The 44244-nt window shown below is 34.3% G+C and carries 43 protein-coding genes and 1 tRNA gene; 27 read left to right on the top strand and 17 right to left on the bottom strand.

The annotated features are described in order from the left end of the window. Positions 1 to 53 precede the first annotated feature (53 nt). The 4 genes from AOG54_RS03270 (at position 54) to AOG54_RS03255 (ending at position 4348) form a co-directional block, all read left to right on the top strand. Positions 54 to 2156: a hypothetical protein gene (locus AOG54_RS03270; RefSeq protein WP_048101141.1), complete on the top strand. Its 2103-nt coding sequence runs from the start codon at positions 54 to 56 to the stop codon at positions 2154 to 2156. A gap of 52 nt (positions 2157 to 2208) precedes the next feature. Beyond that, positions 2209 to 3348: a M20 metallopeptidase family protein gene (locus AOG54_RS03265; RefSeq protein WP_055032410.1), complete on the top strand. Its 1140-nt coding sequence runs from the start codon at positions 2209 to 2211 to the stop codon at positions 3346 to 3348. Positions 3349 to 3394: 46 nt separating this feature from the next. Then, positions 3395 to 3604, top strand: coding sequence for a hypothetical protein (locus AOG54_RS03260; protein WP_048101143.1), 210 nt, complete (start codon positions 3395 to 3397; stop codon positions 3602 to 3604). A gap of 237 nt (positions 3605 to 3841) precedes the next feature. After that, a complete protein-coding gene (locus tag AOG54_RS03255) occupies positions 3842 to 4348 on the top strand; it encodes a PadR family transcriptional regulator (RefSeq protein ID WP_082180420.1) in 507 nt (168 codons plus the stop codon). Between the two features lie 21 nt (positions 4349 to 4369). Here the strand turns inward: AOG54_RS03255 and AOG54_RS03250 are convergent, their stop codons facing one another. Continuing rightward, entirely contained in the window at positions 4370 to 4702 is a 333-nt protein-coding gene (locus AOG54_RS03250) for a PadR family transcriptional regulator (RefSeq protein ID WP_048101144.1), read from the bottom strand. Positions 4703 to 4770: 68 nt separating this feature from the next. Here AOG54_RS03250 and AOG54_RS03245 point away from each other — a divergent pair, with 68 nt between their 5' ends. The 4 genes from AOG54_RS03245 to AOG54_RS03230 all read left to right on the top strand — a co-directional run bounded on the left by AOG54_RS03245 (position 4771) and on the right by AOG54_RS03230 (position 7962). Then, on the top strand, positions 4771 to 5949 hold the full coding sequence (locus AOG54_RS03245; RefSeq protein WP_048101145.1) for an MFS transporter: 1179 nt from the start codon (positions 4771 to 4773) through the stop codon (positions 5947 to 5949). A 44-nt stretch (positions 5950 to 5993) separates the two neighbouring features. Next, the gene (locus AOG54_RS03240; RefSeq protein ID WP_048101146.1) at positions 5994 to 7379 is read left to right on the top strand and encodes an MFS transporter; all 1386 of its coding nucleotides are present in this window, start codon (positions 5994 to 5996) and stop codon (positions 7377 to 7379) included. 85 nt (positions 7380 to 7464) lie between these two features. After that, positions 7465 to 7541 (top strand) — tRNA-Arg (locus AOG54_RS03235). A 58-nt stretch (positions 7542 to 7599) separates the two neighbouring features. Then, positions 7600 to 7962: a hypothetical protein gene (locus AOG54_RS03230; protein ID WP_048101147.1), complete on the top strand. Its 363-nt coding sequence runs from the start codon at positions 7600 to 7602 to the stop codon at positions 7960 to 7962. A gap of 46 nt (positions 7963 to 8008) precedes the next feature. Here AOG54_RS03230 and AOG54_RS03225 read toward each other — a convergent pair whose 3' ends face one another. Beyond that, a complete protein-coding gene (locus tag AOG54_RS03225) occupies positions 8009 to 13105 on the bottom strand; it encodes an ATP-dependent helicase (protein ID WP_055032409.1) in 5097 nt (1698 codons plus the stop codon). Between the two features lie 174 nt (positions 13106 to 13279). Here AOG54_RS03225 and AOG54_RS03220 point away from each other — a divergent pair, with 174 nt between their 5' ends. From AOG54_RS03220 to AOG54_RS03190, 7 genes are all read left to right on the top strand, one after another. Further along, positions 13280 to 15049, top strand: coding sequence for a chloride channel protein (locus AOG54_RS03220; RefSeq protein WP_055032408.1), 1770 nt, complete (start codon positions 13280 to 13282; stop codon positions 15047 to 15049). A gap of 32 nt (positions 15050 to 15081) precedes the next feature. Further along, the gene (locus AOG54_RS03215) at positions 15082 to 15738 is read left to right on the top strand and encodes a stage II sporulation protein M (RefSeq protein WP_084779376.1); all 657 of its coding nucleotides are present in this window, start codon (positions 15082 to 15084) and stop codon (positions 15736 to 15738) included. 8 nt (positions 15739 to 15746) lie between these two features. Further along, entirely contained in the window at positions 15747 to 16814 is a 1068-nt protein-coding gene (locus AOG54_RS03210; protein ID WP_055032406.1) for a radical SAM protein, read from the top strand. Between the two features lie 438 nt (positions 16815 to 17252). Beyond that, positions 17253 to 18947, top strand: a complete 1695-nt coding sequence (locus AOG54_RS03205; protein ID WP_048101151.1) for a succinate dehydrogenase flavoprotein subunit — start codon at positions 17253 to 17255, stop codon at positions 18945 to 18947. After that, on the top strand, positions 18943 to 19893 hold the full coding sequence (locus tag AOG54_RS03200; RefSeq protein WP_156150280.1) for a succinate dehydrogenase/fumarate reductase iron-sulfur subunit: 951 nt from the start codon (positions 18943 to 18945) through the stop codon (positions 19891 to 19893). Before AOG54_RS03205 ends, AOG54_RS03200 begins: the two co-directional genes overlap by 5 nt. After that, complete coding sequence (locus tag AOG54_RS03195; RefSeq protein WP_048101153.1) at positions 19890 to 20759, top strand: CoB--CoM heterodisulfide reductase iron-sulfur subunit B family protein; 870 nt, start codon at positions 19890 to 19892, stop codon at positions 20757 to 20759. The genes AOG54_RS03200 and AOG54_RS03195 overlap by 4 nt, the downstream gene beginning before the upstream one ends. After that, the gene (locus tag AOG54_RS03190; protein ID WP_048101154.1) at positions 20760 to 21110 is read left to right on the top strand and encodes a hypothetical protein; all 351 of its coding nucleotides are present in this window, start codon (positions 20760 to 20762) and stop codon (positions 21108 to 21110) included. It begins immediately after the preceding gene. Here the strand turns inward: AOG54_RS03190 and AOG54_RS03185 are convergent. The 3 genes from AOG54_RS03185 to AOG54_RS03175 form a co-directional block, all read right to left on the bottom strand. Further along, positions 21100 to 22044 (bottom strand): 2-oxoacid:ferredoxin oxidoreductase subunit beta, encoded by a 945-nt coding sequence (locus tag AOG54_RS03185; protein WP_055032405.1) that lies wholly within the window; start codon positions 22042 to 22044, stop codon positions 21100 to 21102. The genes AOG54_RS03190 and AOG54_RS03185 overlap by 11 nt on opposite strands. 11 nt (positions 22045 to 22055) lie before the next feature. Next, positions 22056 to 23954, bottom strand: a complete 1899-nt coding sequence (locus AOG54_RS03180) for a 2-oxoacid:ferredoxin oxidoreductase subunit alpha (protein WP_175266598.1) — start codon at positions 23952 to 23954, stop codon at positions 22056 to 22058. Positions 23955 to 24075: 121 nt separating this feature from the next. After that, entirely contained in the window at positions 24076 to 24360 is a 285-nt protein-coding gene (locus tag AOG54_RS03175) for a hypothetical protein (RefSeq protein WP_048101155.1), read from the bottom strand. Positions 24361 to 24580: 220 nt separating this feature from the next. On the opposite strand from AOG54_RS03175, the gene AOG54_RS03170 reads away from it, so the two are divergent. Then, complete coding sequence (locus AOG54_RS03170; protein WP_048101156.1) at positions 24581 to 25552, top strand: Gfo/Idh/MocA family protein; 972 nt, start codon at positions 24581 to 24583, stop codon at positions 25550 to 25552. An 11-nt stretch (positions 25553 to 25563) separates the two neighbouring features. Here AOG54_RS03170 and AOG54_RS03165 read toward each other — a convergent pair whose 3' ends face one another. From AOG54_RS03165 to AOG54_RS03150, 4 genes are all read right to left on the bottom strand, one after another. Then, positions 25564 to 26373: an aldose 1-epimerase gene (locus tag AOG54_RS03165; protein ID WP_048101157.1), complete on the bottom strand. Its 810-nt coding sequence runs from the start codon at positions 26371 to 26373 to the stop codon at positions 25564 to 25566. Between the two features lie 51 nt (positions 26374 to 26424). Then, a complete protein-coding gene (locus AOG54_RS03160; protein ID WP_162200849.1) occupies positions 26425 to 27231 on the bottom strand; it encodes a hypothetical protein in 807 nt (268 codons plus the stop codon). A gap of 65 nt (positions 27232 to 27296) precedes the next feature. Further along, positions 27297 to 29297: a 4Fe-4S binding protein gene (locus tag AOG54_RS03155; protein WP_055032404.1), complete on the bottom strand. Its 2001-nt coding sequence runs from the start codon at positions 29295 to 29297 to the stop codon at positions 27297 to 27299. A 235-nt stretch (positions 29298 to 29532) separates the two neighbouring features. Beyond that, the gene (locus tag AOG54_RS03150; protein WP_156324179.1) at positions 29533 to 30381 is read right to left on the bottom strand and encodes a hypothetical protein; all 849 of its coding nucleotides are present in this window, start codon (positions 30379 to 30381) and stop codon (positions 29533 to 29535) included. Positions 30382 to 30475: 94 nt separating this feature from the next. Here AOG54_RS03150 and sfsA point away from each other — a divergent pair, with 94 nt between their 5' ends. From sfsA to ftsY, 4 genes are read left to right on the top strand one after another with little or no spacing between them, the layout of a single operon-like run. Next, positions 30476 to 31186, top strand: a complete 711-nt coding sequence (sfsA, locus tag AOG54_RS03145) for a DNA/RNA nuclease SfsA (protein WP_055032402.1) — start codon at positions 30476 to 30478, stop codon at positions 31184 to 31186. Positions 31187 to 31219: 33 nt separating this feature from the next. Further along, positions 31220 to 32458 carry a phosphoglycerate kinase gene (locus tag AOG54_RS03140; protein WP_048101161.1) on the top strand — a complete coding sequence of 413 codons (1239 nt, stop codon included), beginning with the start codon at positions 31220 to 31222 and terminating at the stop codon, positions 32456 to 32458. Positions 32459 to 32460: 2 nt separating this feature from the next. Beyond that, entirely contained in the window at positions 32461 to 32859 is a 399-nt protein-coding gene (pfdA, locus tag AOG54_RS03135) for a prefoldin subunit alpha (RefSeq protein WP_048101162.1), read from the top strand. Continuing rightward, positions 32859 to 33812, top strand: coding sequence for a signal recognition particle-docking protein FtsY (gene ftsY, locus AOG54_RS03130; RefSeq protein WP_054964435.1), 954 nt, complete (start codon positions 32859 to 32861; stop codon positions 33810 to 33812). The genes pfdA and ftsY overlap by 1 nt, the downstream gene beginning before the upstream one ends. On the opposite strand, the gene AOG54_RS03125 is transcribed toward ftsY, so the two are convergent. Both AOG54_RS03125 and AOG54_RS03120 read right to left on the bottom strand, forming a co-directional pair. Further along, on the bottom strand, positions 33804 to 34478 hold the full coding sequence (locus tag AOG54_RS03125; RefSeq protein ID WP_048101164.1) for a helix-turn-helix domain-containing protein: 675 nt from the start codon (positions 34476 to 34478) through the stop codon (positions 33804 to 33806). The two genes, ftsY and AOG54_RS03125, sit on opposite strands and share 9 nt — an antisense overlap. Before the next feature lie 64 nt (positions 34479 to 34542). Beyond that, positions 34543 to 35016, bottom strand: coding sequence for a hypothetical protein (locus AOG54_RS03120; RefSeq protein WP_236692449.1), 474 nt, complete (start codon positions 35014 to 35016; stop codon positions 34543 to 34545). 96 nt (positions 35017 to 35112) lie between these two features. Here AOG54_RS03120 and AOG54_RS03115 point away from each other — a divergent pair, with 96 nt between their 5' ends. After that, positions 35113 to 36060, top strand: coding sequence for a hypothetical protein (locus tag AOG54_RS03115; RefSeq protein WP_048101166.1), 948 nt, complete (start codon positions 35113 to 35115; stop codon positions 36058 to 36060). Here AOG54_RS03115 and AOG54_RS03110 read toward each other — a convergent pair. From AOG54_RS03110 to AOG54_RS03100, 4 genes are read right to left on the bottom strand one after another with little or no spacing between them, the layout of a single operon-like run. Then, entirely contained in the window at positions 36055 to 36504 is a 450-nt protein-coding gene (locus tag AOG54_RS03110; protein ID WP_055032400.1) for a YbhB/YbcL family Raf kinase inhibitor-like protein, read from the bottom strand. The genes AOG54_RS03115 and AOG54_RS03110 overlap by 6 nt on opposite strands. A gap of 22 nt (positions 36505 to 36526) precedes the next feature. Then, positions 36527 to 38548: a heavy metal translocating P-type ATPase gene (locus tag AOG54_RS03105; RefSeq protein ID WP_048101168.1), complete on the bottom strand. Its 2022-nt coding sequence runs from the start codon at positions 38546 to 38548 to the stop codon at positions 36527 to 36529. A gap of 5 nt (positions 38549 to 38553) precedes the next feature. Beyond that, the gene (locus tag AOG54_RS09500) at positions 38554 to 38691 is read right to left on the bottom strand and encodes a YHS domain-containing protein (RefSeq protein WP_084779411.1); all 138 of its coding nucleotides are present in this window, start codon (positions 38689 to 38691) and stop codon (positions 38554 to 38556) included. A 54-nt stretch (positions 38692 to 38745) separates the two neighbouring features. Continuing rightward, on the bottom strand, positions 38746 to 39264 hold the full coding sequence (locus tag AOG54_RS03100; RefSeq protein ID WP_054964434.1) for a TRASH domain-containing protein: 519 nt from the start codon (positions 39262 to 39264) through the stop codon (positions 38746 to 38748). Between the two features lie 122 nt (positions 39265 to 39386). Here AOG54_RS03100 and AOG54_RS03095 point away from each other — a divergent pair, with 122 nt between their 5' ends. Beyond that, complete coding sequence (locus AOG54_RS03095) at positions 39387 to 39713, top strand: hypothetical protein (RefSeq protein ID WP_048101170.1); 327 nt, start codon at positions 39387 to 39389, stop codon at positions 39711 to 39713. On the opposite strand, the gene tatC is transcribed toward AOG54_RS03095, so the two are convergent. Together tatC and AOG54_RS03085 are read right to left on the bottom strand one after the other, a co-directional pair. Further along, positions 39693 to 40517: a twin-arginine translocase subunit TatC gene (gene tatC, locus AOG54_RS03090; RefSeq protein WP_048101171.1), complete on the bottom strand. Its 825-nt coding sequence runs from the start codon at positions 40515 to 40517 to the stop codon at positions 39693 to 39695. The genes AOG54_RS03095 and tatC overlap by 21 nt on opposite strands. Before the next feature lies 1 nt (position 40518). Continuing rightward, positions 40519 to 40830 (bottom strand): twin-arginine translocase TatA/TatE family subunit, encoded by a 312-nt coding sequence (locus AOG54_RS03085; RefSeq protein WP_048101172.1) that lies wholly within the window; start codon positions 40828 to 40830, stop codon positions 40519 to 40521. Positions 40831 to 41170: 340 nt separating this feature from the next. Here AOG54_RS03085 and AOG54_RS03080 point away from each other — a divergent pair, with 340 nt between their 5' ends. The 5 genes from AOG54_RS03080 to AOG54_RS03060 are packed head-to-tail and all read left to right on the top strand — an operon-like array spanning position 41171 to position 44188. Further along, positions 41171 to 42220, top strand: a complete 1050-nt coding sequence (locus AOG54_RS03080; protein WP_048101173.1) for a twin-arginine translocation signal domain-containing protein — start codon at positions 41171 to 41173, stop codon at positions 42218 to 42220. A 14-nt stretch (positions 42221 to 42234) separates the two neighbouring features. Beyond that, positions 42235 to 43434 (top strand): cytochrome b, encoded by a 1200-nt coding sequence (locus tag AOG54_RS03075; protein ID WP_048101174.1) that lies wholly within the window; start codon positions 42235 to 42237, stop codon positions 43432 to 43434. Then, entirely contained in the window at positions 43424 to 43618 is a 195-nt protein-coding gene (locus tag AOG54_RS03070) for a hypothetical protein (protein ID WP_054963799.1), read from the top strand. Before AOG54_RS03075 ends, AOG54_RS03070 begins: the two co-directional genes overlap by 11 nt. Before the next feature lies 1 nt (position 43619). Continuing rightward, positions 43620 to 43958, top strand: a complete 339-nt coding sequence (locus AOG54_RS03065; protein WP_048101175.1) for a hypothetical protein — start codon at positions 43620 to 43622, stop codon at positions 43956 to 43958. Next, positions 43955 to 44188: a hypothetical protein gene (locus tag AOG54_RS03060; protein WP_048101176.1), complete on the top strand. Its 234-nt coding sequence runs from the start codon at positions 43955 to 43957 to the stop codon at positions 44186 to 44188. The genes AOG54_RS03065 and AOG54_RS03060 overlap by 4 nt, the downstream gene beginning before the upstream one ends. The last annotated feature ends 56 nt before the right edge of the window (positions 44189 to 44244 follow it).

Genomic DNA, 44244 nt, shown 5'->3' with positions numbered 1-44244 from the left:
ATCTTTATAATTTTTAAAACAAATATTTATATAAAGATATAAGTTTTATATTTATGGGAAAACTTTTGGGCTTAATCGCCGGTGGTATCGGTGTGGTCATGCTTTCATATTATATGGTATCACCGCTTTACTCACCACTGATAAACCTTCTTGGTCCATATCTTGGATATGGTCTCCCACTATTATTGGGCATCATTGGTCTCCTCGCAGGAAATCCCATACATTATTATGCAATAATGATAAGCTGGATTATAATAGGCATTATTGTTGGAATCAGCACAAGAAAAGGGCTCAGGGCCATGGGCACATCCATTTTATTGTATTCTTTAACATTTTCCTTTATGATCCTTGTGCTTATATCAGTTCTTGACATAACATCATATACCTCTGCAATTCCTGATATAACAGGCAGGGTGGAGAGAATATTATCCATATTACCAAATATGATTCCATACAATGTTAATTTAATAGATATAAAGAATGAACCACTAATTTCAACAATTTACAGCATAATTATTGCAGCAATAGGAAAAAATAATGCTGTGGCTTTAAATCCAGAAACAAGCATTTATGGTTCCTCAGGCATTTTTAACTACTCACTTGTATATCCTATTATAATTAATATTATAGAGAACCTGGCAATTGTTATTCTGGTTTCAGGTGTTATCGCCTCACTGTTTAAAAAAAGGCATAAAGGGATGGCCAGGGCTGAGGCCATAATTGTTGTAATTATAACATTAATTGTTATCTCATCATTTTTTGTAATTCCTGCCGGTATAAACCATGCAAATACAGAGGCAAATTCGGCTAATAATCTAAATAATGTGGGTATTCAGGCATCTATTAACATTATTACAGAGAATGGATCATTAATAAACACGGTGATTCTTGCCCAGAACAGTACTAATATTAATTCAAATATTATTCTTGCAGCATCCATATTAAGCAATAATCTTACATACATCTCAAATTCTATAGTACATCTGCCAATATCAGGGAACCTTAAAAAATTATTATCAATGGTACCATCAGGGCTTTTTGTTGTTGTTTCCAAAAATAATTATACTTTAGGCTCTGATGGAACCTCAGGGATCCTAAAAAACTCTGGAATTATCAATCCGCAGTTACTGCTTGCATACAATTATTCAAAATATAAATTATATGTTTATGGTCAGGATATCAATGAATCAAAATATATTAAAAATGTTATTAATAACTACAATTCTAATTTATCAATGTATAATATAATAAAAAAATATGATTCAGAAAATTTCAGGTCATCAGCCTTGATATATGGTTATGGCAATTATTCCCTACTTTTGGGTGGGAATAAAACCAGTGATAATGAAAGGTTTTTGGCCGGACTATTTGAAAATCCCAGTGTATTCCATTCCTCCGGTAAATATCATAAAATAAATATGTCAGATATAATTGGTTATAATTCCACAATTAATTTTAATGGGACTGTATCTGCCATTGGTGTAATTTATCCAGATTCCAGTAATAGTAAAACATCAATAAACTCAATTTTTTATTCAAATAATAAAAATTTTGTTTCTATTCTCAATGAAAGTACAAATACAACATATTATAATACGCAAAATTTTAATCCTGACCAGAGTAATATTTCCTTCAATTATACCTTTCCTGCATACCTGTATTTTAACGTTAAAATCAGTGAGAATAATCATGTGGCCACAGTAATTAATGAGGTTCAAAACCGGGATAACTCGACATTATATTATCTTAATATATCCGAGGATTACTTTATTGAAAATTATGAAAAAACCGGATCATTATCATTAATTTCTGGAAATTCTGATATACATAATATTACACTAAAACCTGGTGAATACTATAATTTTACATATAAGATTAAATTAAATGGGCCTGGAGAATTTGTAATTCCCTATGCCAATATATCATATAATATGGATAACAAATCATTTAATCTTCATTCACAGGAATACCTTATTAAAAGCCCAAATGAAAAATTAATAACTGTTTATAACTCTGCGCTTGGATCATTTTTTAAAATTCTGGGCATTAACATTCTGGCAGAATCAATATTTGCAAATATTACAATCTTCGATTTAATAATCCTTTTGATATTAATTCTTGCCATATTTATTGAAATCAAAAAGAGAAACAGATAATAAAATAATTTTTCTTTAATTATATTTATATATGTTTTAAAATTAATCCCCTATGGAAGTTGAGGATTATATAATATCCATGAGAAGGTATTTTCATGAATATCCCGAGCTTAGCTTTAAGGAATACAAAACTGCAGACAAAATAGAAGAAGAATTAAAAAAAATGGGATTATCACCAAAAAGAATTACAGAAACCGGGATAATCTGTGATATTAGGGGCAATGGAAGTAAAACTGTGGCAATAAGGGCAGACATGGACGCACTGCCTGTACAGGAGGAAAATAACATTGATTACAAATCAAAAAATCCCGGTGTAATGCATGCATGCGGGCATGACACACATATGGCCATGCTTCTTGGCGTGGCAAAAATGTTCACAGAACAAAATAATATACCGGGGACCATAAGGCTTATATTTCAGCCAGCTGAGGAGAACCCCCCCGGCGGAGCTGTTGAAATGATAAAAAATGGTGCCCTTGATGGCGTTGATTACATAATAGGCCAGCACATATGGGGAAACAAGGACATGCGAAAGGCATATATATACTACCATGAAATGATGGCCAATGCAGACCGGTTTGTTATAAAATTAACAGGAAAGGGTGGCCATGGCTCAGCACCACAGGATGCAATAGATGTAATTTATATATCAGGGCATCTCATTGAAATGATCCATAATATTGTTTCCAGAGAAATAGACCCGCAGGAGGCTGCAGTAATTACCATTGGAACCATAAATGCAGGATTCAGGTTTAATGTTATAGCATCCCATGCAGAGCTTACAGGCACTGTCAGGACATTTAATAACGATACACAGGCAAAGATAGAAAGGAGAATAAAAGAAATACTGGAGGGGTTAAAGCTAACATACAGGATAGACTATGAGTATGACTATATAAAAGGTTATCCGGTGCTTATCAACAACGAGGAGGTTTCCAGAATAATAGAAAAAAATGCAGCAGAGGTTCTTGGTCAGGAAAATATTGTTCATCCAAAACCAGATATGGGAGGGGAGGATTTTGCATATTACCTTCAGAAGGTTCCGGGTGCATACTATTTCCTTGGTGGAGGAAATAGGGAAAAGGGCATATATTCCCCAAACCATAGTCCCACTTTTAATGTGGATGAAAGGTCTTTAAAATATGGAGCAATGATATTAAAGAAATCTGCTGAGGATTTATTAAAAAAATGATTAAAATTTAAATAAAAAATATTAATCATAATGAAATCACTGTATAATGTCAGTAAATAATGTAAAAAAAATAATCGGTTTAAATATTGGCATTGGTGTAATCACCGTTGTATACGTTACATATGTACTTTTAAATTTTAAATACTATTTAAAAAATGCCCTATTTTTTGATATAATAGCAATAATACTTGGATTCATGTTTGCATTTACCATGGCACTCTGGGTGGTTAAAATGCCAAAATCCGGGTCAAGTTAATGTATAAAATAAAACAATTAATTAATAATATTATAATAAAATAATAACCGCATAATTTTTCCAGTTATAATTATAAGCCACTGGCACTCATTTGATGTATGCTTAAAATCGTATTTAATTCAGATTTTTATAAATTTTTTAAGACCCCATTTGCCTTTATGTAATTAATGCATAACTTTATATATCTGTTATAGATATCTATATTAGATATCACTAAAAGATATCTGGAGGGTAAAAATGTATAATAGATACAGACACGGAATGGGAAATAATGAAAATATGCACGGGATGAATAATGGATGTGGCCACATGCACGGCATGGAGAGCAGAAGAGGATTTGGACTTAAATACTGGATATTAACAATAGCATCAGAAAGTAAGGTTACAGGATCAGAAATAACAGAAAAAATAGCAAAAATAACCGATGGAAGATGGGTGCCATCTCCCGGAATAATATACCCAATGCTTAAAAATCTTTATGACCTTAAATATCTTGAAATGGAAGAAAGAGACGGAAAGAAATATTATTATATTACAGATTCCGGAAGGGAATTTTTAAATAATTCCTGGTTTCCATGGAAAAAACAGGTTGAATTTAGCTTAAAGGGCAATGAAAACTCAGTGGTTTTGGACAAAATTGAAAATAATATACAGTACCTTGCTGATAACAGGGATAGGCTGACATCGGATGAAAAGCTCAGACTGGAAAAAATAAAAAATAATATTGAAAAAATATTATTCTAATTTTTATAAATTTTTTAATATTTATGTGATTTTGGGTATCTCACTTATCAGATATTTTATAATCATGGATACCGTATTTAATGGTTCAAGATGGAATTTTAAAAACTTTTTCCCATCGGGTGTTATCTCATAAATTTTTGATATACGTCCATTATTATTTTTTTTAACTGTAAATTTAATAAAATTTCTATTTTCTAAATTATGCAGAAGTGTATATATTGTTCCAGTTGGAAGTGGTGTGTTTATCATTGAATTTATCTCCTTTTCTATTGCATATCCATACATTGGTTTTTTTGATATCTGGGTTAAAATTAGGAGGTTTATGGTTCCCTTTAATATTAGCTCATTTCTCATATTTATGTATTCATTTAACAGATAAATTATTTATAGATAATTGACTTATTGTATATGATGATATTAAAATGGAAAATAAATTAAAATATTCATCTCAGGCCTATTTAATTTATTCAATATTTATAATTGTTTTGCTTACACTTGCCGTAAGGGCCTCAAATAATATGATGATGACCACCATATCATTATTTGCAAAATATGACCTGTATTTTAATCAGGTTGAGGTTGGCCTAACAGAATCGGTAATGGCACTGGCAACATTTATTACCACTGCAATAATTAACACACATTTAAGTGCTTTTCCCAGGAGGGTACTTTTCATTGCATCAAATATTACATTTACCATAATTCTGGCTGTAATGGAATTTTCCAATAATATATCTGTATGGATATTTATATTTGTTGCAGGATTTGCCTTTGGTGCAATAATGCCAAATATAATCACATCCGCCGGTTCATCTGGTGATAAGAAGGTTAGGGAAAGAATTCTGGGAATTTACACACTCGCACTAAGTGTGAGCCTTATAGCAGGTCCTGCCTATGAATCATACATATTAAATTTTGAACCCCTAAGGTATATATTCCTGTATTTTGTTCCATTCGGCATTGTGGCCTCGGTTTTTTCCTTTTTTATTAAATTTCCGGATGAAAATATCGAGAAGAACCATAAAAAAATAAATGTGTTTGGCGAGCCAGGGTTTAAGGTTGCGGTTTATGCAATTTTAGCATACAATATTGTATTCGCACTTCTTATTACCTTTGGTGGAATATATGCAAAATCCGTTTTAGGATTTTCCTACTCGCAGGTAACATTACTATTTACCGGATTTTTTATTATTTCTTTCTCATCAAGGCTTTTTTATTCAATAAAAACTCCTGAAAACCTTTGGCATTATATAGCCATTGCAATGCTGGTCACACTCACAGGAATAATAGCAATATTCTTCAGTAAATTTGCAATCATATATATAATAGCATATCTAATGCTTGGAATACCCCACGGTGTAACATATCCATTATCTATAGTATCAATAAGCAGAACATTTGATATGTCGAGCAGAAATGTGGCAAATAGCTATTTCTTTTCAGTAATGATGCTTATAGGTATAATCACCCCATCTGTGGGGGGTTTTATAAACAATCTGATAGGCTTTAGGAACATGTTTATAATTCTTGTGCCGGTCATAATATATCTTATAATAGCCTCATACTTCAATATTAAGAGAGTTAACAAAAATATACATTAATTTTTATTTGTTATTTATTTATATTAATATAACATTAGCATGAGATGAATAGGTACTATGTTCTCCTTGTGACCACCCTAAGCACACTCATGGCAGCCGTGGATTCCACCATTGTTTATCTTGCACTGCCTGAAATAGGAGAAAACTTTCAAACAAATGTGTCAAATCTCACACTCGTAATAGTAATATACATCATCTCATCAACAGTTATGCTTGCACCGGCCATAGAAATAATTAAAAAATTTGGCAATCGTGAATTCTATATAACCGGATTCTCATTATTTACAGCATCGTCACTTTTTGTCGCATTATCCCCTGGAATAAACTTTATGATCATTTCCAGATTTTTCGAGGGCATCGGTGCCGGGATTATGACGGCAACAGATATACCCATAATTTTAAATGCATTTCCGCAAGAGGAACGTGGACGGGCAGTTGGTATAAATTCAATATCCTGGTCAGTTGGTACACTTATGGGGCCCCTGCTGGGAGGGTTTTTGGTACTTTTTAACTGGAGATATATTTTTTTAATTAATGTTCCTGTTGGCATTCTGGCCATATTTTTTGCATTTAAATTCATAAAGAAAAGCAAAAAATTGAATGAAAAAATTAATTTTACATCGTCCATTGCCATGCTTGTATTTTTGGTACCCCTTATCATTGGCATTTCATTTATAAATATATATTATCTAATAATATCAGCAATTATATTTCCATTCTTTTTTTATGCCCAGTACAGGCGTCCCGTTATATCAAGGAATCTATTAAAAAGCAGGCAGTTTTCATTGATATCCATTGCATCCTTTCTTGAATCATTTGCATTTTTTTCTGTGCTTTACGCCATGAGCATCTACTATGAATCATACCTTGGAATATCATCCCTTGATGCAGGCATACTTATATTTCCATACCCACTTGCATCAATAATATCAAGCCCACTTGGGGGATATCTCTATGATCGTTATGGGCATGGTGAGGTGATAATGAATGCGGGAATACTGCTTGAGGGTGTTAGCATAATGTTTATTGGACTGTATTTAAGCTACATACCCGAGCTCCTTTTTCTTGCCGGCCTTGGTGGATCACTGTTTTGGTCCCCATCCACGACCATGATAACGGATGCAAGAGGTTATTCATACAGAACAGAGGCAAATAACTCATTATTTATTTTAAGAAACATGGGCATGATTATATCAATATCCATGCTTCCTGTATTTATGTTTATTTTTGGTCATTCCGGGCATATAATAAATATATACGATATGGTAAAAGATTCTGCTATTAAGGGGTCAATAAGGTATTATTTGATATTTACTTCCACTGTTGCCCTATCAGGTCTCATTTTCGGCTTCATAAATATAATAAGGCACAGGAACAATAAAACATACTGGAACGAAACAGGATTATATAAAAAGGAGTCCAAACCATGAATTTAATATCTTCATGGCTTAATGAACATATAATATGATTTATGCCAAACCCATTATTTTTATTCCATAAAATAATACACTGAACGGGCCTGTGGGGTAACTAGGACATCCTTACGGCCTTCGAAGCCGAGGATCCGGGTTCAAATCCCGGCAGGCCCGCCAATTATTTTATTCATACCAAAAAATATTTTAAAAAAGCCAAAATTATCAATAGATACAGATGAAAAGTACACTGGAAATTTCAGAAATGGATGAAAAAACACGAAAATCTGAAACAGCATTATATATAAATGAACTTTTGCAGATGAACCAGAATGAGATTGAAAAAATTATGAGGGACATGATTATTGAGATGAGAAAGGCCACAGATGAAAATTATGTAAATTTCTGCATCACCGTTTTTAAGGTTATTTCAGAAATGGATGGGGATAAAATTAGGGATTATCTAAATTTAAGGGTGAAGGCAAACATGGATCTGCCGGAAATGATAAGGGATAGGGATCTAAAAATGATGGAAAAGGCACTTGCAGCGGCACCCGATGATGTTATTCAGAAAATTTCAAAATACATGCCAAATTTTTAAATTTTTTCAAAATTATCATTTTAATGGATAAACAGATAAAATTATTTCATATAGATAATATATATCCTGCATTGTTGAACTCTTTTTTTATAATTCCTTTTAATGAATTATCTCCATTAAATGATTTGATTGACAGGTATTTTCCACTCTTTTTGACGGTAAAATTAGCCTTTATGGAGTTGTTATAAAATAATAAATATGAATTTACCGTTTTATATCTCGATTTTATATAGTCAGTAAAGAATAATGATATTATATCCTTCGGGGTTATTAACCTTATTACATTCATTTTTTTAATTTTGGCCATATCAATAGCAGTTGATACATATATTATCTTTTTTTCGGATGGTATTAAAACCTCGTGTATAACCCTGGCTGAAATTAAAGATTTTACTGCACTTAAATAAGCCCTGCTGATTTTTGTCTCCATAAACCTTTCATATATGGCATCATCGAAGAAGCCAATTGTTTCAATTATATATGAAAGTATATTTTCTATGGCTTCCTGCTCATTATACTCTGAATTAATTACTATATATTTTCTGTTTTTATCCCTTGCTATGGCATTAATTTTATAAAGATTTTTTATAGAATTTTTTATTACAATAGAATTTATGTTTGCCGTTTTAATTAATTCATTCTCCGACATTGATTCTGATATAAGCATCTTAAGAATTTTTTCCTCCTGAGAATTTAGATCGTTCTTCTTTGCAGACCTGTATATGCTTATAACGTTTTTTGTTGCAAGGGCATTTATTCCAAAGGGGCCATTAAAATTATACAGAAGTACAGAGTTATAATAGTTATTTAATTCAAGGCTCCTTACCCCAAAATATGATGATTCTATATCATTTCTAAATCCAAAAAGCATTTTATTTAGTACACTGTAATTTATTGGTATGTTCTGGTTCATCGATTTTTTAACTGCAAGTTCAATCAGGTCATCATTGGTTATATCCATAATTTCGAAGTTTCCGCGGTATATTACATCATTCTGTTTTTTAAACCCATATTTTTCAAAGTTATCAAAGGAAATACCATCCCCAACCTTAATTATAATTGAATTAATATTAGTTTTATTGCACGTATTTAATAAGGCCTCAATAAATTCGTCAACTTTTGGATGCTCAAAATATAAATTATCTATCCATATACCGGGGGTGCGCATTTCCATATGGAATATTGCCTCCTCGGCACCGTTGTAAATAAATCTTGCATTGTAATCGTCATTCTGTATATACTTTCCAAGGTATATGCTCACAGGATCATTAATATTTACTATTATTCCCCTGTTTTGCACATTACTGTTTTTAATAAAGCCATAATAAACGTCATTTTTGTAATAATATGGCTTTAATCCAGAATAATCTATTCTTGCAGGATTAAACCAGAAAAATCTAGAGAGTTCATAGGCTGTGGCCGGACCATATTTTTCTATTATTATATTACTGTTATTATCAACCGGATAATAAATGGTAAAAATTCCATTATTATCCATTATCTGGAATTTGAATGTAAGGGATTTTAATATCACCTTAATAATTGATTTATCCAGACCTGAGATATTTAACAGTTCCTCCTCTGTGTTATACCCCTCGGCTATGTATCTTAATATATTTTCCTCATTCTCTGTATTTTTTTCATATCTTAGATAATACAGTGCATCAACCAGCCATTTAGATATATACACATATTTATTTTTTATGGCCTTTAAATAATATACATCCTGGTTTTTAAGCATTTTGTTTAAATCCATCTGATTATAATGTTTGGTTCTAATCAAAATATCATAGACATCAAATGCAAAACCATATTTTTCAAAATATTCACTGACGTCATCAACCTCCTGTATAAAATTTATTATTCTTTTTGTCAGTATATTTTCATCGGTTTTATTGAGAATTGCATCCAGATCGTTTTTTAGTATGTACTGCTTAACAAATATTGGTGTAATGTAATCATATATAACCTCTCCAGTTTTTATTAGTTCCTCCATCGACTGTTCCAGCATGTCAGAATCCACGGGAAGCCTTATCTGAAGCTCATCCATTGATAATGGCCCAAAGGATGATAGAATAAGTTTAACAGCATCCTTTAATTCATTACCAGATGTTTTAACTTTTATATCATTTTTTATGTAAACCGAATTATGGCCTGACAACTTTTTCCTGATTAAATAGTTCTCCTCCAGCTTCATTAATGAATCCTTTAATGCATCCTCATTTATGCCGAGCTTTTTAAGTTCTGAATATGATTTAAGATTTACATTATTTAAAACCTCTTTATCTGTATTATTAAGTTCGACTTCTTTTTTAAATAATGAGTACATAATATCATAATACCCGCGGTACACCCACTGGTCAGACCTCATAAAGGCATAAACCAAAATATCCTGGTCTATAAGTTCATAGGTTATTTTTTCTATATCCATGTCAGTATAATCCAGTGGCGAATTATACCTTTTTTTAAACGGATCTATGTAAAGAAAATGCTTAATAAAATCCATATATGAATTTTCATCGATAACCCTTGGAATTTTATTTTTAAAGTAGTCCTCAGCCATCTTTGAATCCTTAATAAGAAAATCTATTCCGTTTGTACCGTAAATTTTATCGAGAAGCTTGTTCTGCAATTCCCTTAATAACTTGGATCTGTCCTCCATTAAAACTATATCTGAAACACCAGAAAGTATTAAATTATATGAAAATGGACTGGTTTCGTCACTGTAATCCCTTATTTTGTAATGCCCGGAATCTATTACATCGTTGATATATTTTTTTGCATTATTAACATCCATGAGATCATTTTTTATCTCATTAAAAGTTTCCTTTATTACAGGAAAATTATTCATGGATTCAAGAACCCTTAAAAGCCTGTCACTGCGAAGCTGCTGCCTTGCCACAGATATATCCGTTTGCTTATACTTCCTTAAAACCATTAAAGATCTTGTGGCACAGTACCTGAAACGCTGCTTAAACATTTCTGTGTTTACTATTGACCTGTCTAATAAATCCTCAAAATTGCCGGCATTAATAAGATGAATAATATCATCGATTCTCAGGCGTCTTCCTATTGTAATCATAAAACCGTTGTCGTTAACGCTTAGCCTTGTGGATATTCCATATTTATTTGATATTGCAAGCGCATATGCCCTTGATATGGCATCGTTAATACGCCTTCCAAGCGGAATATGAAATATTATATCATACAAATCCTTGTCAATATAGCCCTCAATAAATAACCTGTCGTGTGTTGGAATGTAAAATGAACCCTGGGATTTTACATATGATATAAGGCTCATGGCACCGTATTCATCAACCCGGTAGTTATCGATTAACCACTGCCGGGGATCCTCGCCAGCCTTTATTTTTTTATAAAGTGTTTCCCTAAACTTTCCTATTAGCACACCGAGATCATAGCTTCGGGGAAGCAGCTCACCTGTCCATGATGGCACTGTTGGCTTCATTCCCTTTGCCTCCCTGACTGTAATATTATTTCTTGACGTTCTTAGAAAAATATATGTTTTTGCACCCAAAACGAATATATCTCCCTTTTTTAATCTTTCCACGAATTTATCGCTTAACTGGCCTATTATTCTACCCTGTTCATTTACAACATTATAATTTGCCTCCTCTGGTATGGTTCCAACATTCATAAAATATATCATTCTGGTGCTTTTCTTCTTTCCAAATGTTTTTTGTTCCTCATCAAGCCATATTTTTGAAAATAAAGTATTTCCCTCTATTTTTCCTGCGAGATAATTTAATGTGGCAATATAATCATTATAATCCAAGGTGTGGAAAGAAAAAGAATTTTTTATTAAATTATATGCGTCATCTATATTCCATACCTTTTCGAGGGCCATGCCTATTATTCCCTGGGATAAAACATCAAGTGGATTTAATGGTATGCTTACCTTGTCAATTTCGTGATCATAGGCAGCCTTTGTCATTACGGCGCATTCCATCAGGTCATCAAGATCAAATACTATAAATCTTCCCTTTGAGAGATCCCTGACGCCATGTCCAGACCGCCCTATCCTCTGAAGTGCCCTTGAAACCGATTTTGGGCTGCCTATCTGAATAACAAGATCAATAAAACCTATGTCAATTCCAAGTTCAAGTGATGTTGATGTAATAACACATTTTAATTCGCCATTCTTAAGCTTATTTTCAACATCTATCCTTGTTTCCTTTCCAAGCGATGAATGATGCGCCTCAATATTTTCAATTCCTCTTGCCTTAAGTCTTATGGCAACATGCTCTGTGGAGCTCCTTGTGTTTGTAAAAATTAATGTGGTTTTATGAGAATTTATTAAATCGACCATTATGTCATACATTTTTTCATTGGCGACCTCGAAGCTTACCATTGTTAGGTCCTTTACCGGAGTTATAATCTTTAAATCAAGGTACTTGTTTGTGTTTACCTCTATAATTTCACATTCTCTTTTCTTATTTCCGGAATAGCCACAAAGGTATGAGGCAATTAGATCCAGTGGTGCCTGGGTTGCTGAAAGCCCTATTCTTGTGTATTCACCTGCTATATTATACAATCTTTCCAGATTTAATGATAATAGTGATCCACGTTTTGTTGCTGAAATCTCATGAATTTCATCAACTATAACGTACTGGACGTCTGCAAATTTTTCCCTAAATTTTGTTGCGGTAAGTGCCAGTGATAATGATTCCGGGGTTGTTATTAAAATATGGGGAGGTTTCCTCAGCATTTTTCCCCTCTCGCTCTGGCCAGTATCGCCAGATCTAACACCAATTCTTATATCAGGTATATTTTCTCCCTTTGATCTGGCCAGATCATAGATTTCCTTTAAAGGCTCCTTAAGATTTTTATCAATATCATTAGCCAGTGCCTTTAATGGTGAGATATATACACAGTATATTTTATCCTCAAGGGAATTATTCCTTGCATTTATAAATAGCTCATTTAAAATTGAAAGAAATCCTGTAAGTGTTTTTCCTGTTCCGGTTGGTGATGATACCAGCACATTTTTTCCATTATGTATTAGTGGTATTGCCTTTTTCTGTGGTTCACTTAAATCATCATATTTTGAATCGAACCATTCTGCTATGATATCATCAAGGAATGGTAACTGTTGTTTAACCTTAAATGGCTTCTCGTTAATCATGGTTAATAGTCTGTATGATAATTCATTACAATATATAACGGTATTGAATTGATAAAATATTTTATAAAATAAATATCGCTTGCAAAATCAGGAAATCTTGGTTAATATGCATTAAATCCGTTTACTAAATATTATATATTTATATATAATTACCCTGTAAATTAAGTAAGGGGTATAAAAACGAATCTAAAAATATCTGCCCTGCCCTATTTCGAGAGATGGCTATTAATAGGAGGTTTAATAGGCGTTGTGGCAGGATTTGGTGCAACAATTTTTTATTTTGCAATAAGATTTTTTGAGAATATTTTTTTAATTCATATAATAGGCATGAACATACCAAGGCCACTTGGTGAGGGGGGTTCCTTAATATATACATTTCATGCAACTCATTTTTATTTTATTCCGCTTATTGTTGCACTTGGCGGGCTAATATCAGGATTGATAATATATACCACAGCACCGGAGGCGGAGGGCCACGGTACGGACGCCGCAATAAGGTCATTTCATTACAAGCAGGGGAAAATAAGGCATAGAATCCCATTTATTAAAACACTGGCATCTGCAATTACCATAGGATCTGGAGGCAGCGCCGGCAGGGAGGGGCCAACAGCATTAATAGCCGCAGGCATAGGATCCATGATTGCTGATTTTCTTGGTTTAAGCCCCAAGGATCGCAGAATAGCCGTTGCGGTTGGAATAGGATCAGGTATAGGAACAATATTTAAGGCACCAATAGGTGGTGCCATACTGGGTGCAGAAATACTTTACCGCCGTGATTTTGAATCAGAGGTTATATTCCCATCACTAGTGGCATCTGCAATAGGGTACTCCATTTTTGCATCAATAGTTGGATTCGAGCCAATATTTGGTTATTACCTTGAGGCGTTTAACCCGCTGAGGATGCCATTTTACGCACTTCTTGGTATAATAGCCGGCTTAATGTCAATAGTATATGTCAGGACATTTTACGGTGTAAGGGATATTTTTAAAAAATGGAAGGTCCCCAATCATATTAAGCCAATGGTTGGCGGTGCTGTAACAGGCCTCATAGCACTTGCCTTTCCTGAAATTCTGGGCACAGGCTATGGGTGGGTTCAGCTTTTGGAAAGCGGCCAGTTTAATGACCTTATAACCTTTGGCCTTCCATTAATTGTTTTTTTAATTTTGCTTCCATTTGTTAAAATTATTGCCACATCATTTACTGTATCCTCAGGTGGCAGTGGGGGTGTATTTGCTCCCGGCATATTTATAGGGGCATCTCTTGGAGCCCTTATCGGTTTTCTATTTCATATGATTGTTCCTGCAATAGTAACCTCAGTGGCACCCTTTGTAATAATAGGCATGCTTTCATTCTTTGGCTCTGCGGGTAAGGCCCCATTGTCTGTAATTATAATGGTTGTTGAAATGACAGGAAGCCTTCAGCTGCTTCCCGGTGCAATGATAGCTGTAACAATTGCATATATCGTATCCGGAACAAAATACAGCATATACGAATCACAGGTTATGACAAGAAAGGATTCTCCTGCCAACATGGGAGAATACCATACACCGTTATTACTTGATATTAAGGTTTCTGATGTACCGCTTATCACAAATATATACGCAGATTTATATTACAGCATTCACAGGGCTGCAGAGATAATGAGGGAAAACAGCATGCTGGCACTTCCGGTTGTTCATAACGATCAGCTTCTTGGAAGCATTTATATGTATGATATTGAAAATAAGCTTTATGGTTATGTAAATGAATATTACCGGCCCGGAACATCATATGTAAAACTTGAAAACAGTGCAGAGAGTGCATGGGAGATAATGATGAAGAATAGAACAACATGGTGTGCAGTCACTGATAATGGGAAATTTCTGGGAATTATTACATTAAAGAACCTGCTGCAAAAATATAATGAGGATATTAATCAGATTACAAGAATTGAAAACAATTAAAGTTTTATAATAAAATTTACTTATAAAATTATATGATAAAACTAAGAAGATTATTCCTGCTGGTGTTCATTCTGGATCTTGCGGCATTTCTTTTCATTTCCTCCCTGCCAATCCATAATTCTGCATTATATAATTCATTTGCATCTGAGGATAGAAGCATTACGTCCCAGGCCTTCATACCGATGTGGCTTTCAATATTTCCACATAATCTCCTAATTGCAACCATTGAATTTATACCCATAATAGGAATATTCTTCTTTGCCACATCAATATATTCAACTGCGCTGGTTGTTGCAGTTGAGGGTGCGCATGATCACACCTCAGGTCTTGTTATTGCCATTTCATTAATGATGCTTCCGCATTTCTGGCTTGAGCTCCCAGCATATTCTGTTGCATTAAGCTCCGGGATTTACCTTTTATATTATCTAATAAAAGGTTATCCATTAAAAAGCTATATAAAAATACTGTACATGTACATATTTGTGGTTATAGAACTTGCCATTGCCGGGCTTATTGAAACATCGGAAATAGTTTTATTAAAAACAAAAAATCCATACAGCTCATTTTATATGTGGATTCCAGGTGTATTTTTAATAGCATTTTTAATATACCTTTACAGGCATTTTGATAAAGATGAGTATAAAAGCAAGCATAAGGAATTAATAGATGATATATTTAACAATAGTTAGGCATAAACATGACATATATTCAGGCAGATGGTTCAATAAAAATAGCAGAAAATTCCAGAATAATGGTAATGGATAATAATTACAGAATAATGTTTTATTCATATAATGGATTTACCGTTAGAAGGAGCCTGCAGAATATATTCATTAAGAATTATATTATAAACAGAAGAAGAATGGTGGAGCGGCTTGGAATTAATGAGGCAAAAAAAATAGTCAATGAGTTTTATTCCTATGCGAGAAATTATACATATATACCGGAACATGTAAATTATGAATTTTTACAGGATGACGCAGAGAAATTAATTAAAATATATGGCAATTTTATACCAATAGTGCCACCTGACCAGTATTTATCGATTTATTTAAAGATAACATCTGGATGCCCATGGAATAAATGTACGTTCTGTGATCTTTACCAAAATGATAAATATAATGTTTTACACCTAAAAGACATAGAATCCGAGATAAATGCATTAAAGGAATATTTTGGCAGTTCCATAACGTCCAGAAGATCAATATTCCTTGGTGATGCAAATGCCATAAATATAGGGTCAGACAGGCTTTTCGAATATTTAGATTTAATTCATAGTAATTTTAATCTTGGGATTTACTCTTTTATGGATGTATTCACAACACTTAAGACCAAAAAATTTGAGGATTTTGTCAGAATGAGGGAACTTGGTATGAAAAGAGTTTATGTGGGTCTTGAAAGTGGGGACCCAGATGTACTGAACATTTTAAATAAAAAAATAGACATAAATGAATCCATAAATTTTATAAACACTGTTAAAGATGCCGGGATAAATATTGGAATTATAATTTTAATAGGCGCCGGAGGTAAAAAACATTCTCAGGGTCATATAAATAATACTGTTAATTATCTTAAAAAAATTAATTTTACACATGGTGATATGATTTATTTATCTGAACTTTCAGAAAATGAACGCTTCCTGAGTGCGCTTAAAGATAAGCCAATGACACCGCAAGAAAAATATGATGAGATGTTTAAATTTAAAAGTTTATCCAGTTTTGGAGTGCCTGTTGTTGATTATAATCTAACAGAGGCTGTGTATTAGCAATGCCCTCATTATTTATAAAAATAATGAACATTATAATGTAAATTATATAAATATAATTTTATGGAGCACAACAATAATAATTATTCAAAGGTTAATATTAAGTTTCATAAGTTGTTATAAATTATAACATTTATTGAATATTCAAGCAGTTTGTTCTTGAATTTAGATTTAAAATTTGTTATATAATAATATAAATTTATAAAAGTATGATATTAACAATTATTTTATAATAAAACACCCTGCATAAAAATTTTGGTTTTTTATATTTTTCTTTCATTGTCCTAATCATTTATATTCAATACGGTTACGTTGAAACGTTTTTCTTCATAATTTTATGCTTTAAATCCTAAAATTGTTTTTTCTAAGGTTTAAAAACAAAATCTTATATTTTATGTAATTATACCATAGTATAAACTATATATAGGTGATTATTTCATGGAAAAAAAAGAATATGATGCTGTAATTCTAGGAGGCGGTTTGGCTGGCCTTATGGCGGCAAACACGGTGGCCGAACATGGGTTTACCGTTGCCGTGGTTTCTAAAGTTTTTCCGACAAGGTCTCATTCCGCAGCTGCAGAGGGTGGAATAGCTGCGTACATAAAGGGCAATTCAGACCCAAATGATGACCCTGATTTTATGTCCTATGATGAGGTTAAGGGTGGTGATTATCTTGTGGATCAAAATGCTGCAGAATTACTTTCACAGAAATCTGGGGAAATAATCAATCTTCTTGATCTATGGGGTGCACCATTCAACAGGCAGCCTGATGGCAGAATAGCCCTGAGATATTTTGGTGGGCAGACATATCCAAGAACCAGATTTGTTGCTGATAAAACGGGAATGGCATTATTGCATACTCTCTTTGAACATGCATCTGGATTTAATAATATAGATTTTTATCCGGAGTATTATGTTTTAGATATTGTAAAAAATGGTAATAATGTAAACGGACTTGTTGCAATGCAGATGAAAAATATGGATCCAATATACCTTAAGGCAAGGGCACTTTTAATAGCCTCTGGCGGCCTCGGCATGATATATAAGCATACAACAAACAGTTATATAAATACCGGTGATGGATACGGCATTGCACTGAGGTCAGGTGTCCCGTTAAAGGACCCAGAATTCGTGCAGTTTCATCCCACTGGGCTGTATCCCTCTGATATATTAATAAGTGAGGCCGCAAGGGCCGAGGGTGGAATATTAAAGAATAATAAGGGTGAGAGGTTTATGGCCAAATATGCACCCCATAAATTTGACCTCGCACCCAGGGATATTGTATCAAGGTCTATGACCATTGAGATGCGTGAGGGCAGGGGCTTTGAGGGTGGCTATCTCGGGCTGGATTTAACACACCTTGGCAAGGAATATATTATGGACAGGTTAAGCCTTGCATATGATGCTGCAAAAACGTTTGCAGGGGTTGACGCAACCGAGGAAATGATACCTGTCAGACCTGCACAGCATTACTTTATGGGAGGTATTGACGTTGATATAACAGGGGCAAATTCAGACCTCAATGGACTTTTTGCTGCAGGCGAGGCTGCATGTGTATCTGTTCACGGTGCAAACAGGCTTGGTTCCAACTCACTTCTTGAAACTCTTGTATATGGCAGGGAAACAGGCAATACAATGGTTGAATTCCTGAAGAATCATAAAAATGTCGAGGCATCAGATGGTACAGATAAAATACTTGATAATGCATATAAATACATTAAGAGGGAAAATGGAGAGCATTTTGGCACGCTCCTGAACGAGCTTAGGGACATTATGTGGGAAAACGTTGGCATATTCAGGGATAAAAATAAGCTTGAGGATGCTGTGAGGAGCATTAAAAAATTAAAGGAAAGGTCATTGAATATGTACGTAACTGATAAAACAACAAATTACAATACAGAGGTCTTCAATGCACTTGAAACAAGAAATATGATAGATGTATCTCTGGCCATAGCGTCTGCAGCTCTTAACAGGACAGAAACCCGGGGTGCACATTTCAGGGATGATTTCCCAGAAAGGGATGATACGAACTGGATGAAGCACACATTGGCATATCTTGCAGATAATGATATAGAAATAAAGTATAAGCCGGTTATAGTAACCAAATGGAAACCGGAACCGAGGGTGTATTGATATGGTGGAGGAAAAGGAAATAACCGTAAATATTAAAAAATACGACGGTAAAAATGATCCTTACTGGAAGACATACAAGGTAAGGGCCGATAGATATACACAGATGACTGAGGTGTTGAGGCGTATAAAAACTGAGCAGGATCCTGCACTTGCATACAGGGCCTCGTGCCATATGGCAGTGTGTGGGAGCTGTGCCATGAAGATTAATGGTTTTCCAAGACTTGCATGCAGAACCATGGCATTTGATGTGATGGACGAAAATAATGAAATTAATCTTGAGGCAATGGATTATTATAAAGGTATTAGGGATTTAATACCGGACATTGACACATTTTATGATAGAATGTATAAGGTAATGCCAAGACTTTATGCAGATGAATCTGTAATAGCAGGTGAAAATGAGCAGAGGATGACCCCCTCAGAGCAGAAAGAGGTGTGGAAGTTCCAGGAATGCATATGGTGCGGCCTGTGTGTTTCCGCCTGTCCCTCCGTAAGAATGGATGAAAAATTTCTGGGACCTGCCGCACATGCAAAGGGTTACAGGTTTATTGCTGATGGCAGGGATACAAAGACGGAGGAGAGGATAAATATACTTATGGACAGTGCATGGAGGTGCACATCATGCTATATGTGCTATGAGGTGTGCCCACAGGACGTGCAGCCCGTAATTGCAATTAAAAAAACAAAATCATACCTCAATGAATATAAGGGCAATACAGAGGTTACAGAGATGGCGAGAAAGCATGATGACACAGTATTTGATCTTATTAACAATACGGGAAAAATAAAGGAATCAACATTATACCTAAAAACTTTTGGTTTTGGAGAGGCAATTAAGGATATAAATTATATGAGAAAGGAGGGAAAATTAAAATACGCACTTGCAAAGGATAATGATGTAAAAAATATAGATGAAATAAAAAAGATAATGGGTGATAAAAAATGAAGGTGGCATACTATCCGGGATGTGCATCCCATGGAATAGCAAAGGATGTTGATATTGCAACCCAGCTTATTGCAAAGGATTTAAACCTTGAGCTAGTTGAGGTGGAGGACTGGAACTGCTGTGGTGGAGGGTTTATGGATGATAAAAGTGAGGAAATACATACCGCACTTAATCTCAGGAATCTTAACAAGGTAAAAAATATGGGATATGATAAAATGGCAACACCATGCAGTGTATGCCTTAACAGCCACAGAATAGCAGCTGATAAGTATGAAAAGGATCCAGAATTAAGGGAAAATGTTGATGAACGCCTTGGCCGGGCCAACATAAAATATGAAGGTGGGGTGGATTCCGAACATTTTATATGGGTTCTTATTCAGGATGTTGGCATAGATAACATAAAAAGCCATGTAAAGAAACCGCTCACGGGCATTAAGGTTGGAACATACTACGGATGCCAGCTTCTGAGACCCAGCAGTGTGATGGGTTTTGAGCCGGCACACAACCCGCACAGTGTAATGGATCTTGTTGCCGCAACAGGAGCAACACCTGTGGCATTTCCAATGAAGGCTGCATGCTGTGGATTTCCACTCATGGGAAGCAATCCAGATGTTGGATTAAAAATGGCAAATAATATATTCACAAATGCAAAGGGTAACGGAGCTGAAATGCTGGTACACCCCTGCTCACTGTGCCATCTGCAGCTTGATGCCACGCAGCTTAAAATAATGGACAGATTCAATCAGAAATGGACAATGCCAACACTGTATATAACACAGCTTATAGGCCTTTCATTTGGGTACACGCCAGAACAGCTGGGTCTTGGCAAAATAGCCACAAATTACCTGAGGTCGAGGGGATTTTAAATGGATGATCTAAAAAATCTCATGAAGGGTGTTGAGGTAACAGATGTTAAGGACGTTTCAAGAAAACCAGGAGAAAAGCCATTTGCCACCGAAATATTTTATAAAAAAGGAGACCTATTTAATGGAAAGCTGCATGTAAGAAAATCCGACGGCAAAATGTATTTATCTATAATATCCAAAATACCATTTAACTGGAAAAACCTCGTTGGCAATATGAAGTTTGCAGGTCAGGTGGTTGACTCTGCCGGCGGTCTTTTATGGCTTAAGGAAACAGAAAATACATTAAACATTGATCTTGAGTATATAGAAAAATATTTAAATGAATTAAAGGAGAAGAAGGTTAGTCAATAACCTTCTCGTTAAATGTTTTAAATGGATCAACCAGCGTATAGCCATTTTTATCGCATATGTCCTGATTTGCAGGTGGATATTTGAAATAATCCGGAACTATTGATGTTAGCCTCTCCGTGAATGGCGGTATTATATTATTCTTATATAATATTCCTATTGGTATTTTATCTCCCCATGTCATTGCAGTTTCATAGGCCCTGCTGAATTTTTCCTCATCCTCGTCAGCGGAATTAACCTCTGGGTCCCACGACTTATCATTTTCAAGCTTGTAAACCCTCTTCCTGTACCAGTCAAGTGTGTTAACATCATTGTATGTTGGGCATGGCTGCAGTACCTCTATCATTGATGAACCCTTATGGTTAAGGGCCTTTATTATTATATCTGAAAGCTGGGCTATTTCAGATGAGAAGGCACGTGCCACAAAGGTATATCCAGATGCCAGTGCAAGCGCGGAAGGATTTATTTTACCAAGTATGCTTGGCCTTGGTATGCTCTTTACCTTTTCTCCAAGCGGCATGGTTGGTGCGGCCTGGCCCTTTGTTAGACCGTAAACAGCATTGTTGTACAGGAGCACAACTATTCCTGAGTTTCTTCTCCCCTCGGCAACGAAATGGCCTGCCCCTATTCCAAGCATATCACCATCACCGCCCATTACCAGTACATTAAGATCTGGATTTGCAAGCTTAACGCCAACTGCATACGGTATCGCCCTTCCATGCAGTGTGTGGGCACCTGCTATATTAAGATAATGCGGTGTTTTTCCGGAACATCCTATACCGGATATGGCAACAACCTTTGTTGGGTCCATATCCATTTTGCTAAGTGCCTGTGTTACTGCGGTAACTATTGCGAAATCACCGCATCCCGGGCACCAGTCTATCGTTACATTATTCCTAAAATTATAACTTCCCTTATTATATACTGTTTTCTGCATTTTTACCACCTTTATGATCCGTTTTTCAGGACCTCCATTTTTGATTTTCCATCAATAATATTCTTTGTGGCAGTTAATACCTCATCTATGGTCATGTGCCTGCCATTATACTTTAAAATATAATTATCTATTTTTATACCGGTATTTAACCTTATTGCCTTTGCCGCCTGTGCTGTCATGTTGCTCTCAACATCTATAACAGTTTTTGATTTACCCAGTATGCTCTCAACAAATTCTGATGGGAACGGCTCAAACATTTTTAAGTAAAGCATGTTTGCATTAATATTCTCCTTCTTTAATTCATCTATTAAATCCATAATCAATGTTTTCTGGCTCCCCCATGTAACAAAAGTTAAATCTGCTTCCTTATTACCGTAGAGCACTGCCTTATCCTCCAATGGTATTTCCATTGCAGCAGTCTCAAGCTTTTTCATCCTCTTCTCCATCATTTTATCCCTGATCTCAGGGTCCTCTGTAACATGGCCAAGTTCATCATGTTCATCGCCGGTCATCCAGAAAACATCCCTGCCAAATACACCGTATGGTGATACACCATTACTGGTATTAAGAGAGTACCTTTTATAGTTATTTTCATCATTATTATACTCTGGAATCTCAATTTTTACCTTTTTAACATCTATTTCTGGGACAAGATCCATGGTATTTGCGAGGGTTTTATCAATTAAATGTATTACTGGTAACTGGTATTTCTGGGCATAATTTAATGCCTTCATTGCATCATATATGCATTCCTCCATATCTCCTGATGATAACACTATTTTCGGAAATTCTCCATGGCCGGTGTTGAGGGCAAAATCCAGATCTGCCTGACCATTTCTTGTTGGGAGGCCTGTTGATGGGCCACCACGCTGATAAAATGTTATAACCACTGGAATTTCTGTCATGCCAGCAAATGATATACCCTCTGCCATTAGGGAGAATCCAGGGCCCGAAGTTGCAGTGGCACTTCTTGCACCGGTGAGTGCCGCGCCATTTGCCATATTTACAGCGGCAAGCTCATCCTCGGTCTGGACAACAACAAGGCCTCCCTTTCTAAGATTTTCCGCCTCCTCTGATAAATACTCTATTTCCTCATGGTTTTCCAGCAGATTGCTTTCATCACTTGCAGGTGTGATTGGATAGTATGTCTGGAATCTTAAACCTCCCATGAGCTTACCTATTGCAACAGAATCATTACCATTTAACAGCATCCGTGGTTTTGCCTCATACGTTTCTAAATTGGCAATATTCTCTCCCAGTTTATCCACAAAGTCATATGCAGCATTTAAAATTTTTACATTGGGTTCTATAACTGCAGGCTTTTTCCTGAATGCATATTTTATTCCGGCGATTGCATGATCCATGTCAAGGCCAAGAAGTGCAAGGGTGACACCTGCACCAAGTGTATTATAATACCTTGTGGATGGCCCTTCCGGAACATTTTCATTTATTACCTTATCAAATGGTATTGAAATGGTTTTTATTCCATGCGAATGATAATATTCGAGAACCCCAGCAGCATTTAACGGAAGATTATTTTTTGATAATTCCTCCTTTATTCTTGCAAGGGTATCTGGTAAAATCATTCTTGCCTGTGATAAATCAAATTTTTCAAATGCTGAATCATATATAACCTTAGAGTTTTTTGAAACATCATGCATATGCTCAAACAATGTATCAGGGTCTAGGGCCACCATGATATCAACCGGGTATTTTAATGATCCGGGCCGCCTTCTCATAATTCTCAAATGAATATAACTGTGCCTTCCCTTTATATTTGAGTGATATTCCCTAACACCAAAAATATAATATCCTGCCAGGGAAAATGCCATATTAATCATATTTGCTGAGCTGTCTATACCCCCTCCCTGGGGACCGCCAACAAGCAGATTTATATCTATTTCGTGCATGCTTATCCCTTAATAAAGGGATTATACACTTAAAAAGATTTCCATCGAATTATAAGTATGAAATTATATATATCATTAAAAGTTGATTGCTATGCGCAATTTTAAAAAATATACTATTTTTTTATATATATTTCATCCATTCCATGACAGGATCATCATCAAGTATTTCGGTTTCTGTTTTTCCCCTGCTGCTAATAGTAACAAATTTATAGAAAACAACATTACCATCTTCAATATTCCCATACATAATATGTTCAACCTGAACTCCGTCAGGAAAGTGCATTGAGGCTTCAGGTGTATTCGGAATAAAATGCAGTTCAACGCTGTTTCCATTTATATATATCCTGAATGATGGGTTTTCCATGACATAATTTTTTAGCTTTTCTATTTCGATTTGTGGCTGCATGAATACACATTTTAAAATTTTATATAAATATTTTAATTGGGCATTAATTATAATGCAATTAAAATCAGTAATAATATAATTACAGGTTATTCTGTGGAAGGCCGGTGAATTATGATTTGAATGAATTTCTGGTGTATTTCAAATGGTAAGTCTCATTGTGCTGGCATGAGATATTTCAATGTATAAAAAAATTAATAATCTTTATTATAATTTTATAATTATGAAAATACTTGTGGTGGGCGTAAAGGGATTCGGAAAAATGCATCTATCCGCTCTTAATAGGTTGAATAATCTTGAAATTGATATAGTTGAAAGGGATAATGATGTTATAAATTTTGTAAAATCCAAATATAATATAAATAATGTTTATTCAAATTATGATTCTGCATTGAAAAATAAATATGATATAATAGATTTAATTATTCCACATAACCTTCATCTTGAATTCGGTATCAAGGCATTAAAAACCGGTGCAAATCTTCTAATGGAGAAACCAATATCAACAAATCCATCTGATGGTCTTAAAATCATAAGGGAGGCAAAAAAGAATGGGACTAAATTTATGGTACTAGACCAGTATTTTTTCGATCCTTCAGTTGTTGAGGCAAAAAACATAATAAAAAGCGGAAAACTCGGCAGGATTCACAGCATAATAGTTAGGGACCAGAGATTTTATTCTAAAACCGGCTGGAGGCAGCAGCCAGAATATATAGGTGGTGGATCATTGATAGATGGTGGAATACATTATATTAATACAATGCTTGAATTTGGTGGTAATTATAACAATATAATAGGAAAAAGTATGCATGGGGGATCAAGCCTGAATGGTGAGGATACAACATCTGCGCTATTTCTATTCTCTTCAGGTGCCATGGGATTACTGTATTATTCATGGGCATACATGGAATCACCACAGGTACCTGCATTTGAGGTAATTGGATCTGAGGGATCACTTTATGAGGATCCAAAATCAAGAACAGACTGGGATATAGATACAAAAATAAGGACAGTTTACGGAGATTTATACCTCAATGGCAGAAAAATGAATATTAAAAAATATGATGTTTATACAAGGGAAATAAGTGAATTTATAGACGCTGTAAAGAATAATGAGGAGGTACCATTTAAACCTGAAATGGAATTAAGGGATTTAATTGCCGTCAAAAGAATATACAATAATATGATATCATAAATTTAATAAAATTATTTCAATAATTCTATTTCATATCCGCATTCAAAAATTTCATCCTTTTTAAGATTTATTAATCCAATTTTATTATGGTAAACATCTGGAGCGCCCGTCATTGGTTCTATGGCAATAGATTTTCCTGATGCATACCTTCCATTGTATAAAACAATATAATCCATATTTTTTCTATGAATTCTAATCTCATGGTCATCATAAATTAACTTTATATCACCATGTAACTTAAAGGCATTATCCAGACTGTAAGATGATAAATCGTGATCATTAAGATCAAAATCCGTGTATGTCCCATCAGGAAAGTATGTATCCATGTAATTCATCATTTTTAATTTTCCATTATAATTTAAAGTGTACCTGCCAGAAACCAAAAAATAGGGATGAAAGCCAACCTCAACAGGTATCTGAAGGTCAAGGGATTTTACATAAAAATTTGTTATGAATTTATTCTGTGATATTACATAATTTATTTTTATTTGAGCCCTCCCGGGGTAACCCGGATGCTGAAATATTCCTGAAAAGGTTATTTCATTTTTATTATCTCCCTCATATTCAAAATTGAAATCTCTTATCAATCCATGAATGCTATTATTGCCATCGTTTTTAGGCAATTTATACAATTGATTTTTATATTCATATTTCCCATCCCTTATTCTGTTTCCAAATGGAAATAATACTGCAGAACCTCCATGGGTATCAATATTATCTGTGGATGGCATTAATATTGGCGTGCCATTTAAATACAAATCATGAAGATAGGCACCAGAATTGTTTAATGCTGCATAACTATTATTGTATGATATTTTCATGAATAAATTATATTTCGATAATATTAAAAATTTTGTTTAATAAAATTATATTCAATCGAAGTATCCTAGAACTATTTGAAAGTATAAAAACATGGAAATAACCATGCTCACAGCAAGCAATAACCATGAGAGCCCAAAAGGTTCTGTAATAATGAACGGTTCTATTATTCCGGCAACGGATATTGATATTAAAATTATTGTATATTTAATCATTTTATGGGCATTTAAATTTAGGGATTGCCTGTGCTTATATACATAACTTACAAGAAGGTAAAGCACAGCAAACATGATAATTGAATAAGCAATTAATAACGGTATTTCAAGATAACCATTAAACATTGCAGGGTCTGCAACCTGCATTAAAAGTAAGAGGGACCCTATTAATCTTTTTATGCCGGATAAATTATAAAAAACAAAGAAAATCATCTCAGAAACCATTGGTATCAGGAAAAGTATGTAAGTAACAGATGCCCCAAAATATGAGAAATAGTCTATAATTCCAGAAAAAATAAACTCTCCATTAATTGCCAGGGATTTTAAAAAAATCGCCATTGAAACCTCTGACCATGTAATCAGTGTTGTTGTATTTACAATTGTTTTTTTAGAAAAATTAACAGATTTTGACCTTGCTATTTTTATAAATGCATACAGAAGAACAATAGTGGATGGATCCATTACAATGTTTACCGCAATAATAACACTAAGAAACGACCTGCTGCTAATATCATAATAAAATAGGGCATCCAGCATGCTGGCCATCATTACCAAAAATATTAATGAAATTACATACGCGGTTACCGTAAATTCTGATGATTTTTTGGTAATATAATCAACTATCCATATAATAAGTGGTGTCATTATTATTTCGGTTAAAATAATATAAATTAAATTATACATAAATCACCGTATATCTTAAAGATATTTTAAATTAGTTTATCCTTTTTAGAACCAGAGGTATCTTTCTTTTTTTCACCGCCAAGCCTTTCCCTTAAATAATTTCTAACATCGTATACAAATATATTATCATGTGGGCATGCCTCTATGCAGTCGCCTATTCCTACACACCTTGAATCCTTGTACGCACCAGTTTTTATAAAACTGCCGGGCATGGCGGAATTTCCAACAGGGCATGCTGTTGCACAATCCCTTGTTTTACATGTAAGGCAGGTATCTGAATCCCTGACCTTTAACTTAAAAAATCCGAATCTGGAAACAAACCTGTTAAAGTTACCCCAGTGACAGTATCCTGTGTTTATGCACGCATAGGATCCAAGAAGGGGCATGGTTATAAAAACTATATACCAGACAACACCGAAATAAAACAGGTAAAGCATGTATTCCGGATCCGTACCATAGAAATAAAATGATGTTATGTGTATTGAATCCAGAAATGATAAAACCGCTGTAATTCCAATTGAGGCATAAACAATCAAGGAAACAGTTTTATAAAGTCTCTGGCCCGATTTATTATTTAGTGTAATTGCCCTGCTTGTTTTTGTCTGCCTGTTGAATTTTTTCATTGAATCATAAAATGTACCCTGATACATAACAGGTGCGGAACAAAATACCGAACATAGCTGTCTTGACCCAAACAATAATGATAATATGCCACTTATAACATATGTTAAAACCATTGGTATGATTAATAATGGAGCAACTGGACCACCAGAACCTATTCCCATGGTCCAACCAATAAATGGAATCATTGAATTGTTTGGAATTAAAAATGATGGAACAATTACAGTGTAAAGTGCATAGGCAAGAAGCATCAGAATTAACCTGATTTTATTTTCAATCTGTTTTGTTGTCCTTATTTTAAATACCACAAGTGACCCCATTTCTATTCCCATCATTATTAAAAACCATGGAGAAAGTGCAACATCAGCGAAAAAGACGATAAAATCATAAAGTGAGGCACTGATAATGTTTATGATGCTTCCGCCTATTGAGGCAAGTCCCATTGAGATTAGATACGTGCCGGCACCATAGTACTGGGCATCAAATGTTAATCCCATGAAAAATTCTGATGTAAAAACCATGGTCATATACAAAACTGACCATCTTCTGGCTGTAATCCAGAAAAATTGTTTATCGTCAAAATTGTATCTTAAAAGACCATTAAGATAAACAATCATATCAATAATCATTGAGGCTGAAATCAGGTAAACGTTTTTACTGTACTGCCATATAAATACCCCCGCCATCATTAATGTATATGCTCCCAAAAGCTGTAGAATGTATTTTCCCTCTGTTTTATGAAGGGATTGCTTTCTATAAAGATATTCAAAAATGTAAATAAAAAAGCCGGTCATTATGGCACCGGAAAGATAAACTGCAACCCTGGCATATAAAGAATTATTTATCGCAGTTGGCATTAATAGCATTACCAGAGACTGCATTGCAAAAATAATAAATACTAATTTTTTCAGAGAATTTTTTAAAATTAAAGACGTTATGAGCATCTCAAATGCCATTGGGAATACAAACCAGTACGTTGATACGGCCTGAAATACTGCATTTAAAGGTTGTAAAAATAAAAAATGCAGGTAACTGTTAGCAGTAATCAGATTAAAATCTATACTCATAATTAATTCATCAAATATAACAAAAAATATTGTATAATAAAATAAAAACGATTTTTTTACAGAACCTGAATTCTGCATAAGATCTGATAAAAATTTAAATAAAAATGGAAGCACCTCCAGCATCATTATTATTACTGAAAACTCAATTGTCTTTAACAGCGATAATATAAATATAAAATAAAATACTGGAGCAATGAGCATGCTGTTCATCATACCCAGAATTAAATAAACAAAAAATTTATTCATGATGTTATCTGCCCTTCTGGATAGGTTGATTGCATAGGCCATTGCCACAGCCATAAGGCCTGTAATTAACCATAATAAATATATTGGATTCATAAAGACTATTAAAGCATTGAATAAAAACTAATAATGATAATTATAGTAAATGTTCTATAAGAAATAAGGATGAATATTAAAGAATAAAGAGTCTTTTAATATTTGATAATTTAATTTTTCTAAAATATACAAGGAGGTATAAACACTTCAAAGAACTAATTTTGTATACAAAATAAAATTAAAAACCTTATTGACAGCTTTTGTTAAATAATGTAAAGAAAAAATAAAACACAAATTATAGTAATGGATGTGCTGGAGGATTATTTGGGGGATTTGTGGGATTTATGGGAGGTAATGGTGCTACTGGTTGAGGACCATTACCTATCTTAACCGGGCCTGTGGGTGATGTAACAGGTGTTGACGGCTGATTATTAACCTGATTATTTATATTGGCAAGTAAGGTACTATTTGAAAGCCCCAAATGGTATGACAAATTATTAAAGCTGGAATTTCCAAGTAAGTAAGCCTGATTAAAAAAGTTATTAAGATTAATTACAAAGGTAAAATTAGTTAAATTCACTGTTGCATTTGTTAGATTTACACTAACAAGAATGCTATATGATGCTGTACCATTATTAAAGGTGGAGTTTAAAAGAACCGAGGCAATCAGACTTGCATGATTAATAGTTGCATTTCTTATATAAGAATTTACAGCACTGGCATCTATAATGCTAACATTGTATATGGTTACATTATTAAGTGAAACATCTATTAACGTTGCATTATAAATTACTGTATTGTTAATACCATCATTCATAATTGTAACATTATTTAACCTTGAGTTATTTATATATGAATACTTTATCATTGCATTGCTAACATATGTATTATTTAAGGATGCATTTGTTATATATGCATGGTTTATTTTTGAGGAATTTATAGAATAGTTTTTTATATATGCATGGCTAACCGTACCATTTTGAATTGTACCGTTAATGAGATAACCATTATTGGACCCCACTGCCTTTTCGTTTATATAATTTGAATTATTATTTACAGCTGGATTAAATGCCATTTCCACAAATATGGCTGCTATTATTATCGCAATGATTGCAATAATTAATTTCCTGGTTCTATTAATCATATCAATTATATATATCACAAGCTTGTATATAAATTTGCTTATCTATATATGTATAAAATAAAATAATTAAAATGCTTTTAATTATTGTCATATTATGGATGGCACAGGCCCATTTATCGGCATTCATGAAAATACTGTTATTATGAGTTTTGAGAAGATTTATAAAGCAATATTTGTAAAAAGAATAAATAGATTTCTAATGGAATTAAATATGAATAATACTAATATTCTTGCCCACCTGCATGATCCAGGAAGGCTTGAGGAGTTATTATATCCCGGAAATGAAATTTTTATCCGTGAGGCCCACGGGAAAAAAACAGATTACTCGGTAACTTTTATAAAAAATGGTGATGTATACACATTTAATGATTCAAGATTCCATAATAAAATCGCATCCAATTTTATAAGGCCGGGATACATTTCAGAGGTTGTTGTTGGAAATCGCCGTATTGACTTTAAATATAATAATGCATACATAGAGGTTAAATCATGCACCCTTGTGAATTATGGTGTTGCAATGTTTCCTGACGCGGTAAGTGAGAGGGCATCACATCATCTGGATTTACTAATAAATCTTATTAATAAAGGATATGATGCATATGTTTTATTTTTGATATTTAATAACAATGCCAAATCCTTCGCACCAAATTTTGATCGTGATATAAAATTCTCGAATAAATTTATCGATGCTTTAAAGAGTGGGGTAAAAATGAGATTTTTGGTTTTTGATACAGATCTTAAAAACATATATTATAAAAAAGAAATCTATCTGGATAATAGCTTCATAAATAGGTTTATTAAATAAAAAAATTTTATTACAACATGGGAATTACGATTCATGAATAATTACCCATTCTTTACCATGGACGACTTTGATTTTGATAATAAATGCGTGTACCTAAGGATTGATATTAATTCACCCATAAACCCAATTACGCAGGAAATTATGGACGATTCACGGCTCAACTCATATTCTGAAACGATAAATGAATTATCAGATTCAAAACTCGTCATAACCGCACACCAGGGAAGACCCGGGGATGATGATTTTACCTCATTAAAATATCATAGCAGGTATCTATCAAAATTAATGGGCAGGGAAATACTTTTCATAGACTCACTCTTTGGAAGCTCTGTTGATTATGCAGTTTCAAGAATGAAGAAGGGCGATATAATAATGCTTGAAAATACAAGATTTTACAGTGAGGAGGTTTCAATAAATTTCAACAATTTTAACATAATAGAGAATACGCATATTGTAAAAAATCTTTCAAAACTCTTTGATTATTATATAATAGATGCATTTGGTGCAGTTCACAGGCCACATACAAGCCTTATAGGTTTTAAAAAATCCGGCCCAATGATTGCGGGAAGATTAATGGAAAGAGAAATATCAATGCTTGATAAGTTTAAGTATTCAAATCAAAGGCCAAAAATTGCAATTCTTGGCGGTTCAAAGGTATCAGATGCTGTTAAGGTTTCAAGGTCATTTTTTGAAAAGGGCATAGTTGATTACATTCTTTACGGTGGTGTGGCAGCCAATTTATTTTTGCTTGCATCAGGAAAAAACATAGGCAAACGGAATATTGACTTTATAAAAAATAATAACAAAAATTATTTGGAATTAATAGACATGGCTAGAAATTTAATTGAAAAATATCCTGAAAAAATAATATTACCTGATGATTTTATACTAAATCCATCTCAAAAAAATATCACATTGAAAGATAATGTACCTGATAATGAGCTTCTGGCAGATATAGGTTTTAACAGCATTGAAAAGTTTAAGGATTATATTAAAAGGGCCAAAAATATATTTATAAATGGGCCAATGGGAATGTATGAAATAAATGAATATTCCATAGGAACAAGGGAAATCCTTGATGAGATTTCAAACAGCAGTGCAATGAAAATAGTGGGTGGGGGACATACCATTAGTGCAGTAAATAGATTTGGATTTAGAAAATATATGGATTATGTATCAACAGGTGGTGGTGCATTGATAAATTATTTATCCGGTGATTCAATCCCAGTTATAGATGCATTAATAGAGAATAAAAAAATGTTTGGTGATTAAAAATGGCAGATCAGGAAAATGTTTTGGACCAGCTTGAGTATTTAAAAAATCTCATCGAAAATATAAATGGCAGGATTGAAATAATTGCAAAGACACTTCAGGAAACCTCTGAAACCGCCTCCTTACTGGAAAATAATGAGTATCAAAAGTCAGAGGATGTTAAAATATCAATAGGGTCAGGCCTCTTTGCAAGGGCAACACTAAATACAGATAAAATTCTTGTTCCTGTTGGATCAAATGTTTATATAGAAAAGGATAGGGCGGATGCACTTGAGGATTTGAAGGCAAATATAAAAAATCTAAATGATTCCTATAATAGCCTGATAGAACAGAAGGAGAAGGTTCAAAACAATTATGATGCACTTGTATATGCAATACAAAATGCAAGGGGAAGCAATTAATGTTTGACAAGTTAAAGAAAAAGTTTTCTGAAATATTTTCGAAACAGAATGATAATAATTCAGTTGTTGAAAACGATGTTTCATCAGAAAAACAGGTAAATGAAGAAAATACTGGAAAGGAAGGTAACCAGAGGGTTATTAAAAGATCTGAAATTGATAATCAAATAATGGAAATCCTGCTTGAATCAGATGTTTCCCTGGATTCCGCGGATCTGATTACTGAAAAATTAAAGGAACGTATGGGGAAATTAAAAAGAAGGGTTGACTTTTATTCGGTTGAGGATGAGTTAAAGAATGTTATTAAGGAAATAATATCTGAAAATCAAAATAGATTCGATATACTTAACCCGGGTAAAAAACCATATATAATTTTGTTTCTTGGTATAAATGGAACCGGAAAGACAACAACCATAGCAAAGCTTGCATATTACCTGAAAAATAATGGAAAAAAGGTTGTTATCTCGGCATCCGATACATTCAGGGCAGGTGCCATAGAGCAGATCTCAATACTGGGTAAGAATATAGGTGTGGAGGTAATAAAACATGATTTTAAGAGTGACCCCGCATCTGTTGCATTTGATGCCATAGAGCACGCAAGGGCAAGGTCGCTTGATTATGTTTTAATAGACTCTGCAGGTAGAATGCAGACCAATAAAAATCTCCTTGATGAAATGAAGAAGATAAAGAGGGTTTCAAAGCCGGATTTAACCCTTCTTGTACTTGATGCAATGATCGGCCAGGACGTTATAGAACAGGCAAATACATTTGCCAGAGAAATTAACTTTGATGGTATTATACTTACAAAACTAGACACTGATGCAAAGGGTGGCGCTGTAATTAGCGTATCTACAGAAATAAAAAAACCAATATTATTCGTTGGCACAGGCCAGAATATGGATGATATTATGCCATTTGACCCTGACTGGTATATAAATAAAATTTTCTCATCTTAACAAATTCATTACCCCGGATATAGATTTATAATCCATATCAGTTTTAATTAATGGTATATTTTCTATTTCAGATAATTTAATTGCGAGCTCATCAACATTTTCCGGTTTTATATAAACCACTGCCGCCGGTTTGAGTGGGTGAGCCCTTATGGCTATCATTGGGCTTCTTCCTATTGAAACATCGGTTATAAAGATTATTCTCTGGCTTGACCACCCATAAAGTTTGGTATACTCAGCATATGAGAACTGAAGTATGGCCTTTATGCCGTCAATCATTGTATAACCCCTTATATTTCTTTTTAAATCCGCCTTTGAGCATGATTTGCCCCTTATCTTGGGAAGAATATATTCTAATGAAATATCATGGTCATAGTCCTTTATATCGAGAAGGGCATCTGATGGTATTCCGCTGTTATACCTTCTTAGTATGTGCCCACCGCGCTTTTCCTCTATGCTTATCATGGCGTTTACAATTTTTTTTATTGATGATGCACCTGGTGATTTTCTTCTGCCTGATTCATAATCGCTGATAACTGATGGGGAAACATTCATAAACCTTGATAGCTCCATCTGTGATATGTTAAATTCCTCACGCCATTTTCTTATTGTTATTCCAGGATTGTCGGAAATTGTAATCTCACCGGCAATTTTTTCAACTATATCCATGCTTATTTAATGACAAACTCAAATAAAAATATATCCATTCGATTATAATTATAATTTATATCGCTTATTTGTGAAAATATTTTTTATTTATTAATCCCAGAAATATTCCCCAGACCATGCCAAAAAATATATGCATGGAATAATAAAACAGTGTGGATGCCTTATGATAATTTTCATAAACATATAGATGCAATAAAAATATATTTACCGGAAGGCTGAAAAGAATAAGTATTAAAAATCCGGCCAGCAAACCTATTAAAAATCCTTTGCGACTGTTAAAAATATTAAATGGTTTAATATAAAACGATATTAACGCTGCAAAAAATCCAACAACTGTGCCAACTAGAAAATGCATTAATAATCCAGATGACTGGGCTGTGATACCATAAAAATGGAAGAGTTTAATTCCTATATCGGTAAACTGTATTCCGATACTAATTCCAGATAATGCATCAAAAATATAAAATGCAGAAGCCTCGAAAATTGCGGCTATGAATCCGGAAACCAAACCAAATAGCAGGTAATTTCTAACTCCCATTTTTAGATATAATTGCATCATTGCTTAAACATATTATGCATAAAAATTTAAAATCACCTTCAATAAAAATATATATGCCATTGGTAATATCAGATAATGGCGTTTGATACAGGTTTATGGCTGGATTCACATCATGCAGGGTATAATTTAAGCAACAGCGGCATGTCCGGTGTTCTTGACATAAAGAAATATTTTAACATCAATGACCATTATACGGAAAAGGATTTTATAAATGAAATAGCCAGCTTGCATGATGTTGACCCTGATAGAATAGTTATTACGCATGGTGCAACAGAGGCCTTTGGATTAATAATGCTTGATTTAATGAGAAAGGGTTTTAAAACCTGTAATGTAAATGTTCCAGAATATGAATTAATATATAAAACACCTGAAATTTATGGTTATAAAAAGGGTGAAGATGGGATATATGCATTAAGCCTTCCAAACAATCCAACAGGTACCATGCCTGAATTAAAAGGCGGTTATAAAACTGCCGTTATAGATGAAACATTTTATGAATTTTATTCTGACCTGAATAAATTTAGGCATGACTCAGGATATTTAATAAATACATTTACAAAGTTTTATGCCGGGGATGACCTTAAGCTTGGTTACATTATTGCCCCTGATAGGCAATCAGCACTTGACATATATGGTTATAAGGGCCTTGTGGTGGAGAATGTTTCATATATAAATGTGTCTGCAGGCGTTAAGATCTTGAGGGATCATGATAAAATTGCATCATTTGTCAGGGGTATTGTAAGTTCAAATCACAGGATATTAATTAATAACATGGGGAAATTAAAATTCTATAAAAATATAAAGCCACTAAATGTTCCAGTATCCTTCGTTGATTATTCAGAATATACAAAAATGGATTCAGATAAATTAAGCGATATCCTTGCGAAAAATGGGGTTAGTGCTGTTCCCGCAAGATTATTTGGAGTTACTGGAACATATCTAAGGGTATGCATTACAAGACCAGATTTCCCTGAGGCATTTGATAAATTAAAGGAGATTCTTGAAAATATTGAAAAATTATAATCTTTCATATACACCCATATATGTTGTCTTCTCCTTATTTTTTACAGTATTATATGCCTCAGCCACAGAGATTTTGTCCCTGTCTATTCTTTTATCCTGCACATAAAGGTTGAAAAAATATCTGTGCGGGCCATTGCCCTTTGGTGGGCATGGTCCTCCATAACCAGTTTTTCCAAAATCGTTTTTACCCTGATAAAACCCATCCTCGGTTATTGAATTTTTATCAATATCCTCATGCAGTATATTCACAGATGCCGGTATATTGTATATTATCCAGTGGGTAAATAGTCCCACAGGAGCATCAGGGTCATTCATAATAATCATATAATGCTTCCCCTCCGGTATACCTGAAACATGTATTTCCGGGGATATATCATCGCCATCACACGTAAACCTTACCGGTATCCTTTTACCATTTTCAAATGCATTTATGCTTATCTTCATGTATAAGTTAATTATTTTGTTTTTATAAACTTATTGACCTTCTAATTGATTTCTTTATTCTTAGGGAATTTAAAACAACCGTTGTGGAACTCATACCCATTGCAAGTGCTGCAAGTATTGGAAGCACAAAGTATATAGAAAGCCCGAACAGTGGAACAAGTATGCCGGCCGCAACAGGTATAAGTGCCGAGTTATATCCAATTGCCCATCCTATGTTCTGCCTTACCTTTTTAATTGTTTTTCTTCCAATGATAATCATATTATAAACGTTTTTTAGGTCATCCTTTAATAGTATAATATCACCATTTTCTTTTGTTATGTCAGAACCTGAGGACATTGATACACCAACGTCGGCAGCCTCCATTGCAATTGTATCATTTATGCCATCGCCAACGAACATTACATATTTTCCATCCCTCTGCATCTTCTTTACTATTTCTGCCTTCTGGTCTGGTTTGATATTATAATAATATTTATTGATATCAAGATCATGTGCAATGTTTACTGTATTCTCCTTGCTGTCGCCGGTTACAATTGCAACATCAATTCCATTTTTAATAAGCTTTTTAACAGCGATTTTTGCACTATCCCTTAATTTATATTCTATTTTTATTTCGGCAAGTTTTTCGTTATTGTAATTTAGCACGGTAAAATTGCCATCCCTGGTAACAGAGATTTCACGGCCATTAAAAGCACCCTTAATGCCAAATCCCGGTATCTCCTTTATATCATTAATTGTATAGGTGTCATGTGGGAGTTCCTTAATGTAATTAACAATTGCACGTGCAGCCGGATGATTCGATGCCTGTTCTATAGAAATTAACATGGAGTTGACAAGCATCTTATCGCCATAATACCTCATGTATGACACATTTGGGCTGTTATTTGTTAGGGTTCCAGTTTTATCAAAGATTACCATGTTTATGTGCGATAAACGATCCATGGAACTTGAATTTTTAATTATTATTCCATTTTCAAGTGATTCATTTGATGATATTAGCAACGTAATTGGTGCAGCAAGTCCTATGGCACATGGACACGCTATAACTATAACTGAAACAAAAACAAGGACAGATATTATTAAGGATATGGGGTCCCCCTCATGATTTAAATAAATAAACCAGAATATTGAAGAGCCAAGTGCTGCTGATATAACAACCGGAACAAAATACGATGAAAATACATCGGCAATGCGCTGAATTTTTGCCCTTCCCATTGCTGCCATCTGTATTAATGAATACAGTTTATTAACAGTTGAATTTGGGCCCACCGCGTTAACTTTTACAATTATGCTACCATTTATATTTTTTGTGCCTGAATAAACATTGTCATTTTCGTGCTTTAGTACCGGCATCTGTTCACCGGTTATCATTGATTCGTCCACCTCTGTTGTACCCTTTATTATTGTTCCGTCCACTGCAATATTCTCTCCGGGTCTTATTAGAATGGCATCCCCTGTTTTAATATTTTCATAGGCCACATCATGTACATTACCATTGCTATACATATGGACACTTTCTGGTATTAATTCCAAAAGCCTGTGGGCAGATGAGTTTGCTGCCCTCTTTGTCAGGCTTTCTATATAACCACCTGTTAGTATCAATGTGATAATAAAAACTGATGCATCATAATATGTGTATTTAACTGGAAAAACATTACCATCAAATGTAATGAATAATGAAAAAATAAATGCCGTTAATGTTCCGAGAGTTATCAGCAAATCCATGTTTCCTGATCTATTTTTAATGGCCCCATACGCACCATGATAGAAGCCAAGTCCGGAATAAAACTGTACTGGCAGTGCCAGCAAAAGCAGTATGTAATTCCTGTACGGTGATACTAGAGCATAATTTAGTATTAATATGGGAATTGAAAATGACCAGGCTACAATTAACCTAATTTTTAACGATTTTTCCTCCCTTTCTGGCTCCCTAAATTTTTCAAGACAGCCAGTTGAGCAGAAGTAATATCTTGTTCCATCCTTATCAAGATAGAGATCAGTATCCTCTGAAACGTACATCCCACAAACAGGGTCTATTGCCATTAAAATTACCTTGTATACTTTACTGGATTCTTAAGGAATTCATTCTTGCAGTGTTCACAGCAAAAGTAATAAGATTTCCCATTATATTCTGCCTCTATCTTTTTATCAACCTTCATTCCGCATACAGGATCTATATTTGCCATAATCTAATTATATATACAGAGTATAAATCGATTTATATTGCATAATGCTAAAATTTAATATTTTTCCAGTGCATTTTGTCTTTTAATAAATGTTGATTTGCATGTATCACAGCAAAAGTAATATTTTTTTCTGTTTATCTCATACGTTTTTGGAACGGATACTATTTTGCCACCGCAGAAATCGCAGTAAAGATCAATATTAAAATTTTCAGACCCCCTCTCTCTATGCCTGGCAATATGTATTTCATCATAATTCAGGTTATTTAAAAAATTTGAATCCGATGAAATGACCATATATTTTCCATTGGTTAGCTCAAAATATTCTGTTAATAATTCCTTTTTTATGCCGTCAAGGCTTTTCACAATGGCAATAATATAATTGCTTTCTGTATTCTGTTTTATATTTACAGTGTAGCTTTCTATCACACTATTTTCCAGTTTTTTTATTATTAATGCAACAGTATTTCTGCTTAAATTTAAATTCCTTGATATTTCTGAAATATTCTGTCTTGAATTTTTAATCAACTCCCTGAGAATTCTCGACTCATTTATTGTAAGATTTTTTGATTCCATGATATATAATTAATTATAATGTATATATTTTTGCCCTATATTGTGCACAATGCATTAAAATATTTGGTACAACACTTCAATATAAATAAAAATGTATTTATAATGTAAAAATATGCTAATATATGTTTGAGTATGATGCAGGAAACGGCAAAATAATGGTAAGTGAGGGTATTAAAAAAATTTTACAGAATAATGTGTTATTATTAAAAATTACACTTGAACAGGGACCATGCACTGACAATATGTGCCAGCTTATAAAAAAACCATCATATGAAATAAATAGTGATTTTAAGTACAAGGATTCATTTAAAATAGATAAGGATATAAAAATAGAGATTCCTAAGGATATTTATAACTCAATAAGTCATGAAAGGGACAGAGTTGTTATAAAGGATGGAATATCTGGAAAAATTGTAATTAGGGGTCTTTCACTGGTCGGCACTGCCTGATGGATTTTCAGAGCTCTCAAATTTCTTTTCAGCCTTTTCTGCGAAGTATATTCCACCAAAATATAGTGCAATCATTGGTATTGCTATGATTACCATTGTAAATCCTGTTACCCCTGGAGAAAATATCATACCATAAACCAAAGCTCCTATGACAGCATATCTCCAGTTTTCCCTCCAGGTTTTTGCTGTAACTATTCCAAACCTGCTTAAACCTGTCATAAAAACAGGTATCTCAAAGGATAATCCAAAGGCAATTATGTACATGAATAAAAATGATGTAAAGCTTGAAACACTTACTGTTGGCGATGCACCAAGGCCAACATCAAATGCGGTAAATATTCTGAAGAGTTCAGGTGCAATGAAATACACACCAACAAATGCACCTGCGAAAAATAATAATGATGCAGGAATTATTATGGATTTTAAAAGGGCAACCTCGCTTTCCTTTAATGCGGGGGTTACAAATTTAGCCACATGATAAATAATGACCGGCATTGATATCATAACTGCAAGTGCAATACATGTGTAAAAATCAGCCATCACACCATCCACCGGCTTTATTATAAGCAGCTTTGTACCGCTTGGAAGTATATGGTCACGTAACAGTAATAGGGCCTGTGCACCAATATTGTCATACGGATCAGGATATATGAAAAGGAATCTGTGGCCCAAAAAAATTATATATTTTACCTGAAATACCACAAAAATTACAAAAAATACGCCAAAAACAGCAAGGATTCTTATTAACCTATATCTTATCTCATCGGAATATTTTAAGAAATACTGAATTAACTCGTTGTCCATATTAATTTGTCTTTGTTTCGGGTGTTCTGTTTAATTTCTCATTTATCTCTTTTATTATCTGGTCTATTGTCTTATTGTTTGTGTCTATGTTAAGGTCCTGTGCAATTTTCATGTAGTCAACCTGGCCCTCGGGCTTTGGTGCAGAGGAATTCATGCTATTTTTTAATTCGTTTTCTATCTCCATCTGTCCTCTTTTATATTCCCCTGTGGCCTTTCCAAGATTTCTGGCCATTTCAGGTATCTTTTTTGTGCCGCCGAAAATGATAAGGGCAACAACTATAATTATCAACCAATCCATTGGTGCATCAAACATTAATGATCACTAATACTGTATTTAATGGATAATATTTAAATATTTCTAAACGCCAAAACCATTAAAAATGCCTGATTTTATTGATTTTCAAAAATATTTTTTATTCATTTTTATTTAAAATACCGTGAAAAACATGATGAAAATTCTGTGATGTACTACATATAAAAATTATATAATGATATTAAAATTATATAGAAAAAGTAAAAGTTAAGAGCAAATACAGGTAATAATAAGAAGGAAATAAATATAATAAGATGAAAAACGTAATTTTTATTTTATATATTGATAATTTGATTTTTTTAATGACAAAATATTTATATAAACAATAATTAAACTGATTATGAACAAAGGTAATAATGCAGTTCCAGAGCCTGAAAGAAGGGCCTTTCTTAAAGGTGCCGGTCTCTCAGTGGCCGCGCTTCTTGTTGGTGGGCTTTCCTTTGAGAGATATGTTGTTCCAAAGGACCGTGGAATTCCTGTGATGGATAATTATCCACTTGCCATACTCGAGGACCCGCAGGGAAATCCAATTACGGTTGCGGATGTTGAACAGTACGCCGTGTCTTCCACGGCAACCAGTGCAAATATTTTGGTTTTTAATTATCCACTTCAGGATGAGCCGACATTTCTGATAGCCATTAAGGGTGTTAAAATAACAACACCTGAGGATAGCATAGTGCCCACAAGCGGTTTTGCCCCAGTGTCCCCATCCTCAAAGGCTCCAATGACAGGGGTTATTTATGATCCTTTTAATGATATATCTATAATAGCATTAAGTGGGATATGCCAGCACCTTGGGTGTGTGCCACCATTTCTTGATTATCATCCAGGGAAAAGCATACCATTTGAGGCCCAGCTTGTTGGATATAAGACCAACGGCACTGGTGTTTTTGAGTGGCCAACCAATGGCCTTATATATTGCAAATGCCATGGAAGCCAGTACAACCCTGTATGGGGTGGCAGCAATTTATATAACAATGGAGCAGCACCAAGTCCGGCAAACCACTCATTACCGCAGATAATGCTTGCCACAAATAACAGCCCTGATTCTTCTCTTGACGACCCTTCTACATTTACCGGTAGTTATATTTTTGCCTACGGTATAAATTCCAAAAATGCTGTGATAAGGACACACCTGCAGTATCCCGGAGGCCAGACCTATGGCCCGCAGGTTAAAAAGGAAAACCTAACAGGCGGAACCGCAATACCAACGTCAACACAATCAATTCCCAGCACAATTTATACATACAAGGATACACCTTCAAATATTGAGACCGGTGCTCCAAGCAGCTTTGATGTAAATCAGGTAAATGGCTCTGTGGTTTTATATAAAACAGTGGTTGTAAGCAATTCCGGACCATGGAAGGGTAATTTCCACAGGCTTCCATAAAGGGTGAGTAAAAAATGGAAAAAGCAGAATATGAAAAAAATGAGTATGATTTAACGAAAATAATGGAAGAAGAAAAAGATCTGCCGGAAGGTACATATAAAATAGGATTCAGGTCAGTTACAACCAAAGGTTACAGAATAGATGAGTGGACCGGTGCATGGGTTGCAACGGCTTTAATATATCAGATAGTAACAGGAATTATTATATTCTTTTATTACAGCCAGGTTGACCCCTACAGGGCAACAGAATACATAATAGATGATGTTCCGTTTGGCCATATTATATTAACATCACATCTGTACATGGCATATGCAATGATCGGCCTTGTGTATTTCCATATGATGAGGCAGTGGCTTGTCGGGTCATACCGTGGAAAATGGAGATGGCTTCAGTGGATTCTCGGTGTCGTTTTATTTTTGCTCACAATACTTACTGCCATACTCGGTTATATGCTGGCAAACACTGCAATAGCAATGGCAGCCCTGCATATAGGATTGCTGTTCATGCAGAGAAGTGTTCTTGGCAGAATACTCCCTGGTGCATTTATAAACTGGCTTGAGGGAATACTTGTTGGTAATTATACAACCACAGCCACATTCTCACATCTATTGGCATTACACGTTGCAGTTTTTTCCACGCTAATGCTTGCAATATTCGCGGTGCATTTCATGCTCTTTGAAAGGTCCGGCCTTGCAAATGACGATAAAACAGAAAAGGGAAAAATGATACCATGGTACCCAACAAATCTTTTATATGCAGTATTCTCTGCAATAATAATCATAGGTGTAATCATAATATTCGCAGCTGCATTCCCGCAGAAACTAACGCTTGGATATGGTTCACTGGCATACGGCACCTTCCCTGTGCCTGACTGGTACATTACACCTGTATATAAGCTAATGGATGTCGCAGGTTACGGGCTAAGCACCGGTGGTGTACCATTAATTATTGGCATACTAATATTCATACTGATAATACCATTCATAGACAGGTACCATAAAAAAGGTGTCCTTGAAAGGCCATGGATAACAGCATTCGGTGTCTATTTAGTTTTAGGACTTGCAGTTATGACAATATGGGGATACTCACAGCCAGGTCTTACCCAGACAAGGCTTCTAACAGAATACCTGTGGTGGTCACTAACATTGATTTCATTCCTGCCAGTATACGCCATGAGATTTGCAAAGAAGGACGGTGATGCAAATGCAAACTAAGAACATAATTTATTTAATTGGTGTAATCCAGCTTGTGGTCGTTGATCCTCTAATGTGGTATTTCACGCAGGTGAAGCCATACGCATATGAGAGGTACTGGGCCATAACGCTGGTAATAAATTTATTTTTGTTCGCTGCCATAATATTTATGATAATGCAGAGAACCATAAAGGAGAGGGTGTAAAATGGATAAAAAATCATTATATTTATATTATTATGCGATGATTGCCTACTGGATTGGAAGTGTGCCATTTGTGCTTTATGCTATACTGATAAAGCCTGTGGGAAAACTTTACCATGAACAGCCTTACACCATGATATCGCCCGTATTTGGCAATTTCGGTGTATATGAGGAGGGACTTCTGGTAATAGCCCTGGTATTCATCTTCATATCCATTATACTTCTGGGTATATCCATAGCCCATAATAAATCAACCAATGGAAAGATATCAAGAAGGACAATTATAACGCCGATACTGCTTTACATATTTACCTTTGCGGCTTTAGGGGGTGCAATATTATGACGGAATCACCAATGGAATGGTTTAAAAAGATGAAAAAGAGATCAAAATACCTGATGTACACTGGGATAGTATTTCTTATAATTTCAATTCCGACATTTCTGGACTATGACATGTTCCCAAGAATCAATGCCAATGATGGCCCTCATCAGATTGGCAGCTGGGTATCCTTCTTCTTTACCTTTGTGGGCTTTATACTCCTAATACTTGCCTTTGGTGAGGAGGATTTATAACCCAAAAAAATTCTTAAATCCCTCCATGAATACTATGAAATGGCATTTATCATAGA

Source organism: Acidiplasma aeolicum (assembly GCF_001402945.1).
GTDB classification, from domain to species: domain Archaea; phylum Thermoplasmatota; class Thermoplasmata; order Thermoplasmatales; family Thermoplasmataceae; genus Acidiplasma; species Acidiplasma aeolicum.
The sequence above is the reverse complement of the archived record's forward strand: the minus strand, read 5'-3'. Positions and strand labels throughout refer to the sequence as shown.

Excerpts from the sequence above, each read along its gene's own strand:
- AOG54_RS03105 (WP_048101168.1), bottom strand. The coding sequence starts at position 38,548 with ATGGCAATAGACCCTGTTTGTGGGATGTACGTTTCAGAGGATACTGAT.
- AOG54_RS03065 (WP_048101175.1), top strand. The coding sequence starts at position 43,620 with ATGGATAAAAAATCATTATATTTATATTATTATGCGATGATTGCCTAC.
- AOG54_RS03250 (WP_048101144.1), bottom strand. The coding sequence starts at position 4,702 with ATGAGAAATGAGCTAATATTAAAGGGAACCATAAACCTCCTAATTTTA.
- AOG54_RS03175 (WP_048101155.1), bottom strand. The coding sequence starts at position 24,360 with ATGCAGCCACAAATCGAAATAGAAAAGCTAAAAAATTATGTCATGGAA.
- AOG54_RS03100 (WP_054964434.1), bottom strand. The coding sequence starts at position 39,264 with ATGGAATCAAAAAATCTTACAATAAATGAGTCGAGAATTCTCAGGGAG.
- tatC (WP_048101171.1), bottom strand. The coding sequence starts at position 40,517 with ATGGACAACGAGTTAATTCAGTATTTCTTAAAATATTCCGATGAGATA.
- ftsY (WP_054964435.1), top strand. The coding sequence starts at position 32,859 with ATGTTTGACAAGTTAAAGAAAAAGTTTTCTGAAATATTTTCGAAACAG.
- AOG54_RS03210 (WP_055032406.1), top strand. The coding sequence starts at position 15,747 with ATGACATATATTCAGGCAGATGGTTCAATAAAAATAGCAGAAAATTCC.
- AOG54_RS03255 (WP_082180420.1), top strand. The coding sequence starts at position 3,842 with ATGTATAATAGATACAGACACGGAATGGGAAATAATGAAAATATGCAC.
- AOG54_RS03160 (WP_162200849.1), bottom strand. The coding sequence starts at position 27,231 with ATGACACCACTTATTATATGGATAGTTGATTATATTACCAAAAAATCA.
- pfdA (WP_048101162.1), top strand. The coding sequence starts at position 32,461 with ATGGCAGATCAGGAAAATGTTTTGGACCAGCTTGAGTATTTAAAAAAT.
- AOG54_RS03270 (WP_048101141.1), top strand. The coding sequence starts at position 54 with ATGGGAAAACTTTTGGGCTTAATCGCCGGTGGTATCGGTGTGGTCATG.
- AOG54_RS03215 (WP_084779376.1), top strand. The coding sequence starts at position 15,082 with ATGATAAAACTAAGAAGATTATTCCTGCTGGTGTTCATTCTGGATCTT.
- AOG54_RS03190 (WP_048101154.1), top strand. The coding sequence starts at position 20,760 with ATGGATGATCTAAAAAATCTCATGAAGGGTGTTGAGGTAACAGATGTT.
- AOG54_RS03115 (WP_048101166.1), top strand. The coding sequence starts at position 35,113 with ATGGCGTTTGATACAGGTTTATGGCTGGATTCACATCATGCAGGGTAT.
- AOG54_RS03180 (WP_175266598.1), bottom strand. The coding sequence starts at position 23,954 with ATGCACGAAATAGATATAAATCTGCTTGTTGGCGGTCCCCAGGGAGGG.
- AOG54_RS03120 (WP_236692449.1), bottom strand. The coding sequence starts at position 35,016 with ATGGGAGTTAGAAATTACCTGCTATTTGGTTTGGTTTCCGGATTCATA.
- AOG54_RS03185 (WP_055032405.1), bottom strand. The coding sequence starts at position 22,044 with ATGCAGAAAACAGTATATAATAAGGGAAGTTATAATTTTAGGAATAAT.
- AOG54_RS03110 (WP_055032400.1), bottom strand. The coding sequence starts at position 36,504 with ATGAAGATAAGCATAAATGCATTTGAAAATGGTAAAAGGATACCGGTA.
- AOG54_RS03195 (WP_048101153.1), top strand. The coding sequence starts at position 19,890 with ATGAAGGTGGCATACTATCCGGGATGTGCATCCCATGGAATAGCAAAG.
- AOG54_RS03060 (WP_048101176.1), top strand. The coding sequence starts at position 43,955 with ATGACGGAATCACCAATGGAATGGTTTAAAAAGATGAAAAAGAGATCA.
- sfsA (WP_055032402.1), top strand. The coding sequence starts at position 30,476 with ATGGATGGCACAGGCCCATTTATCGGCATTCATGAAAATACTGTTATT.
- AOG54_RS03230 (WP_048101147.1), top strand. The coding sequence starts at position 7,600 with ATGAAAAGTACACTGGAAATTTCAGAAATGGATGAAAAAACACGAAAA.
- AOG54_RS03240 (WP_048101146.1), top strand. The coding sequence starts at position 5,994 with ATGAATAGGTACTATGTTCTCCTTGTGACCACCCTAAGCACACTCATG.
- AOG54_RS09500 (WP_084779411.1), bottom strand. The coding sequence starts at position 38,691 with ATGGCAAATATAGATCCTGTATGCGGAATGAAGGTTGATAAAAAGATA.
- AOG54_RS03140 (WP_048101161.1), top strand. The coding sequence starts at position 31,220 with ATGAATAATTACCCATTCTTTACCATGGACGACTTTGATTTTGATAAT.
- AOG54_RS03095 (WP_048101170.1), top strand. The coding sequence starts at position 39,387 with ATGTTTGAGTATGATGCAGGAAACGGCAAAATAATGGTAAGTGAGGGT.
- AOG54_RS03165 (WP_048101157.1), bottom strand. The coding sequence starts at position 26,373 with ATGAAAATATCATACAATAATAGTTATGCAGCATTAAACAATTCTGGT.
- AOG54_RS03245 (WP_048101145.1), top strand. The coding sequence starts at position 4,771 with ATGGAAAATAAATTAAAATATTCATCTCAGGCCTATTTAATTTATTCA.
- AOG54_RS03265 (WP_055032410.1), top strand. The coding sequence starts at position 2,209 with ATGGAAGTTGAGGATTATATAATATCCATGAGAAGGTATTTTCATGAA.
- AOG54_RS03155 (WP_055032404.1), bottom strand. The coding sequence starts at position 29,297 with ATGAATCCAATATATTTATTATGGTTAATTACAGGCCTTATGGCTGTG.
- AOG54_RS03260 (WP_048101143.1), top strand. The coding sequence starts at position 3,395 with ATGTCAGTAAATAATGTAAAAAAAATAATCGGTTTAAATATTGGCATT.
- AOG54_RS03170 (WP_048101156.1), top strand. The coding sequence starts at position 24,581 with ATGAAAATACTTGTGGTGGGCGTAAAGGGATTCGGAAAAATGCATCTA.
- AOG54_RS03150 (WP_156324179.1), bottom strand. The coding sequence starts at position 30,381 with ATGATTAATAGAACCAGGAAATTAATTATTGCAATCATTGCGATAATA.
- AOG54_RS03125 (WP_048101164.1), bottom strand. The coding sequence starts at position 34,478 with ATGGATATAGTTGAAAAAATTGCCGGTGAGATTACAATTTCCGACAAT.
- AOG54_RS03080 (WP_048101173.1), top strand. The coding sequence starts at position 41,171 with ATGAACAAAGGTAATAATGCAGTTCCAGAGCCTGAAAGAAGGGCCTTT.
- AOG54_RS03075 (WP_048101174.1), top strand. The coding sequence starts at position 42,235 with ATGGAAAAAGCAGAATATGAAAAAAATGAGTATGATTTAACGAAAATA.
- AOG54_RS03205 (WP_048101151.1), top strand. The coding sequence starts at position 17,253 with ATGGAAAAAAAAGAATATGATGCTGTAATTCTAGGAGGCGGTTTGGCT.
- AOG54_RS03225 (WP_055032409.1), bottom strand. The coding sequence starts at position 13,105 with ATGATTAACGAGAAGCCATTTAAGGTTAAACAACAGTTACCATTCCTT.
- AOG54_RS03085 (WP_048101172.1), bottom strand. The coding sequence starts at position 40,830 with ATGTTTGATGCACCAATGGATTGGTTGATAATTATAGTTGTTGCCCTT.
- AOG54_RS03070 (WP_054963799.1), top strand. The coding sequence starts at position 43,424 with ATGCAAACTAAGAACATAATTTATTTAATTGGTGTAATCCAGCTTGTG.